Source organism: Ferroplasma sp. Type II, from assembly GCF_000496155.1.
In genome coordinates, this window is the sequence record NZ_KI542693.1 from 1 (window position 1) to 57,671 (window position 57,671).

Annotated in this window: 60 protein-coding genes and 2 pseudogenes (1 of these 62 running past the window's edge); 34 read left to right on the top strand and 28 right to left on the bottom strand. The window is 37.6% G+C overall.

What is annotated here, in order from left to right; genetic code table 11:
• The 3 genes from AMDU4_RS02425 to AMDU4_RS02435 form a co-directional block, all read left to right on the top strand.
• On the top strand, nt 1-757 hold a 757-nt coding region (locus AMDU4_RS02425), incomplete at its 5' end, for an NADH-quinone oxidoreductase subunit N (protein WP_021786392.1).
• A 9-nt stretch (nt 758-766) separates the two neighbouring features.
• Nucleotides 767-1,105: a hypothetical protein gene (locus AMDU4_RS02430; RefSeq protein ID WP_021786393.1), complete on the top strand. Its 339-nt coding sequence runs from the start codon at nt 767-769 to the stop codon at nt 1,103-1,105.
• Entirely contained in the window at nt 1,102-1,347 is a 246-nt protein-coding gene (locus tag AMDU4_RS02435) for a hypothetical protein (protein ID WP_021786394.1), read from the top strand. The genes AMDU4_RS02430 and AMDU4_RS02435 overlap by 4 nt, the downstream gene beginning before the upstream one ends.
• Here the strand turns inward: AMDU4_RS02435 and AMDU4_RS02440 are convergent.
• The gene (locus AMDU4_RS02440) at nt 1,344-1,679 is read right to left on the bottom strand and encodes a TA0956 family protein (protein WP_021786395.1); all 336 of its coding nucleotides are present in this window, start codon (nt 1,677-1,679) and stop codon (nt 1,344-1,346) included. The two genes, AMDU4_RS02435 and AMDU4_RS02440, sit on opposite strands and share 4 nt — an antisense overlap.
• A gap of 178 nt (nt 1,680-1,857) precedes the next feature.
• Entirely contained in the window at nt 1,858-2,160 is a 303-nt protein-coding gene (locus tag AMDU4_RS02445; protein WP_021786396.1) for a hypothetical protein, read from the bottom strand.
• Between the two features lie 57 nt (nt 2,161-2,217).
• On the opposite strand from AMDU4_RS02445, the pseudogene AMDU4_RS02450 reads away from it, so the two are divergent.
• A pseudogene (locus AMDU4_RS02450) lies at nt 2,218-3,166 on the top strand (IS5 family transposase).
• A gap of 115 nt (nt 3,167-3,281) precedes the next feature.
• Nucleotides 3,282-3,515, top strand: coding sequence for a hypothetical protein (locus AMDU4_RS02455; RefSeq protein ID WP_021786398.1), 234 nt, complete (start codon nt 3,282-3,284; stop codon nt 3,513-3,515).
• On the opposite strand, the gene AMDU4_RS02460 is transcribed toward AMDU4_RS02455, so the two are convergent.
• The 3 genes from AMDU4_RS02460 to AMDU4_RS02470 form a co-directional block, all read right to left on the bottom strand.
• Nucleotides 3,512-3,748 carry a hypothetical protein gene (locus tag AMDU4_RS02460; RefSeq protein ID WP_290703963.1) on the bottom strand — a complete coding sequence of 79 codons (237 nt, stop codon included), beginning with the start codon at nt 3,746-3,748 and terminating at the stop codon, nt 3,512-3,514. The two genes, AMDU4_RS02455 and AMDU4_RS02460, sit on opposite strands and share 4 nt — an antisense overlap.
• 13 nt (nt 3,749-3,761) lie before the next feature.
• Nucleotides 3,762-4,295, bottom strand: a complete 534-nt coding sequence (locus AMDU4_RS02465) for an rRNA adenine N-6-methyltransferase family protein (RefSeq protein WP_290703966.1) — start codon at nt 4,293-4,295, stop codon at nt 3,762-3,764.
• A gap of 167 nt (nt 4,296-4,462) precedes the next feature.
• A complete protein-coding gene (locus AMDU4_RS02470) occupies nt 4,463-5,092 on the bottom strand; it encodes a hypothetical protein (RefSeq protein ID WP_021786401.1) in 630 nt (209 codons plus the stop codon).
• An 81-nt stretch (nt 5,093-5,173) separates the two neighbouring features.
• On the opposite strand from AMDU4_RS02470, the gene AMDU4_RS02475 reads away from it, so the two are divergent.
• The 3 genes from AMDU4_RS02475 to AMDU4_RS02485 all read left to right on the top strand — a co-directional run bounded on the left by AMDU4_RS02475 (nt 5,174) and on the right by AMDU4_RS02485 (nt 8,110).
• Nucleotides 5,174-6,157 carry a GTPase gene (locus AMDU4_RS02475; protein WP_290703969.1) on the top strand — a complete coding sequence of 328 codons (984 nt, stop codon included), beginning with the start codon at nt 5,174-5,176 and terminating at the stop codon, nt 6,155-6,157.
• On the top strand, nt 6,126-7,769 hold the full coding sequence (locus tag AMDU4_RS02480; protein WP_021786403.1) for a glutamate--tRNA ligase: 1,644 nt from the start codon (nt 6,126-6,128) through the stop codon (nt 7,767-7,769). The genes AMDU4_RS02475 and AMDU4_RS02480 overlap by 32 nt, the downstream gene beginning before the upstream one ends.
• Before the next feature lie 101 nt (nt 7,770-7,870).
• Nucleotides 7,871-8,110: a hypothetical protein gene (locus tag AMDU4_RS02485; RefSeq protein WP_021786404.1), complete on the top strand. Its 240-nt coding sequence runs from the start codon at nt 7,871-7,873 to the stop codon at nt 8,108-8,110.
• A 1-nt stretch (nt 8,111) separates the two neighbouring features.
• Here the strand turns inward: AMDU4_RS02485 and AMDU4_RS02490 are convergent, their stop codons facing one another.
• Nucleotides 8,112-8,804 (bottom strand): hypothetical protein, encoded by a 693-nt coding sequence (locus tag AMDU4_RS02490; RefSeq protein WP_021786405.1) that lies wholly within the window; start codon nt 8,802-8,804, stop codon nt 8,112-8,114.
• A gap of 118 nt (nt 8,805-8,922) precedes the next feature.
• Between AMDU4_RS02490 and gyrB the strand changes: the two genes are divergently transcribed.
• The 3 genes from gyrB to AMDU4_RS02505 all read left to right on the top strand — a co-directional run bounded on the left by gyrB (nt 8,923) and on the right by AMDU4_RS02505 (nt 14,513).
• Nucleotides 8,923-10,866 (top strand): DNA topoisomerase (ATP-hydrolyzing) subunit B, encoded by a 1,944-nt coding sequence (gyrB, locus tag AMDU4_RS02495; protein WP_021786406.1) that lies wholly within the window; start codon nt 8,923-8,925, stop codon nt 10,864-10,866.
• Nucleotides 10,867-10,875: 9 nt separating this feature from the next.
• A complete protein-coding gene (gyrA, locus tag AMDU4_RS02500) occupies nt 10,876-13,251 on the top strand; it encodes a DNA gyrase subunit A (RefSeq protein WP_021786407.1) in 2,376 nt (791 codons plus the stop codon).
• Between the two features lie 116 nt (nt 13,252-13,367).
• On the top strand, nt 13,368-14,513 hold the full coding sequence (locus AMDU4_RS02505) for a hypothetical protein (protein WP_021786408.1): 1,146 nt from the start codon (nt 13,368-13,370) through the stop codon (nt 14,511-14,513).
• 693 nt (nt 14,514-15,206) lie between these two features.
• Here AMDU4_RS02505 and AMDU4_RS02510 read toward each other — a convergent pair.
• Together AMDU4_RS02510 and AMDU4_RS02515 are read right to left on the bottom strand one after the other, a co-directional pair.
• A complete protein-coding gene (locus tag AMDU4_RS02510; protein WP_290703972.1) occupies nt 15,207-16,457 on the bottom strand; it encodes a DEAD/DEAH box helicase in 1,251 nt (416 codons plus the stop codon).
• 128 nt (nt 16,458-16,585) lie between these two features.
• On the bottom strand, nt 16,586-17,476 hold the full coding sequence (locus tag AMDU4_RS02515) for a 2-hydroxyacid dehydrogenase (protein ID WP_021786411.1): 891 nt from the start codon (nt 17,474-17,476) through the stop codon (nt 16,586-16,588).
• 135 nt (nt 17,477-17,611) lie between these two features.
• On the opposite strand from AMDU4_RS02515, the gene AMDU4_RS02520 reads away from it, so the two are divergent.
• A complete protein-coding gene (locus AMDU4_RS02520; RefSeq protein ID WP_021786412.1) occupies nt 17,612-18,919 on the top strand; it encodes an NADP-dependent malic enzyme in 1,308 nt (435 codons plus the stop codon).
• Nucleotides 18,920-18,931: 12 nt separating this feature from the next.
• Nucleotides 18,932-19,399 (top strand): GNAT family N-acetyltransferase, encoded by a 468-nt coding sequence (locus tag AMDU4_RS02525; protein ID WP_021786413.1) that lies wholly within the window; start codon nt 18,932-18,934, stop codon nt 19,397-19,399.
• Nucleotides 19,400-19,403: 4 nt separating this feature from the next.
• Here AMDU4_RS02525 and acnA read toward each other — a convergent pair whose 3' ends face one another.
• Entirely contained in the window at nt 19,404-21,917 is a 2,514-nt protein-coding gene (gene acnA, locus AMDU4_RS02530; RefSeq protein ID WP_021786414.1) for an aconitate hydratase AcnA, read from the bottom strand.
• 65 nt (nt 21,918-21,982) lie between these two features.
• On the opposite strand from acnA, the gene AMDU4_RS02535 reads away from it, so the two are divergent.
• The 4 genes from AMDU4_RS02535 to AMDU4_RS02550 all read left to right on the top strand — a co-directional run bounded on the left by AMDU4_RS02535 (nt 21,983) and on the right by AMDU4_RS02550 (nt 24,136).
• Nucleotides 21,983-22,267: a hypothetical protein gene (locus AMDU4_RS02535; RefSeq protein ID WP_021786415.1), complete on the top strand. Its 285-nt coding sequence runs from the start codon at nt 21,983-21,985 to the stop codon at nt 22,265-22,267.
• Nucleotides 22,268-22,331: 64 nt separating this feature from the next.
• Nucleotides 22,332-22,595, top strand: a complete 264-nt coding sequence (locus AMDU4_RS02540; protein WP_021786416.1) for a hypothetical protein — start codon at nt 22,332-22,334, stop codon at nt 22,593-22,595.
• Nucleotides 22,580-22,960, top strand: coding sequence for an aspartyl protease family protein (locus AMDU4_RS02545; RefSeq protein WP_290704002.1), 381 nt, complete (start codon nt 22,580-22,582; stop codon nt 22,958-22,960). Before AMDU4_RS02540 ends, AMDU4_RS02545 begins: the two co-directional genes overlap by 16 nt.
• 303 nt (nt 22,961-23,263) lie before the next feature.
• Nucleotides 23,264-24,136: a dihydrodipicolinate synthase family protein gene (locus AMDU4_RS02550; RefSeq protein ID WP_290703975.1), complete on the top strand. Its 873-nt coding sequence runs from the start codon at nt 23,264-23,266 to the stop codon at nt 24,134-24,136.
• Here the strand turns inward: AMDU4_RS02550 and AMDU4_RS02555 are convergent.
• From AMDU4_RS02555 to AMDU4_RS02585, 7 genes are all read right to left on the bottom strand, one after another.
• A complete protein-coding gene (locus AMDU4_RS02555) occupies nt 24,133-24,480 on the bottom strand; it encodes a Zn-ribbon domain-containing OB-fold protein (RefSeq protein ID WP_021786419.1) in 348 nt (115 codons plus the stop codon). The two genes, AMDU4_RS02550 and AMDU4_RS02555, sit on opposite strands and share 4 nt — an antisense overlap.
• Nucleotides 24,477-24,671: a hypothetical protein gene (locus AMDU4_RS02560; protein ID WP_021786420.1), complete on the bottom strand. Its 195-nt coding sequence runs from the start codon at nt 24,669-24,671 to the stop codon at nt 24,477-24,479. Before AMDU4_RS02560 ends, AMDU4_RS02555 begins: the two co-directional genes overlap by 4 nt.
• A 77-nt stretch (nt 24,672-24,748) precedes the next feature.
• Entirely contained in the window at nt 24,749-25,900 is a 1,152-nt protein-coding gene (locus tag AMDU4_RS02565; protein WP_021786421.1) for a thiolase family protein, read from the bottom strand.
• Entirely contained in the window at nt 25,897-27,432 is a 1,536-nt protein-coding gene (locus tag AMDU4_RS02570) for a class I adenylate-forming enzyme family protein (protein WP_290704005.1), read from the bottom strand. Before AMDU4_RS02570 ends, AMDU4_RS02565 begins: the two co-directional genes overlap by 4 nt.
• Nucleotides 27,433-27,437: 5 nt before the next feature.
• Nucleotides 27,438-28,157, bottom strand: a complete 720-nt coding sequence (fabG, locus tag AMDU4_RS02575; RefSeq protein ID WP_021786423.1) for a 3-oxoacyl-ACP reductase FabG — start codon at nt 28,155-28,157, stop codon at nt 27,438-27,440.
• 454 nt (nt 28,158-28,611) lie between these two features.
• Nucleotides 28,612-28,926 carry a hypothetical protein gene (locus AMDU4_RS02580; RefSeq protein ID WP_021786424.1) on the bottom strand — a complete coding sequence of 105 codons (315 nt, stop codon included), beginning with the start codon at nt 28,924-28,926 and terminating at the stop codon, nt 28,612-28,614.
• A 170-nt stretch (nt 28,927-29,096) separates the two neighbouring features.
• Nucleotides 29,097-29,933 (bottom strand): aldo/keto reductase, encoded by an 837-nt coding sequence (locus tag AMDU4_RS02585; RefSeq protein ID WP_290703978.1) that lies wholly within the window; start codon nt 29,931-29,933, stop codon nt 29,097-29,099.
• 228 nt (nt 29,934-30,161) lie between these two features.
• On the opposite strand from AMDU4_RS02585, the gene sucC reads away from it, so the two are divergent.
• From sucC to AMDU4_RS02610, 5 genes are all read left to right on the top strand, one after another.
• Nucleotides 30,162-31,262, top strand: coding sequence for an ADP-forming succinate--CoA ligase subunit beta (gene sucC, locus AMDU4_RS02590; protein WP_021786426.1), 1,101 nt, complete (start codon nt 30,162-30,164; stop codon nt 31,260-31,262).
• Nucleotide 31,263: 1 nt separating this feature from the next.
• Nucleotides 31,264-32,118 carry a succinate--CoA ligase subunit alpha gene (gene sucD / locus AMDU4_RS02595; RefSeq protein WP_021786427.1) on the top strand — a complete coding sequence of 285 codons (855 nt, stop codon included), beginning with the start codon at nt 31,264-31,266 and terminating at the stop codon, nt 32,116-32,118.
• A 47-nt stretch (nt 32,119-32,165) separates the two neighbouring features.
• Nucleotides 32,166-32,450: a hypothetical protein gene (locus AMDU4_RS02600; protein WP_021786428.1), complete on the top strand. Its 285-nt coding sequence runs from the start codon at nt 32,166-32,168 to the stop codon at nt 32,448-32,450.
• A gap of 124 nt (nt 32,451-32,574) precedes the next feature.
• Complete coding sequence (locus AMDU4_RS02605; RefSeq protein ID WP_021786429.1) at nt 32,575-34,473, top strand: 2-oxoacid:ferredoxin oxidoreductase subunit alpha; 1,899 nt, start codon at nt 32,575-32,577, stop codon at nt 34,471-34,473.
• Nucleotides 34,474-34,483: 10 nt separating this feature from the next.
• Nucleotides 34,484-35,428, top strand: a complete 945-nt coding sequence (locus AMDU4_RS02610) for a 2-oxoacid:ferredoxin oxidoreductase subunit beta (RefSeq protein WP_021786430.1) — start codon at nt 34,484-34,486, stop codon at nt 35,426-35,428.
• A 279-nt stretch (nt 35,429-35,707) separates the two neighbouring features.
• On the opposite strand, the gene AMDU4_RS02615 is transcribed toward AMDU4_RS02610, so the two are convergent.
• From AMDU4_RS02615 to mdh, 5 genes are all read right to left on the bottom strand, one after another.
• Entirely contained in the window at nt 35,708-36,058 is a 351-nt protein-coding gene (locus AMDU4_RS02615) for a hypothetical protein (RefSeq protein WP_021786431.1), read from the bottom strand.
• Nucleotides 36,055-36,930 carry a CoB--CoM heterodisulfide reductase iron-sulfur subunit B family protein gene (locus tag AMDU4_RS02620; RefSeq protein ID WP_021786432.1) on the bottom strand — a complete coding sequence of 292 codons (876 nt, stop codon included), beginning with the start codon at nt 36,928-36,930 and terminating at the stop codon, nt 36,055-36,057. Before AMDU4_RS02620 ends, AMDU4_RS02615 begins: the two co-directional genes overlap by 4 nt.
• Nucleotides 36,927-37,868 carry a succinate dehydrogenase/fumarate reductase iron-sulfur subunit gene (locus tag AMDU4_RS02625; protein ID WP_021786433.1) on the bottom strand — a complete coding sequence of 314 codons (942 nt, stop codon included), beginning with the start codon at nt 37,866-37,868 and terminating at the stop codon, nt 36,927-36,929. The genes AMDU4_RS02620 and AMDU4_RS02625 overlap by 4 nt, the downstream gene beginning before the upstream one ends.
• Nucleotides 37,869-39,563 carry a succinate dehydrogenase flavoprotein subunit gene (locus AMDU4_RS02630; RefSeq protein ID WP_021786434.1) on the bottom strand — a complete coding sequence of 565 codons (1,695 nt, stop codon included), beginning with the start codon at nt 39,561-39,563 and terminating at the stop codon, nt 37,869-37,871.
• Between the two features lie 78 nt (nt 39,564-39,641).
• Nucleotides 39,642-40,610 (bottom strand): malate dehydrogenase, encoded by a 969-nt coding sequence (mdh, locus tag AMDU4_RS02635; protein ID WP_021786435.1) that lies wholly within the window; start codon nt 40,608-40,610, stop codon nt 39,642-39,644.
• Between the two features lie 112 nt (nt 40,611-40,722).
• On the opposite strand from mdh, the gene pdxS reads away from it, so the two are divergent.
• The 6 genes from pdxS (at nt 40,723) to AMDU4_RS02665 (ending at nt 44,727) form a co-directional block, all read left to right on the top strand.
• Nucleotides 40,723-41,715 carry a pyridoxal 5'-phosphate synthase lyase subunit PdxS gene (gene pdxS, locus AMDU4_RS02640; RefSeq protein ID WP_021786436.1) on the top strand — a complete coding sequence of 331 codons (993 nt, stop codon included), beginning with the start codon at nt 40,723-40,725 and terminating at the stop codon, nt 41,713-41,715.
• 16 nt (nt 41,716-41,731) lie between these two features.
• Nucleotides 41,732-42,298: a pyridoxal 5'-phosphate synthase glutaminase subunit PdxT gene (gene pdxT / locus AMDU4_RS02645; RefSeq protein WP_021786437.1), complete on the top strand. Its 567-nt coding sequence runs from the start codon at nt 41,732-41,734 to the stop codon at nt 42,296-42,298.
• A gap of 293 nt (nt 42,299-42,591) precedes the next feature.
• Entirely contained in the window at nt 42,592-43,008 is a 417-nt protein-coding gene (locus AMDU4_RS02650; RefSeq protein WP_021786438.1) for a PPC domain-containing DNA-binding protein, read from the top strand.
• Nucleotides 43,009-43,090: 82 nt separating this feature from the next.
• Nucleotides 43,091-43,660, top strand: a complete 570-nt coding sequence (locus tag AMDU4_RS02655) for a radical SAM protein (protein ID WP_342765599.1) — start codon at nt 43,091-43,093, stop codon at nt 43,658-43,660.
• 16 nt (nt 43,661-43,676) lie between these two features.
• Nucleotides 43,677-44,252, top strand: coding sequence for a GTP cyclohydrolase I (gene folE / locus AMDU4_RS02660; protein WP_021786440.1), 576 nt, complete (start codon nt 43,677-43,679; stop codon nt 44,250-44,252).
• A gap of 1 nt (nt 44,253) precedes the next feature.
• On the top strand, nt 44,254-44,727 hold the full coding sequence (locus tag AMDU4_RS02665; RefSeq protein WP_021786441.1) for a 6-carboxytetrahydropterin synthase: 474 nt from the start codon (nt 44,254-44,256) through the stop codon (nt 44,725-44,727).
• 1 nt (nt 44,728) lies between these two features.
• On the opposite strand, the gene AMDU4_RS02670 is transcribed toward AMDU4_RS02665, so the two are convergent.
• A complete protein-coding gene (locus tag AMDU4_RS02670) occupies nt 44,729-45,070 on the bottom strand; it encodes an XdhC family protein (protein ID WP_021786442.1) in 342 nt (113 codons plus the stop codon).
• Between the two features lie 2 nt (nt 45,071-45,072).
• Nucleotides 45,073-45,474 (bottom strand): XdhC family protein, encoded by a 402-nt coding sequence (locus tag AMDU4_RS02675; RefSeq protein WP_290703982.1) that lies wholly within the window; start codon nt 45,472-45,474, stop codon nt 45,073-45,075.
• A gap of 228 nt (nt 45,475-45,702) precedes the next feature.
• Here AMDU4_RS02675 and AMDU4_RS02680 point away from each other — a divergent pair, with 228 nt between their 5' ends.
• A complete protein-coding gene (locus AMDU4_RS02680) occupies nt 45,703-46,404 on the top strand; it encodes a purine-nucleoside phosphorylase (RefSeq protein ID WP_290703984.1) in 702 nt (233 codons plus the stop codon).
• 263 nt (nt 46,405-46,667) lie between these two features.
• On the opposite strand, the gene AMDU4_RS02685 is transcribed toward AMDU4_RS02680, so the two are convergent.
• A complete protein-coding gene (locus tag AMDU4_RS02685) occupies nt 46,668-47,621 on the bottom strand; it encodes a Gfo/Idh/MocA family protein (RefSeq protein WP_021786446.1) in 954 nt (317 codons plus the stop codon).
• A 157-nt stretch (nt 47,622-47,778) separates the two neighbouring features.
• Here AMDU4_RS02685 and AMDU4_RS02690 point away from each other — a divergent pair, with 157 nt between their 5' ends.
• Nucleotides 47,779-48,261 (top strand): hemerythrin domain-containing protein, encoded by a 483-nt coding sequence (locus AMDU4_RS02690; RefSeq protein WP_021786447.1) that lies wholly within the window; start codon nt 47,779-47,781, stop codon nt 48,259-48,261.
• Here AMDU4_RS02690 and AMDU4_RS02695 read toward each other — a convergent pair.
• On the bottom strand, nt 48,258-50,531 hold the full coding sequence (locus AMDU4_RS02695) for a hypothetical protein (RefSeq protein ID WP_021786448.1): 2,274 nt from the start codon (nt 50,529-50,531) through the stop codon (nt 48,258-48,260). The two genes, AMDU4_RS02690 and AMDU4_RS02695, sit on opposite strands and share 4 nt — an antisense overlap.
• A gap of 155 nt (nt 50,532-50,686) precedes the next feature.
• On the opposite strand from AMDU4_RS02695, the gene AMDU4_RS02700 reads away from it, so the two are divergent.
• Nucleotides 50,687-51,445 (top strand): MBL fold metallo-hydrolase, encoded by a 759-nt coding sequence (locus AMDU4_RS02700; RefSeq protein WP_021786449.1) that lies wholly within the window; start codon nt 50,687-50,689, stop codon nt 51,443-51,445.
• Between the two features lie 115 nt (nt 51,446-51,560).
• Nucleotides 51,561-52,805 (top strand): AAA family ATPase, encoded by a 1,245-nt coding sequence (locus tag AMDU4_RS02705; protein WP_290703987.1) that lies wholly within the window; start codon nt 51,561-51,563, stop codon nt 52,803-52,805.
• 12 nt (nt 52,806-52,817) lie between these two features.
• On the opposite strand, the gene AMDU4_RS02710 is transcribed toward AMDU4_RS02705, so the two are convergent.
• Nucleotides 52,818-54,200 (bottom strand): MFS transporter, encoded by a 1,383-nt coding sequence (locus AMDU4_RS02710; protein ID WP_021786451.1) that lies wholly within the window; start codon nt 54,198-54,200, stop codon nt 52,818-52,820.
• Nucleotides 54,201-54,926: 726 nt separating this feature from the next.
• Nucleotides 54,927-55,136, bottom strand: a pseudogene (locus tag AMDU4_RS02715) (IS1634 family transposase); the annotation flags it as partial.
• 146 nt (nt 55,137-55,282) lie between these two features.
• On the opposite strand from AMDU4_RS02715, the gene AMDU4_RS02720 reads away from it, so the two are divergent.
• Nucleotides 55,283-55,564 (top strand): hypothetical protein, encoded by a 282-nt coding sequence (locus AMDU4_RS02720; protein ID WP_290703990.1) that lies wholly within the window; start codon nt 55,283-55,285, stop codon nt 55,562-55,564.
• Nucleotides 55,565-55,645: 81 nt separating this feature from the next.
• Here the strand turns inward: AMDU4_RS02720 and AMDU4_RS02725 are convergent, their stop codons facing one another.
• Nucleotides 55,646-56,932: an MFS transporter gene (locus AMDU4_RS02725; protein ID WP_021786455.1), complete on the bottom strand. Its 1,287-nt coding sequence runs from the start codon at nt 56,930-56,932 to the stop codon at nt 55,646-55,648.
• Nucleotides 56,933-57,589: 657 nt separating this feature from the next.
• Between AMDU4_RS02725 and AMDU4_RS02730 the strand changes: the two genes are divergently transcribed.
• A protein-coding gene (locus AMDU4_RS02730) for a hypothetical protein (RefSeq protein ID WP_290703993.1) crosses the window boundary here: on the top strand, nt 57,590-57,671 show its 5' end (the start). The gene runs 197 nt beyond the window's last position; only the first 82 of its 279 coding nucleotides appear in the window; the start codon lies at nt 57,590-57,592; its stop codon lies beyond the right edge, outside the window.

Sequence of the window (57,671 nt, forward strand, 5' to 3'; positions counted from 1 at the left end):
ACCAAATTCGGTATCAGCCTTTCTATCTACAGGCGGTAAGCTTATAGCATATATGATACTGCTGAAATTCCTGTTTCTTGGATTTATACCTGACTATAACTATGTATTTTTCTTCTTCGCAATACTTGCTATACTCACAATGACCTACGGAAACCTGGCTGCACTGATGGAGAACAACCTGAAGCGCATACTGGCATATTCAAGCGTTGCACAGGCTGGATACATGATACTGGTATTTGCACTTATAGGTTATTCATATTATCCTGCAGTGCTGGTCTCTAAGGAGATCTTTGTAAGGTTTGCCATAGCATCAGCCATGTTCTATGCAATAGCCTATATATTTATGAAAGCTGGGCCATTCATAGCTATGAGCCTTGTAAAGAAGGACAAGGTAATGATAGATGATATTGCCGGATTGGCAAGGGCATCCAGATGGACTGCACTGTTCTTTGCAATAATGCTCCTTTCACTGGCTGGAGTACCTCTTACTGGAGGATTCATAGCTAAATACTTTCTCTTCTTCTCACTGATAATAGGTAATCTATGGTGGCTTGCAGTTATAGCCATAATAAATAGTGCTATATCCATGTATTACTATTTCAGGATAATCATATATACATACAGGAAAGAGGGTGAGAATAATTTCAATATGGATCCAGGAATAAAGTATAGTGTGATAATAATGGGGTTGATAACACTGGGGCTCGGCGTATCATTTGCTCTTTACACATATCTGGCGGGGATAGCCCTAATATAAGGTGATAAAATGAACACTGAAGATGTAATAGAGATATTTAAAGCATCCGTGGTCAATGGCGATGTGAATGGTGCATACAGTATACTTGAGAAAAACATGAAATTATATGCAAAAAAGGGCTTAAAGGAGAGGGAAGAATTTATGCAGTATCTTTTAAATGCAATGAAGGGAGAAATAACACCAGAAGATCTGTACAAAATATATTCAGATGAGAAATACAATATATTTCCATATATCAGGAATTACAAAGGATATATATTCAGCCTTGTGGACACCTTAAAATATGCCATAAACAGATACAATATAAAATACCCTGAATTTGATGCCAAGAGGTGTAATGATCTATGAGTTATCTGGATTGCTTTAAAAATATCACAGATGCCGATCAGGCGGCTGAAGCCATACATTGCATTCAGAAATGCGGTGAAACGGTTCTATATGATGATACAGAAAAGCGCCTCATACTGTGGCGGGAAATCTATGACAAAAGCCCGGAAGAGCATATGATAAAAATCAGTAAACTTCTGGAAATAAGTTCCAGGGAAACCTATGAAGCTGCAGACAAAAGATACAATTTGACAATGTATTAACTGTATTCAATCTCGGTCTTAAAACCCAGCTCCTTATATTTTTGCATTGTTTCTCTCAGTTTTTTATCATCAAAGTATTTTTCGTTAAAGTTAAGGGACACCACTTTCTTTTCCTTGTTTATTATGGCAAAACCTATTGTTTTGTCTTCGGGCATAATCTCATCGGTCCTTGCATATTGCTCTATGTATTCCTCAAGGCTCTCATCCGGGAGAGGTGAAGTAAGGACTTCTATTAAATCCTTGAAAGAATCCTCAAATCGTGATGCCAGGACGCATATTGTGGCAGGGTGCGTTTCACTCATTTTCAAGTTATACATGACACAGGTAACCATATATTATCTACAGGTAATCTCATTATTTTATATTTCAATTTTGTTTTGGAATACACAAAATTATTGAGGAATCGCAATATGCTTTCTTAAAATAATTGAAGCAAATGCCTATAATATTCCTATTGGTGCTGTGTTGAATAAATATTTAAACCGCTTGTAGTTCGAAGCAGTATTTCCCCTACACTTCCAGTTCCTTCTTCTCGTGATCTGTTATTTCAACATCCCAGTGGTGTACTTCCGCCCTGTTATTCTTCAGGAATTCAACAATAGCTTCACTTGCATCTGTTCTGGTAACAATAACACCATTGGCATACTTCACATATTTATAATTGTCAAGGAATCCTGGTATCCGTTTATGGTACCTGCCATAGTGTGAGGAGTTATTATAACCGTAAAGTTTCCTGTAAAATTTAGAGTAAGAAGCGGGGCTGACTCCATTCTTTGACCGGGGTATCGTGAAAACAATCAGTGTGCCCTTCATATGGGGATTAATCCAAATTCCGATATAAATATATGGCAGTATGCACATACAGTTATAATGCCGAGATGGGGAAAGACTTACAGGGACAAAAGAAACTGGAAGGAATACAATGAGGAACTCGTAATAAGGGGGAAATTCTTCTTTGATTTTGATTTCGTGGATCAGTGGGACTCTGAACTTGAGAAAATGAATCTTGGCAAAAGGGGATCACCATTCCTCTTCCCGGAATCGTTCATGCAGTTCATGATGATATGGCACCAGTATCTGGATTACCGTGGCCTCGAGGGAATGGCAAGATCACTTGTTAATCTTGGGATAATACCAGAATATGGTGATTATACCACCATATGGCACCGCATACATGATAAGATTCCTGACCTTGATATTTCGGGCATACAGTATGCAGAACTCGGTACCGATGGCACTGGAATGAAGACAAACAATGCAGGTTCTTACAGGATAATGAAATATGGAGATCCAGATGCAAGGCAGAGAAAGCATCTTGTTGTTATAATAACAGCAGATGTGAAGACAAAGAAGATCATAGGGATAGAATCACACATAGAGGGTACTGGACCATCTGAACCAGAAACTGCATCCAGGCACATAAAAGAAGCAGTGAAGAGGGGAGTAAATATAAAAACATTCTACGGTGATGGTGCATTCGATGTGAACAATCTCTTCAACCTTACACATTCCATCGGTGCCATACCGGTGATCAAGATCAGGAAGAATGCCTCCACTGACAGGCAAAGGGGATCAAAACACAGAAGAAAGGAGGTAAGGGAATACAGGGAGAAAGGTTACAAACAGTGGGCAGAAGAGAAACATTACGGAATGAGGTGGCCTGGGACTGAAGGAATATTCTCCGCTGTAAAGAGGAAGTTTGGAGAGAACTGTGTAAGCAGGTCTACAGAAGGATTGAAAGCAGAGGGATACCAGAGGCTCTGGGATATATGACTATATAAACCAGAGGGCAAAGATGGAGGTAAAGTGCATGAATTAGGGGCTGAAAAGAAGAATAAAATCAGAGGAAGAGTGAAAAGAGCGGAAATCTGGATATTTGTTCAACAGAGCATCCTATTGGGAAAGTATTAAATAGGTTCAATATATTAATTTTTATGAAATGTTCAACACCTGATTGTTCGGGAGAAATGGAGCCGGCCGGAAACATGAATTTTAGAGTTGGAGGATATACGGGAATAGGGGGAATGTTTTTAGGAGGCTGGAATGATCTAGCAGAAACAACCCAGACTTTTACCTTATACAAATGCACTACATGCGGTAAGGTTGAGCTATATGAACCACAACCAGCCCAGGACGATGCAGGGACGAAGAAACACCATTTCCTTTAACGCTTAAAATAATTTATTGAATCGCTTTTTTCATTTTTCTGTCTGATAATTTTCTTTTGCTTCTTAATTCCGAACGGGTCTATGGATGAATGTGCTTCAGATATTGTGTTTTCTTTTTCACCTTTAATTTTTTGCTTTTCCTTTTCAGTTACCTGTTTCTTTACATTCTTTAGTGCTATACTGTTTCTTACCGGCTTTATTGAATTTCTGTTTCCATTATTATCCTCACTCATAATCATACCTCCTTTATTTTTCCATATAGTAGGAATCAAAGTAATTATACTCAAACTCCATGTGTATTCCTGGTTTGAATCCAGCATCAGTAAATATATTCCTCAGTTCATCATGGCATATTCTTATATCCAGAGGCGGACCCATAGAACTCTTTTTATTGAATTCTATCAGGTATACATTTAAAGGCTTTTTTGAATTATTTATCATAAAATTTAATATATCTTTTCTGCACTCTATATCATGAAAAACTGCTGAAAAGAATATTTTATTGAAGTCTATAATATGGAGCTTGCACATATCCTCATTAACAATCGTGAAATTGCTCATCTCTGTGAGATTTTTTTCAAGGTGCGGTATAACATCGGGGTTACGTTCTACTGCATACACCCTCCCTTTGCTGATCTTATCTGCAAAAATTTTGCTGTAGAAACCATCCCCCGCACCCATGTCTATAATTATATCATCAGGCCTGAGATCCATTTTTTCAATGATTTCATTGTATGGAATATATTTTTCTCTGAAGTCCTTTATCCTTTCATATCTCATTGCATATTTAATAATTATTTGATATTTTAACATTTCCAGTTATATATTATTTTAACATAAAGCAATAAACCGCGAGATTTTTCATTAAGACCAAAAAATTGCACAGGCAAATTATATAATAATAAAAAAATACTCTAACCCTTAAATAATGTATCTCCTTATTCTTTCTATCTTTCCACCATCTTTGCCGAGATAATCTTGAATGCATTAGTCAGGTCTTTCTCATCCAGAATTATAATAGTATCGCTATAAAAAGATATAATATGGAGAATATTTATTCCTGCGCGGTAAAGGAGTAATGTTATAAAATTTATATATCCCTTTGTTTTTTCTATTTCCTCTGGACTTATAATGGTAAGTTGCCCCAGATCTTTTCGTAACTGGATAATTTGGTCATCAGAGAAGAAATTGGCAAAACCCCTTATGGTGTCATTGTCCCCTACAATTGAAAAACAGTTTTTCGTTTCAACCAGGTTAATAGAATTTAATTTTTTTAGATTTCCCACAATCCCTGTTATAATTTTGAGACTGTCATAGCTTTTTTTGACAACGATAAGGGAAATGTTAGATGACATTTCAAGGTTAGACCTGTCAAGAATTTCTGAACTGTATGCAGGCAAGCCATTGGCCTTGTACCTTTTCAGTGCGGCCATTGCCGCATCGAAATCATTTATCTGCGTATTTGCCATAATCTCACGGGCCAGTGCTGAAACATTTATAATTCCTCTGTTCAGGTAATCTTTTATGTCTGGATTCTCATTGATGTACATTCTGACAATTTCTGCGATGTTAACCATTTTATTGTGTATATTCAAATTGTTAAAATAATTTATTAATCCGGAATGAAAAAGATATTAACCAGCTTGAAATTGGGTCATATGTTTGATTATATTCCCACCGTGCTGAGATCACAGGAAATTATAGATAAATCATTTCATAAGGCTTCAAACATAGTGGAACCCTATTTTCCAAAGAAGGAAACAAAGATTCGCAAGGAGGTTACTGACAGGATATCCACCATAGAAAGCATTTCAACAGGGCACCTGGACAAAATTATAAGAAAATTCCCTACAATTGAAACCCTCCATCCCTTTTATTACGATCTAATTGACCTGATGTTTGATGTTGACAGATATAAGCTGAGCCTAGGTAATATTCAGTGGACAACTAGCAAAATAAAGGATTTCAGCACCATTTATATTAAAAAATTGAAGGGAGCCAAAACGATCAATGATATGAACGCCATAATGAAAACATACTATGGCAGGTTCTCATCCCTCATAAACAATATAAGCAAAGATCTGCTTTACCTGGGAGAATGCAGAAATTACCTGCGCAGACTCCCTGGAATTATTACTGATATACCCACATTTATAATAGCGGGAATTCCGAACTCAGGAAAAAGCTCACTCATACAGAAACTTACAGGAACATCTCCTGAGATTGCAAGCTATCCTTTTACCACAAAGGAGATACTTATAGGTTACAAGAACATAGGAATTAGGAGGGTACAATTCATCGATACACCGGGAATTCTTGACCGCCCCATGGAGGATAGGAATGATATTGAAAAAAGGGCAATAATAGCACTTTCAAAGATTGAGGGCACAATACTGTTCCTCTTTGATTATTCAGGAACATCCAAATATACTGAGGAAGAACAGAACAATCTTTTCAGGGAAATCTCAGAAACATTCCCAAATAAAATAATAAGGGTTCAGACAAAAATAGACATAAGCGAAAGGAAGGAAAAAATATGTATATCGTCTGTAAGCTCACAGGGGCTTAAAGAGCTTGATAATGTGGTCATTAAGGAGGTGGAGGATTTTTATGCAGCAAGAAATCAGGAAACAGGTTTTTAAAAACGCATATCTGCACGGTGGCAGGGCTGATATTTCATCAGTTGTTGGTAAATTAATTTCAATAGACCCCAGTGTCAGAAAGGATATGAAGAACCTCATGGCAATGATAAAGAAATATGTTGACGAGGTAAATTCCATGAGCAGAGACCAGCTGGAGGAAATTGTAAACACTGAATACCCAGATATCCTCATAAGGGAAAAAAAGGAAGAAAAGCATGAACTCCCAGAGTTGCCAAATGTTCATGGCAATGTTGTCATGAGAATGGCTCCGTCTCCTTCAGGGCCATTGCACATAGGGCATTCAAGAATGGCCATCCTTAATGATGAATATGTAAGGCGCTACGGAGGAAGACTTATACTGAGGATAGAGGATACAAACCCAGAAAATATAGATCCTGATGCATATAAAATGATACCGGAAGATTTACAATGGCTTGGAGTCAATGTGACTGAAACCGTTATACAGTCCTCAAGAATGGAATTTTATTATTCGGAAGCAAGGCGCATGATTTCAGAAGGCTATATGTACGTTATTGAAGAAAACCAGAAAGAATTTCACGACCTTAAACTAAAAAAAATACCAGTAATGGAACGGGATTCAGAACCATCAGTTAACCTTGAAAAATTTGACAGAATGCTATCCGGCCATTACAACGATGGAGAGGCCGCTTTAGTTATGAAAACAGACATTAATCACCCAAATCCTTCCGTAAGAGACTGGATCGCCTTCAGGATAAACACACATGAACATCCACTAACAGGTTCCAGGTATACAGTATATCCCACCATGAATTTTTCAGTGTCTGTTGATGACCATTATCTTGGACTCACACATGTAATAAGGGGAATAGACCACCTTGTCAACACTGAAAAACAGAAATATGTTTTTATGTACAACAACTGGAAATTACCAGAGTATTTCCATTATGGGTTTATAAGCATACCAGATACAATTTTGAAAACCACAATAATAAAGGAAGGGATAAAATCAGGAAAGTACTCGGGCTGGGACGATATAAGGCTTGGGACACTGGTTGCATTGAAAAAGAGGGGGTATAGACCTGATACTTTCAGAAAATACTGGATAAGTTCCGGAATGAACAAAAGCAATGCCACATTTTCATGGGAAATATTCAATTCCATGGACAGGGAAATAATAGATTATGATACTGAAAGATATTTCTTTGTACCAGAACCTACACCAATCCATATTAAGAATCCATTGGTTCTAAAAAGCCACGCAATGTTACATCCACAGAGGCCTGATTCGGGATTCAGGGAATACGAGCTCCCACCAGATGCTATGATATATTTTCCGGAAGAAGAGTTATCAAAGATTAAAGAAGGGGAAATTATAAGGCTTAAGGATTTATGTGCAGCTATAATGAAAGGAGGGAAACTCCAATACACAAAGGATGAACCAGAAGGCAGGGTAAAGATAATACAGTGGGCTCCTGAAAATTCAGGGGACATGGAAGTATTTCATCCTGATGGAAATATAGACAAAGGAAAAATAGAGCCACTGGCAATGGATAAGCACCAGGTTGTACAGTTAGAGCGCTATGGCTATGTCAATCTCTATGGTACCCGGGCTTATTTTCTTCATAAATAAATATTATAATCTGCAAGGCAGGATATATAATCAATTTACAAGAATAATGAAAAACATATAAGGATAAAAAATCATAAGTCCTAAATCAACATATAGATATTATGAATACCGACGATCAAAGAAATGTCGTATGTGGAGGTGACCCAGAAAATTATCTTAAGGCATATCTAAAGGGTCTTTATTTTGATTTAGACGAAAAGGATGAGATAAAGGTTATTTTTTCACCAGAAAAATTTCCTTTTAACAGGGAAAAATTTGCAGAATTGGTTAAGGCAGCCAAGTTAAATCTTGTCGGTTTCAAAGAGACGAAAAGGGAAAAGGATATTATAATAAGGAAATAATTTATAACTTTCCTGTTTCACTCCCCAATTTGATTGCAATTTTATATAGAAATAGGTGGTCTTTACCTCCCTGTATTATTCCGTAGCACTTTTTTTCATCAAAGCTTATCCTATGAATCTTCAATCTGTTGTATTTCATATCGCTTTCTATAAGTTCCTCACCAAATGAAATTTTCTCCTTAAAAATTTCTGTCTTCTGGCTTATTTCAGCGTCAATAACAAAGTTTGCATCATATGGTATGATACCAGAACGAAATCTATTCGTATTATCATAGTTCAGAATAAATTCTTCCTTATCCTCCATGTGGACGGAAGCTGCGAGTATATGTTTTATTGAGGATGTATTAAATATGCTTACTCTTACATTTCCTCTTTTTCCCTTAAAATAATTCTTGTCAGCAATGAAAATATATGCCTTGTGATTTCTAATTTCAATCCTGTTGAATCCAAGATGTCCGTAACTGTCATATACAAATCCCAGGGCAAGATAATCTGTCTTATTTACAACATCATGGAATAAGGGGAGTGATCTGGACCCATGGAAAACGTGCTTAAATTTCTTACCATCTATTGAATATTTATTTCTTCCCCCGATCTTGTTAACCAACTTTATTTTCTCTATGTATTCATCCACACTGGAGTCCATGAAGAGGTCAGTGTATACCCGCCATCCATTGGCTATTACAGAATTCATGTTGGTAAATAAAATGTGTTTAGTTAAACCTTTACATCAGGCTGGAGATTTTAACGTTGATGTGCGATTCTAGAGGCAATAAAACTTATAACCATTCATAGTATTATAGTAGGATATTATGGATAAAGCTATGGATAATTATGATGCATCACAAATACAGATTCTCGAAGGCCTTAAGGCAGTTAGAAAATTGCCGGGAATGTATATAGGTTCAACCGGACCTGACGGGCTCCATCACATGGTATACGAGGTTGTTGACAACTGTATAGACGAGGCTATGGCTGGCTACGGATCCGATATAAATATAGTAATATATAAAGACGGATCCATATCCATCGAAGATGATGGGAGGGGAATACCAGTTGATATCCACCCCAAGTATAATAGGCCTGGCCTTGAAATAGTTATGACAGAGCTTCACAGTGGAGCAAAGTTTGACAAGAAAGTATATAAAGTAACAGGTGGTTTGCATGGCGTTGGTGTCCACGTTGTCAACGCATTGTCCGAGTACTTAATTGCCCTTATAAAAAAAGGGGATAAGATTTACTATGAGAAATTCAAGCAGGGAATTCCAGCTACTGGCCTAAAGACGATGGATGTATCTGAAAAATCTATGGATCCGGAAATTAGGGATATAGATATGAAATATCCGGAACATGGGACAATTATAAAGTTCTACCCCGATTCGACCATTTTTGATACAATTGATTTTTCATATCAGGTTATTTCACAACGAATAATGGACTTAGCTTTCCTTAATTCCAACATAACAATAGAACTTACGGATTTAAGATCGGGAAAACACGAAAAATTCCATTTTGATGGCGGACTGACAGAGTACGTTCAATTTCTTGATCAGGGAAAGGAAGTTGTAAACAGAGAACCTATTTACTGCCATGAGGAATATAAAGAATACGTCGTCGAATTTGCATTACAATACATCGATGGAGTAAGCGGAACCGAGGAAAGTTTTGTTAACAATATAAAGACACCAGAGGGCGGTACCCATATGACCGGATTCCATACGGGAATTTCCAGAGCCGTGATCGAATATGCCAAGTCAAAAAATCTGATAAAAGGTGTAAGTGCACTGACTGGAGATGATACCAGGGAAGGCCTTACTGCTGTATTACACGTTAAAATGTTCAATCCACAGTTTGAGGGGCAAACAAAGGAAAAACTTGGCAATTCTGCAGTGAAAAGCATTGTATCATCAATTGTCGAGAAATATCTCAAGGATTATTTTGAATCATATCCTCCCATTGCTGATACAATAATAAAAAGAGTTCTAGCAGCTGCGGCGGCAAGGGAAGCATCCAGAAAGGCGAAGGAGCTTGTAAGGAGAAAGACTGCTTTGGAAGGCAGCACGTTGCCGGGAAAATTGGCGGATTGTTCGTCCAATGACTCTGAAAGGACTGAGGTATATATAGTGGAAGGAGATTCTGCCGGTGGTTCTGCAAAGCAGGCTAGAAACAGGGAATATCAGGCCATCCTTCCCTTAAGGGGAAAAATATTGAATGTTGAAAAGTCAAATGATAATAAAGCACTTGAAAATGAGGAAATCAAGAATCTCATTACCGCAATAGGAACCAATATAAAGGATAAGTTTGATATTAAAAATCTCCGTTACGGAAAGATAATCATAATGACAGATGCCGATGTAGACGGTGCCCACATAAGAACGCTCCTTCTCACATTCTTTTACAGGTTTATGAACGAATTGATTCAGGGAGGGCATGTGTATTTTGCCCAGCCACCACTGTTTAGGGTACAGAAAGGAAATGATATTGTGTATGTTTTCAGCGAGGATGAAAAAGACAAGGCAGTGGCAAAAATGGGAAAGAATGTGGTAATACAACGTTTCAAAGGTCTTGGGGAAATGAATCCAGAACAGCTCTGGGAAACCACAATGAACCCGGAAACCAGAAAACTGGTCCAGGTAAGTATTGAGGATGCATTATATGCCGACCAGCTTTTCAATATACTTATGGGGGAAAAAGTGGAGCCAAGAAGGAAATTCATAGAGGAAAATGCAAAATATGTTCAGAATCTTGACATATAGGTGGAATAAATGTTATTAAGGCCAATTGAAGAAGAAATTAAAACATCGTATCTCGATTATGCGATGAGTGTAATAGTTAGCAGAGCAATTCCTGATTTTAGGGATGGTCTAAAGCCAGTGCAAAGGAGAATTATATATTCTATGTACGAACTTGGGGTTACCCATGAGAAACCATATAAAAAATCTGCACGTATTATTGGAGAAACCATGGGTAAATACCATCCCCATGGAGACTCTTCTATATATGAAGCACTAGCCAGAATGGCACAGGATTTCTCGTTACGTTACCCGCTTATAGACGGGCAGGGAAATTTCGGATCCATAGATGGAGATGCCCCAGCAGCTATGAGATATACGGAAGCCAGGCTTGGTAGAATGGCCGAGGAAATGGTAAGGGACATAGAAAAGGAAACGGTTGCATTCAGCCCCAACTTTGACGGCTCTCTTGATGAGCCCGTGTATTTCCCCTCAAGGATACCACAGCTCCTGATAAATGGTACATCTGGAATAGCCGTAGGAATGGCTACTAATATGGTTCCACACAACTTGTCTGAAATCTCGGATGCCATAATGTATGGAATAGATCATCCAGAATGCAGTGTAGAAGACTTGCTTAAATTTGTCAAGGGCCCTGATTTTCCAGGAGGGGGAGTCCTTTACAGGAATACGGATTTGCTCAATATATATAGAACAGGCCGTGGAAAGGTATTCTGCCAGGGGGAAATAGATGACGAAGAAAAGAAAAAAATAATAATAAAAACCCTACCATATGGAGTTAACAAGGCTCTGTACATACAGAATGTTGCAGAACAGGTCAAGAATGGAATAATAAACAACATATCCGATATAAGGGATGAAAGCGACAGGCACGGCATAAGAATTGTAATAAAGGTAAAAAATGATGAAAGTAAAGCTCTAACTATAAACCAACTATATGAACACACACCACTGGAAACCACAATTGGGGTCAACAACCTTCTTCTACTGAATAATGAACCAAAGGTAATGGCACTGGATGAGATGATTCTGGGCTTTATTAATTTTAGGCTTGAAATTATAAAGAAACGTTCTGTATTTGAAGTAAACAAGCTGATGGATAGAGAACACATACTTTCCGGATTGGTAATTGCCCTTGAAAATATAGATCTTGTGATCAAAATAATCAGGTCATCCGATACCGGTGAAATAGCTAAAAATTCACTGATGTCCCAATTATCTCTTTCAGAGAAACAGGCAATCGCTATACTGGATATGAGATTGCAACGCCTTACAGGCCTTGAAATAAGAAAAATAAAGGACGAATTAATCAATATCAAGGAAAATATAACAAGGCTGAATGAGATAATAAGAAATGAATCAGCTAGACGGGATGTTTTAAAGCAGGAAACTCTGGAAATTAAAAAGCAGTTCGGAGATGACAGGAGAACAAAGATTCTCAACAGAGATATCAATGAGCGCAATGATGAGGATCTCATTCCCAATGAGGAATCAATAATGATCCTGAGTGAAAATGGACTGTTGAAAAGGGTATCCTCAGAAGAATACAACGTTCAGAAAAGAGGTGGAAAGGGCATCATTACTGCCACCAGGAAGGAAGATACAGTCCGGAGCATACTTTCCTGTATGTCCCATGATATGATATATTTCTTTACAAATACTGGAAGAGTGTTAAAGACTAAAGCATATACAATAGAGAAAAAATCCCGGACATCTCTTGGAAGTGTTGGAGCTACATTCCTAAAAATGAATGAAAATGAGAAAATCAAGCAGATCATGAAATCTCCAGAAAGCTCACAGAGTTTTCTTATAATAATAACTAAGAAAGGTTTCATTAAGAGAACACCTGTAAAAGAAATACTTGATATGAGGGAATCTGGTTTGAAGATTATAAAGCTCGATGAAGAGGATGAGGTTGTATCTGTTATGGATCTTGAAAAACCCTCAAAGATATTTGTTGCGGCTAGCAATAATAAGGCTGCGGTATTCCTGAGCGATGAGGTTTCTGTTACTGGTAGGGCGTCAAGGGGAGTAAAGTCTATGAGGCTCAACGGTGCAGAGGTAATAAACTCATTCCTTGTTGATGACAATGATACTGTTATGAGCATAACCGAGAACGGAATTGGGAAAAGGACAATAATAACAGATTTCTCAATACATCATAGGGGTTCATCAGGCAACCTGATCTTTAAGGAAAATGAAAGAACAGGATCACTGGTGACAGCATTGCCTGTTGGAGATTCACAGGAAGTTCTTATAGTGACGAGAAACAACAAGACAATCAGGTTGAATTCCGATGAAATAAAAATACAGTCCCGTGTCACGTCTGGTGTAAAGCTTATAAACGTGGGTGACGACGATCTTGTTGTCGCGGCATCCGTCCTTTAAAATTTTATATTAATTATTATCATATTACCACTGGAACTATATTATTTATTGCTAAATTATTTATTAATATTGTTATCGAAATATATATATATATATATTCATACATTTATATCATTATGAATAAAAGGAAGGTGATAATAGGTGTGTTGATGGCAGCAATATTTGTAATGGTGGCTTTTGTTCCTTTAACAAATACTATTCCCACTGATAAAGGCAATGCAGGTGCTAATAGTATTTCACCACAGATCGCCATAAGCAAATATGTTATAAATAAATCTCCTGCTGCAAAGGGCAATATAAATTCAAACATATCAAATAAAATCGCAATATCATTTTCCACCTGGTACATAAAGAATCATGCTCAGGACAAACTCCCTCCAATATCATCAAAAACTGGGTCTATGCTATTCAGAGAATATCTTAACCAATCAATAGCAGGAAAGGCATATATTATGAGACTTACAAATATTGAGAAATCCTCATTCAATTACAGCAACAGGATGGCAGTGAATTCTGTTGAATCAATCCTGCATACTGGACATAATGTTCCATCTAAAATACAAACTGGCAATTCAACTTCTTATGTTATTCACATAAAGCCGGACCTTCCTGGTGGTGTAACATCAGACAGTGGAACCTGGGTAATGGTTTCCATTAACTATTTTGTATATCATGCACCGTGGTGGCTTGGCGGGTGGACATATACATACGGTGAACATGATGTTATCAACATGCTGTATGGCGGAAGTTCAGCTCAAAAATTATATAATAGCATCGAACACGATTTAACGATTGCAGGCATTGCTGATGCTTTAAGTGGAGTATTATATGCTGTATTTGCAGCAGCCTTAACGTCGGCTGTTCCCTCAGCGGGGTCGTCACTTTTAATCGCAAGTATAGTATCGGCAGTATTGATTGCGGGTGCTGGCATATCAGCATTGATATTGTCTAATGATTATACAAAATTATACGAATCAACATACGCTAATGAGCCTACTGGAAATAAATACATATGGAACTATCTGAATATAGATTATTATTATCCAAACAATCCCGTCACATCTGTTGATTCTTCCATAGGATTAGAGGGAAAGCTTTCAAATGGCAACTCAATGACCATTATACCAAACATCGCATTTGGATATAGTTTCATCGTAAATCCAACTGCGAGTTTATCATGGGAATTACTGGTGAGCGACTATTCTGAATGGGCACACGCTATAGCGAATAAAATAGGCACAAACAATTGGGGGTCTAACTAACTATGTATAATTTTTCATCTATATATCTTTATATTTGTATTTTGGTATTTGGGTTTGCCATAACTCTTCTAACTATGAGATTTTCGATTAATTGGCATAATAAAAAATATTCTGATTTTAGAAAATCATTTTTGCTAGTCGATGGAGTGGTATGGTTAATATTCGGCTTTATTTTCTTGTTTATTTATCTCTTTAAGTATTATATTTATATGAGTATAATAGTTGCTATAGGTTTACTTATATCTTCTCTCTTGTTGTTAAAAATCCACTCTACCTATTTTAAAAAAGGCAAATATATTGGAAAATAATATAATTGTATTCCTTTGCACAGAGTATAAATGGATAATTAAATTTAGTAACCTCCTCTCTCAACTTTCGAAGAAAACTTCCAACTTCAAAGGTTACTGGCAAAATCACCATGGGTTTGAATTATACAAGGTCAGAGGTGGTCTGTCTTTCATCCTAAGCCATCTGACTTTACGGATACTGGCACGTATGAAGCAATATGCAATTTTATGTAATATGACAGCAAAAACAAGAAAAAATTTATAAAAATCCTCCGTAGGTCAATTCAAATATATGATACTGTATATTTTATTTAATAGCCCGACAATATACATGTTACTGATTGATAACATCCCTTTTTACTATATATAAACATTTATAACTTGAATTTAAAGGCTTAAAAATTTTTTAATAATCTCTTTTATGATAATTGCCTGTATTACGTCTCGATCTGGATTCGTTTCCCCTTCTGGATGGTGTCCTTCTATCCCTTCCCTGTGAAGGTCTTCTGGGTCTGCTATGGTAATCTGGTTCCCTGGCAGTTTCTTCGTTATCTCTGAACTGTGCTATAAGATGCCCGTAATTTATATCGGTATATTCGGTTTCAAGGTTTACATCTATTTTCTCCATTTTTATCTTGTTTCTTCTCTGTATGCTCTGTATAAGAGATTTCTGATCTGCATCGAAAATAGTCATGGCTCTTCCGTTCTTGCCCATCCTGCCTGACCTTCCAACTCTGTGTGCATAGGTTTCAGTGCTATCAGGGGCATCAAAATTTATTATATCCGTTATGTTTGGTATATCAAGCCCACGGGCTGCTACATTTGTTGCCACCAGAATACCTGCGTCCATATGCCTGAAATCGTTTATAGACCTCTCACGGGCGTGTTGCTTCATTCCCCCATGAATCAGTATATTGTTAAATCCAGACCTAGATAGTATAAGATTCAACAGATCACCTGATCTTTGTGTCTTCACAAAAACTATGGCCTTTCTGGAATCGTAATTATGGATATATGACATTAATGTGGAGAACTTGTCAAATTTCTCAGACATGGTATAAAGATGCTGAATGGATTCCGGTATTGCCTCTTCACCACCGGCACTTACAAATTCAGGGGATTTCATAAAGTTCTTTGCCATGGTTTTAACTTCAGAGGGCAATGTTGCAGATAATAATATGGTCTGCCTGTCCTCGGAGGTATATGATATGATTTTCTTTATGTCATCTATAAATCCCATATCCAGCATCAGATCAGCTTCATCCAGTACAAGATATTTGACATGATCAAGTTTTAGATATCCCTGATTATGCAAATCCAATATTCTTCCTGGTGTTCCCACAACAATATCTGACCCAGGAAGTTCATCAATCTGTCTGCTTATTGATGCTCCTCCATAGACCATTGTTGATTTGATATTAGATGGTTTCCCGAATCTTGTTGCCACCCTATATGTCTGTAGCGCCAGTTCTCTTGTTGGCAATACTATTATGGCCTTTATATTCTTTCCTTTCATTGTTTCTATTGCATTCATAACCGGCAACAGATAAGCCGCTGTTTTTCCAGAACCGGTTTTGGATCGGATAATGACATCCTTTCCGCTAAGTACAACAGGGATTGCCTTTTCCTGTATTTCTGTTGGTTCCGTAAACTTCATTAAGCTTAATGATTTCTTTAAATTTTCAGATATATTCATATTTTCAAAACTAGACAATTTTAACACTTCTTTCTATATATGATATTACGATATATAGTTAATTATATCGATATGACTACAATCTAAATTCATGTATAGTCATTTCTGTTCACTATATTTTTCGGAGTGCCATGTAAATAAGCCAGAACATTGTCAAATGCCAGCTCTACTGGAACCATCATGAAGTTTTTTGAAAGTCCGGCAACATGTGGTGTCACAATAACGTTTTCTGGAATACTGCCTGTAATTTCTGGTTCTCCCCACCAGACGTCAGTAAGAAACCATTTATTTTTGTTTTCGTTCAAGAATTGTATCATGCCATCTCTGTCTACTATTTCAGACCGTCCAACGTTCACTATTATATCTCCCTTAACCATGGATAGAAAATTATAATCCACCATTCCTCTTGTATATCTGTTTAATGGTAGCGTTATTGCCACTATATCAGAATTCCTGGCAACATATTCACTGTCCTTTGTGAAAATGTCCAGTTCAGGATATGTTCTTTCAGCTCTTCCCAACCCAATTGTGTGCATTCCAAAGGCTTTGGCACGTTTGGCAATTTCCCTGCCAATGCCCCCGTAACCAAGAATTCCAATGGTTTCACCATAGAGTGAATTACCAGGTTCTCTTTTATATACCCTATTCTTTATATTTGCATCCGATTGGCATATATTTTTGTATTTTGCCAGAATCAACGCAAAGGCATGTTCGGCCACCGGTATAGACCATGCGTCGGCATTGCTGCATATCTCAATTTTGCTGTCAATCTTCTTGAAGTCCAGATGGTTAACACCTGCCGATATGCTCTGCATGAACACTGTTTTTTTCCCAGGAACAGCCTTTCCAGCAAATACCACTATTTCGGCATCATCTGAAAATCCCCTGACTATGCTGCATCCTGTCCTTTTTTTCAGATCCTCTATGAAATTGTCTGGTATGGACAATCCAGAAAAGTTAGCTTGAAGGCTTATTATCATGAAACTTTAGCCTAAAATGTTATTAATAGTTTACCGGGCAAACTAATATTTTTAGGGCATAATTAATCGGCAATTGCTATAATACGAATTCTAGTTTATACGTAAAGTATTAATAATTAACTTATATATAATTTTATGATAATGAAAGATTCTGAGAGAACAGAATACTTTGACAAAATTGCCATAGAAATCTCAAAAAAGTACAAGGGCAAGATACAGACAATATCGAAAGTTCCAATAACCGGTCTGCAGGATTTTTCTTCACTGTACACACCGGGTATAGCTGCAGTTTCAAAAAAAATACAGGCTGAAAAGGAATTAGTTTACGATCTGACCGGTAAATGGAATTCTGTGGCAATACTTACTGATGGCACAAGAGTGCTCGGAATAGGAAATGTGGGGCCGGAAGCCGCCATACCTGTAATGGAAGGAAAGGCGCTGCTCTTTAATTATCTGGGTGGTGTAAATGCCATTCCAATACCCCTTGTTGTAAACAACAACGATGAATTTATTGCAGCTGCAAAGGCAATACAACCATATTTTGGAGGATACAATCTTGAAGATATACAGTCACCCAGATGTTTTTTCCTTCTGGAAAGCCTCCAGAAATCAATGGAGATTCCAGTGTGGCATGATGATCAGCTGGGCACCGCATCTATAATTCTTGCAGGAGCCATAAATGCCTTAAGGGTTCTTAACAAGAAGAAAGAGGATGTAAAAATTGTATTCAACGGCGCCGGGGCTGCCAATATAGCTGCTATATACCTCTTCGAAGCTGCCGGTTTTGATAAGGGAAATATAATTGCAATAGATTCAAAGGGGATTATAGAGCCAGGCAGGGAGGATATTGATGCCTTAATGTTCAAAAACCCATGGAAATATAAAATAGCTCTTGGGACAAACAGAGAAAGGATTAAGGGAGATGCTGCCAACGCCTTTAAAGGCGCTGACATGGTAATATCGGCATCAATTTCCCAGCCGGGAACGATCAAAAATGAATGGGTAAAATCCATGAACAAAGATCCAGTGATATTTGCACTTGCGAATCCACTGCCGGAGATATGGCCCGGAGAAGCCAAGAAAGCAGGTGCCAGAATTGTAGCAACAGGAAGAAGTGATTTCCCTAACCAGATAAATAACAGCATGGTATTTCCCGGAGTTTTCCGCGGAGTTCTTGATGCGAGGTCAAGGGGGGTGAATTTCGGTATTATGGTTGCTGCCTCCTATGCAATTGCCGATTTTGTTGAGAATCCCAATGAGGAACATATAGTACCCTCCATGGAGGATTTTGAACTGTTTCCAAGGGTTGCATCTATAGTTGCCAGAAAATGTGTTGAATCAGGGCTTGCCAGAAAAACCGACTCTACGGAGGGATTTTACAGGGAAGCTTCGGAGATTATAAATAACAACAGGAAAGTATACAATAAGTTATTCGATATGTAAGGTGATCAAAAAATGGTTAATATAAGATTAATGGAAAAAAAGGATATAGAGGGAGTAATGGAGCAGCTTTTAAGGTTGAAGCATCTCAATGAGGAATTTGACCCACTTCTGAAAGTATCAATAGGAAATGAAAAGGAAATATCTGAAAAACTCACAAAGATTATAGAGGATAAGGATGACCACATAAATCTGGTTGCTGAGGAAGGCAACAGGGTAATAGGCATGATAATGTCAGATATTGTGTTCAGAATCTATTATGATCCCAAATATGAGGCAAGGATCAGAGAGTTCTATGTGATGCCGGAGTTCAGGAGCAAGGGAATTGGAATGAAACTGATCGAAAAATTGAAGGAAATTGCAGCACAGAGAAATATAAAAATGGTAACTGCAGAATTTCCATCACTTAACCTACTTGCCTCCAATTTCTATAAAAGCATCGATTTTAAGGAACTCATAAAAATTTATTCGAAAATTAATTAAAATATTAATTTTTAGTATTCAAGGCAATATATTTTAATATATTTCCAGTTTTGACATAGTTCAGCTCTGCGTTTGTATTGATCAGCGCCTTTCCTTTAAGTGTTTTTCCGTTAATTTTAATACTCAATTCTTTTCCTATTGAGATATTGTTTATTCCTTCTATGTCGACAATTTCATCACCTTTAAGGTCTGGCAGGGTATCAACCTGTACCGGAACTATTCCCATATCCACAAGATTACTTCTGTGGATTCTCTCGAAACTTTCAGCAATCACGGCCTTTACGCCCAGAAGTGCAGTTACCTTTGCTGCCCAGTCCCTGGAACTCCCTGATCCGTACTGTTTCCCTGCGAATATTACAAGCGGCACATTGTTTTCCTTATATTTCATGGCTGCATCATAGAAGCTCATTTCTTTGGCGTCTGGATAATATACGGTGTTGCCCCCACTTTTTGCAACCATAAGGTTTCTTATCTTTGGATTGGAAAAGCCTCCACGGATCATTACTTCATGGTTTCCGCGGCGGGCGCCGAATGTGTTCATTTCGTCCACTCCAAGTGATAGAAGGTATTTTCCGGCAACAGAATCCTTAGAAATTGGCCCTGCAGGTGATATATGGTCTGTTGTTATTTTGTCACCGAATATTGCAAATATTCTCCCATTTTTGATGTCCCTAACAGGTTCCATGTACATCCATGGTGGCATTTTGATATATGAAGAATCACCCTTGAAATTAAACAATGTTCCTCCAGTTGATTCCATCGATTCCCAGTTGGCATCACCTTTGAAAACATCTGAATATTCCTGCCTGTAAACCTCCGGATCCATGGCAAGGTGGAAGTACTCCTTAATCTCATCATTTGTGGGCCATATATCCTTTAGATAAACTGGTTTTCCGCTGTCTGTCCCTATGGGATCTTTTGTCAGGTCAATATCCATTCTTCCTGCTATAGAAAATGCAACTACAAGCATGGGTGATGCCAGGAAGGCACCGGCTATGTATGGATTTATCCTGCCCTCAAAATTCCTGTTTCCGCTAAGCACTGCAAAGGTCTTTACATTGTTTTCCAGAATATCGTTCTGTACCTCTGGAATCAAAGGCCCGGCATTTCCTATACATGTGGTGCACCCGTATCCGACAAGCTCGAACCCTATTTTATTTAGATATTCCATAAGTCCGGCCTTTTCAAGGTATTCTGTTACAACCCTGGATCCCGGGGCAAGGCTAGTTTTTATGGTCTGTGCCGGGACAAGGTGGTGCTGGACTGCCTTCTTTGCAAGCAATCCTGCTCCCAGGAGGACAAAGGGATCTGATGTGTTGGTACAGCTTGTTATGGCTGAAAGCACAACTGCACCGTTTTTAACCAGTCTTCCATTATTTCCACCCTTGATTATTTCCTCTATTTTTCCCTTTACGTCCTCTATGTTTACCAGTTCATCCGGGTTCTTTGGTCCGGCAACTGCGCTCTTTATTGCTGAGAGGTCAATTTCAACAGTTTCACTGTATTTCTTTGGACCATTGTAGAATAGCCCCTGTTCCTTGAAATATTTCTCAACATATTCGGTGTTGCGGTCAGTCCCCTGAAGATATTTCAGTGTCTCACTGTCCACAGGGAAGTATCCAATTGTTGCCCCATATTCCGGTGCCATGTTTGAGATTGTGGCCCTGTCCTGGGCTGTGAGTGCCGAAATATTTCCATAGAATTCCACGAATTTGCCCACAACATTTTTTGACCTGAGGGTTTTTGTGATATACAATACCACATCTGTCGGGGTAATGCCAGTCTGCATATTCCCCTTTATATTCACACCCACAACTTCAGGAACATTCATGAAATAGGGTTCATTCAGCATGGAAGCCTCAGCCTCTAAACCACCAACTCCCCAGCCAAGGACACCTATGCCCCCTATCATAGTTGTATGGGAATCTGCACCTATAAGGCTCTCTGGAAATATTTCATCTTTCTCAATTACAGCGACCGAAGATAAATATTCCAGATTAATCTGGTGGACTATTCCATGTCCTGGAGGAACAATCCTTACATTTTTAAATGACTGCTGTGACCATTTCAGGAAATCATACCTTTCCACATTTCTACTGAATTCATCCTTCATGTTCAGTATTATGGGCTCATTTCCCCTGAAAGAATCAACTATTATGGAATGGTCTATCACAAGGTCTGATTTAGTTGCAGGATTAACGTCATCAGGATTTAATTTATTTTCCCTGTAATACTCCCGCATTGCTGCCAGGTCAACAAGTATTGGAACACCAGTATAATCCTGGAAAATCACCCTGGAAGGTTTGAATGCCATTTCAGACCCCGATTTTAGCTTTGCAATATTCTCTATGGAACGATCATCAATGTCCACACCATCATAGTTTCTTAAAACATTTTCAAGCATGATTTTAAAGGAATATGGGAGGCTATCAATATCATACTTTCCCGCAAGTTGTGACAGTGGATAGTATTTAAGGTTCCGACCGTTTATGTTAATTGTTTTATGCTGTATATTCATAAATTGTAAGGCAAAGATGCTATTTTAATATTTTTATGAAGCAATTATTATCTTAACAATTTTATATGTGGCCGATAGCTTTCAGACTTCCAAAAGGAACAGATACAAACACGCTCAACAAATTTGTAAGGGGCCTCTATGGACAGGATTCAAAATTATGGGCCGAGAAGTGCAAGTTCCATAGAAATGGGATACTGGAAGAGATCCAATTCAGGAAGTTCATAATGGGAGTGATAATAATACAGGATCTGGAGAAAATTATATCATACCTTACTAAGTATAAGGCCGAATACTATATGGGAACTGTCACCTTCGCTCCGGAAAGTGATGCTGACAGGGGAGTATGCTAGGGGAATATTGTTCCAAAGTCACCGGCAAAGCAAGACTTTTATATCAACAATTCATTGTAGTTTTATGCAACTTACCGTTTCAGAATTGAGAAAAATAATCCAAAATTTCATGAAAGAACAATTTGAGGTTGAAAAATTTAGGATAAATTCTGCAATTCCAAATGAGACGAACAAAACTTGGACATTGCTTATTTCATACAATATGGAAATTAGTCAGTCAGTTGAATTTCATGATCTGAAGTTAGAGCCCAAACTCAGCCTTGCTAAATCATGCTTTGTTATAATTGATGATGAAAAAAAGCAAGTTTATTGGTGGTACGAAGCTTAAAGAGTTTAAGTAGAATGGGTATTATTACTGAAATCATAGAGATAGTTCGAACCAACGCTTCTAAAAAAGTTGAGGCACTCATTGATACTGGCGCTGAAGGCAACTATATTAGCGAAAGAAGTTCTAAAGAATTTGAAAGGATAGGGATATCGGGCCTTCGTGAAACATACGTGTCCGTCGCCGGATCAAGAGAAAAAGAATTAAAGTTTGCCTTCATATTTAAGGAAGTTAAAATGCTTAACGCAATGTTATCTGAACCAGAGTTTATCATTCTTGACGGAATCGATTATGACGCAATAATTGGAGTGGAAGTATTACAAATAATGGGTTTATCAATTGATATGAGAGCTGACCGACTAAAGTGAATTTTTTTCAGGCATTCGCTTAAAACTTTAATCATATCCCGACCGGTGCATTCTGATAAAAATCCTTTTTATTCTATTGACGTACCGATAAATTCCGGGAAATGTGATGTATTAGTGAGATCACAGTTCACCTCCATATTAATAGATATTAAAAATTGCATCATCCGATTTTAGCAAAATCTTAATCATTTTTGTCCAGTGAATCATAGAGCACCCCGGCTCTTTATTACATTTTCTGTTAAGGTATAATATTTATTGTCGGGACCAATGCAAAACTTATATATTCTGAAGGATTACATAAATATGCAAAAACTTGAATCTATTGTGCCAATTATAACGCCATTTACTGAAAATAAAGTTGATAAGGGTCTGGCAGTACAGCACGGAGAAGATGTCCTTAAGGGCGGAATAAAATATGTATTTCTGGCAGGAAGCACCGGACTTGGTCCGTCACTTGTGGAATCTGAAAAGCTTGTTCTGCTTGATGCCTTTGCCCATGTGCCCGATAATGTTATACTCCAGTGCGGTTCCCTGAATCTTGAAGAATCAATAAATCTAGCAAGAAACGCAAAAAAATACAAGATACATGCTGTGGCTGCACTGCCTCCATACTATTTCACCGGAATGAAGAGAGAATGGATAATAAAATATTATACAAAAATTTCTGCGGAATATCAGACTATTATCTATAATTATCCTGACACAACAGGGTACAATATTACATATGACATGATTAATGATATAAAAAAGGCCGGCGGTAATGTAATCGGAATCAAGGAAACAACGTTTAACATGAATGACATACTGAATACTAAAATGTATGTTCCCAATTTCAGTGTGTATACAGGCCCGGATCAGTATATACTTTCTGCGTACAGACTTAGGCTTGATGGCTATGTTTCTGGCGCTGGCAATTATGGCTATAAAATCATAAAAAAGATAGAAGAGAATTATGATAACAATGATGGCGACAGGTATCAGTTCCTGCTCAACGAACTTTCTGCACTATCCAGAAAATACGGGACAATGTCATCAATATATGATATGGTGGAAATAATGACTGGGATAAAATCCGGAAGCCCCAGGGAACCTTTCTTTAAACTCGCTCCTGAGGAAAAGGGCGCACTGGAAAAAGAAATGAATGAGGTATTCAAAAAATATAATTTTAAGCCTTAAGATTTGTTTTCTATTTCTGCATATGGAAGTACATTTCCATTTATATTTTTGAATTTTACATGGATTTCCAGTCCAATTTCCGGGTTGTTTCCAGAAATGTCCATATAGGCACGGAAACCATCGTTTAGGCTAATTATACCATAATACCCCTTGTTGAATTCAGTGAAACTGTATATTTCACCCTTGCCAGAAGACTGCATAATTTCAATGGCAGATCCACCGCAAAAAGGACAATTGTCCCTAGGATAATAGTAAATATTGCCACAGTGCTGACACTTTATGTAGGGTAGTACATCCTTTGAGAAACTGTAGTTATATGCCGTATAAATCTCATTAAGTTTCATCTAACTCCTCCCGGAATGCCCATCTTCTTTAGATATGTGAGGAATTGTGTAGTGAACTCCAATCCCTTACCATATTTCACCAGTTTAACCTTTTTTATGCTTATATCCATTTTCATTTCTCCCCCTTTTATAATGATTGATTTTCTATGTGTGTATGTATTTCCCCGATCTAACTTCTGCCTTTCTTTCATGTTTTTAAAGACTCCTGATCAACTCTTGCTGAGTAACTCAAGGAACAAGCCCGAGGTTTCATTAACGGGTAGTTAACTTAATCACCCAGAATCATGGATACAGAATGGTTTCTTGACCATCCTCCCATGCCGTTTATGAATGCTTTTCCAGGATTTTTGACCTGATTTTTCCCTGCCATTTCATTCATCTGAAGCAGAGTTTCATAAAGTATCACGCTTCCGCTCATATACGCAGGTTGTCCACGGTTCAGGCTTCCTCCTCCTGTGTTCAGGGGAAAATCGCCGTCAACTGAAATAGAATTTTTTTCCAGAAACGATCCGGATGTGCCAGGTGGAACTAAGCCTGTATTTTCTAGCTGAATCATTACAGTGATACTGAATGAGTCGTAAAGTTCATAGAAATCACACTTTTTGATATCATTCCTGAAAGCCGATGAACTTTCTGCAGCCGGTGTCACCGTTATGTCCATCATTTCTGGTGGCAGTGCTGACTGGTGCGCCTCACCATATTTGAGTATTCTGATTTCCCTTAATTTCCCTGAATTTTTTGATACAATAAAGGCGTGAAATCCGTCCACCGGATAAACAATTTCCAGGAGATGCAGTGGTGATGACACTATGGGTGAAATTAATACATCCTCAACTTTGATAGATCCTGAAAACATGGAATATCCAGATCTGTTTGCGTTTTCCCTCTGCTTTACTATGAGCATGGCTCTCTGTTCATCTGTTGAACCATATACTTTCTTATGCCGCTGTGCAAGCAAGGCATAATCTGATACAGGATTCATATTGTTATAGCCCGACAGCAGGGGCTTATAAGGAGTGTTTACTACCTCAGGATAGATGTTTTCCATAGAATCCACTGTCTGTTTTTTCTTCCTAACTTCCGATCCCTTTCCCCCAAATAGGAGGAGGATATTCTCTGCCATGCCTGCTTTTACAATGTTTTCTGCCCTCCAGAATGCAGATAGCACTGATGGACCTCCATATTCCAGTGAATCTATGTACCTTGGCTTTATTCCCAGATAATTGCATATCTGGTCAGGGAAAAAATGCATGTATATATTCCCATCGAATACCCCAGGAAGAAATGTTGTCATGAACCCATCAATATCCTTCCTTTCTAATCCAGCCATATAAAGAGCTTTATTGAATGCTTCATTCATTATCTCATATGCCGAACCTTCGTAATTTTTATATATGGCTTCTGAAAATCCCCTTATCACTGATAAACCACCTCCACAGACTGAATTTCCGACCTTTTAATCTTTCCTGATGCATTTAATGGCATATTCCTTACAAAAACAATACGAACAGGTACCTTATATCTGGCTAGTTCTTTTCTACATGTATCTTTTATATTTCCTCTGATCTCTTCATAGTTGCCCTCATCTCTAGAGAGTTTCACATATGCTACTGGAACTTCCCCCCTATATTCATCCTTTTCTCCTACTACTACAACATCTTCAACGGATTTTACGGTTCTTATGGTATTTTCAACTTCCGCAGGGACGACTTTATATCCTGACACATCAATGAGATCCTTCTTCCTGTCAATGATATATACATAGCTATCTTGGTCAACATAGCATATATCTCCAGTTTTCAGGCCGTATTTCCCAAAACTCTTCTTTGTGTCCTCTTGATTTCTGTAATATTTTCTAACAATCTGTGGCCCTGATACAATTAATTCACCATCCCTTCCCCTGACGATTCGCGTATAATACGCAGGTTTCCCGGCAGTTAGTGTACCATTGTATGTTAAAAGTGTACCATTGTATGGGTATTCCCAGAGAGTTACAGGCGAGGTACTTTCTGTAAGGCCATATGCCATGTATATCCATTTTCCTGTCATGGTTTTCCAGTCTATTTCTGTTTTCACGGGCATGGGCATTCCCCCTGCTGACCAGATCCTCATTGATGAGAGCCTTTTATCAATATTGGGTAGGCCTGACCATAAATTCAGCATGGCACGGTATGCTGTTGCAACAAACATTGTAATAGTGGTTTTAGAGGATTCAACAGTTTCCAACGTAATTTCTGGATTGAACCTGTATGTGAGAGCCATTGATGCCCCGGCCAGCATGGTAAGTGATATGCCGAATATAAGTCCGGTTATGTGAAAAAATGGGGCTATGCAGAGGTTTCTGTCATCTGGATTTACTGAAAACCACTCACGGTAAATGTAAGATGCGGCATATATATTCCCATGGGTTATTTCCGCTGCTTTCTGCCTGCCGGAAGTTCCTGATGTAAAAACAAACATTGCCGTGCTTTCTGCCTGGACATTGAAGTCATTGAACTGTTTTTTTGGCCAGAGATTTAATTCTTCATTTATTCTTCCTGAAAGGAATTGTGCAGCCATGTTTTCTGGGAGTTTTCCAAATGTTTCTGGATCTGTGTAGAAAATATGGAGATTCTGTATATTTGAAAGTCCGGCAAATTTATCACTGAATTCCCCACTGATTACCAGTATCCGTGCATTTATGAATTTTATTTTTCCCATGATTTCAGGTTCAGAATCCAGTGGGCTAAGTGGCACGAAGATACAGGAATTTTTCCAGGTAGCATATTGAACAATAGGAAACTGCGGTATATTTTCTGTTATGATTGCAACAGTATCGCCAGGATCACAGTACATGGAAATCTGCGCGGCCACTGCATTTGAATATTCATCAAACTCTCTAAATGTCATAACATTGTTAAAATATACAATAAATGGATTATCCATTCTGGAACCCTTAAGAACTTCTATCATGGACTTCAAAGTATCATTCCACCCCCGACCTCAAGTAGTATTCCACTAATGTAATCACTGTCTGGCTTCATAAGGAATGAAACCGCATTTGCAACATCCTCTGCAGTGCCAATACGCTTAATTGGTATTTTTTCAATAAATTTCTCCCTGATTTTTTCTGGCATCTGGTCAGTCATGGGAGTCTTTATGAATCCAGGCACAACAGCATTGCACGTGATGCCATATTTTCCAAGTTCTCTGGCAAGTGTTTTTGTGAATCCTATGACACCGGCCTTTGCAGATGAATAATTGGCCTGCCCCACATTACCATTCCAGCTTGCAGATGAAATATTCACTATTCTGCCAAATTTATTTTCTATCATAGAGTCAGTAAACTGCCTGGTGACATTAAACATACTGTAAAGATCTGTTTTGATCACGGCATCCCACTGTTCATAAGTCATATTTCTGAACAGTACATCCCTGTTTATTCCTGCATTGTTAACTATACCATATATTTCCCTTTTATCTATACCTGAAAAGGCATTTTCACAGGCTTCATAGCTGGAAACATCGCACTGGATACCCTCAGCATTTCCATATTCTGAGTTCAGTGTTTTGGCCGAATTTATTACTTTATTGTCATAATCGACCATAATTATTCCATATTTCTCTGATGCCAACCTCTCTGCTATTGAATGTCCTATCCCCCTGTTAGACCCGGTTACAATAATTTTCTTTGTCAATATATTACCTCTATTATTACATTAAATAGCAATATAATATAACATTTCTATTTTCAACAGACTTGTGTGCAACTGATAATTTGTAAAAGAAATTTATTATTTCAAACTTTTTGTTTGCCATATAAAAAGAATAATTACAGGTAATATTAATTTTCCTATTTACATGTCAGCCACCTCATCCCAGGGCATAGAGTTTCATGTTTCACAGACAGAACTTGCACTTACCTATGAACTTATATTAAATCCTTTGAGCGTGGAGGTGTTATCTCCATCAGGTTTAAATTCTCTGTGCTCCACTGGTACTTTTCTATAGGAGTAGAAGCCTTATTTAAGTACTTCTATTATTCCTCTTATTCATTATATAAGAGCAGTGTTTAAATATTATTTCCAGAAACTCATCGCCATATCAAACTCAGTGGTTTTATTGAGATCCTGTTGAATGCCAGTTATATATTCAATAGGTTGATTTTTCAGGGTCTTTTTCTATGTTTATATCAATATGTCTGATCTCTCTCCATGAAAAATTCTTTTTCATTTTCAAATTATTGTAATAATAATTTCCAGAAAAAAACAGATTACCCCTGTCATTATACTTTATTGAAGACACAGATAGGAATTTATACTCCCCATTATCTGTCAAAACATTAACAGTAAAATCATATAGAAATGCATAGGCAAGCGTTTTCTTTATATCTTCCATATCCATGCTTGACTGTCTGTCAGACTCTTCAAGCTTTCCCTCGCTAAATGATACTAAAGCTATTATCATTTCAGTCTAATTCATAATCAGGACATGTTATTTATATTTATTTTAAATGCAGATGCCCTCTATAAATTACACGCATTATAAATGTTCAAAGACCAAGTATTTTGAGCGGGAAGTCCTATTAAAAACAGCTCTTTTTTAACTGTGTATAATCGACACATCTAAATGTAATATTAAAGTCTATTTTCCAGGTATTTCATCTCCTCATCCTTAAGTAGCAAATCCGAAAATTTTACATTCTGCATAACATGTTCCCTGTTAGATGCCCTTGGTATGGGAAACGTATTCTGATGTTTGCTTACAAGATAGGCCAAAGCTATATTGGCATTCGGCACATCACCTACTGTTTTTCTGATATGGTCAAAATATTTGTTATATTGTGGCTGAGTGGCCTTTCCATGTCCCAGTGGAAAATATGCCATTACAGCTATGTGATTTTTTTCACAATAATCTATAATGCCTCTCTGGTTTTTCCTGTGAAAAATATTATAGTTTATCTGCACAGACGTAATTTCATATTTTGACAGTGCGTTCTGTGCACGTTTTATGAGGTTCAAATTAAAATTGCTCAGGCCTATGTATTTCATTTTTCCCACGTCTATCATCTTCTCCATGGTCCTAAGTGTTTTTTTGAGGTCTATTGTGGGATTTGGAAAATGAATCTGATACAAATCAACATAATTGGTATCAAGATTTTTCAGGCTACGGTCAAGAGCCTTTTCCACCGATTTTGGTGATAGATGTGTTGGAAAAACCTTCGTTGCCAGGAATAGTCCATCCCTTTTGTACTGTTTTATCACAGAACCAATTATTTTTTCTGACCTGTACAGCTCTGCAGTATCTATAAGGTTAATTCCATTGTCAATTCCTGATTTGATAGCATCAACCTTCTGTTCTTTGCCTGAGTATACGCCCAAATAGGTCTTGAATATCCATCTCACATCGTAGTAAGTCCCCATGCCTATAGCCGAAGTTTTGAATGAACTATTGCCGAACTCTCTGTACATCATTAAATTCATAATGTCAATCACCATTTAAATATATTATTGAAGAAATATGTTACAACCTCTTTTAATGGGATTTAACATATAAGCGGGAAGCCCCATGCGTTAGCTTGGGGAGGATGTCACATATATACAATAGGGAGAAAATATCTGACAAGCGGAAAACTTTGAGCAGAAAACTTATTCCCTAAAAAATAATATTAAATATGCTTTATTAATATATTATGGATTGCAATGAATCTTTATGAATATATGGGTAAGGAAATATTCAGGAAATATGGAATACCGGTACCCGATGGATATGTAATAGAAAATGTTGGCGAACTTAGAAAATTTGAATATCCGGTTGCTATTAAATCACAGATTCTTTCTGGAAAAAGGGGTAAGGCAGGTGGAATTAAATTTGCAAAGAATGGCAAAGAGCTGTCAGCGTATGCAGATCAATTACTCAATTCCACTATAAACAATCTTACAGTAAAGAAATTGCTTATAGAAAGGATGTTAAATATTAAAAAGGAGCTGTACCTGAGCATTACACTTGACCGTGCAACAAAACAGCCTGTAATAATACTGTCGGCAGATGGTGGCATGGAAATTGAAAGCGTTCCAGAAGAGAATATTCACAAAATTCACGTAGACCCCATGGTGGGTTATTCTGACTATATAGCCAGGGAGGCACTTTCCCATCTTCCCATAGAGAACAAGAAGCAGTTCAGCAACCTTCTTTCATCCCTTTACAAAGCCTTTGTGGAAGAAGATGCTTTGCTTACTGAGATAAATCCTCTCGTGATAGATGCAGATAATAATATAATTGCAGGGGATTCCAAGGTCATAATAGATGATAACGCGTTATACAGGCACAAGGATTATATGATAACAGATCCAGACAAAACGCCACTGGAAAACGAGGCTGCATCCAAGAGCTTTACATTTATAGAAATGGATGGGGACATAGGGGTTATAGCAAATGGTGCTGGATTAACCATGGCTACAATGGATTCATTGACTCTGCATAAATTGAAACCCAGAAATTTCCTGGATCTTGGTGGAACTGATAATATTGAGATAGTGGAAGATGCTTTCTCATTTGTTATGAGAGCAAGGCCCAAACTTATATTTGTAAATATATTTGGTGGTGTGACAAAGGCAGATACAGTGGCAAACGGGATTGTTTCATCAAAGGAGAAATTTGATATAAAGCAGCAAATTGTTGTGAGGCTCAGTGGCGTTCACGAAGATGAGGGACAGAAAATACTTTTAGAAAGCGGCATAAAAGCATTCACCAATATGACAGACGCAGTTAAGGAACTGTCAAGAATACAGGGGGTTGAATAAAATGGTTATAATAAATAAGGAAACAAGGGTAATAGTCCAGGGCATGACTGGTCATCAGGGTGCATTCCATTCAGGCGAAATGATAAAATTCGGAACCAATGTTGTGGCTGGAGTTTCTCCTGGAAAGGCAGGAACAAAGGTGAATGGCGTGGATATCTACAACAATGTTGCAGACACATTAAAACTTGAACCTGAAGCTTCAATGATTTCGGTACCCGCTCCCTTTGTGAAGGATGCAGCACTGGAGGCAATAGAAAATGGCATAAAATTAATATACATACTCACTGAACATGTGCCGGTACATGATACAATGGAGTTATACCATGAAGCAAGGAGAAAGGGAGTATTCATGATAGGGCCAAACAGTCCGGGGATAACAGTAGCAGGACAGGCAAAGATAGGAATCATGCCAAATAACATATTCCGCAAAGGGAATGTGGCTATAGCGTCCAGAAGTGGAACGCTTACCTATGAAATAGTAAAGGCAGTCACGGATGCAGGATTTGGTGAAAGTACAGTCATAGGGCTAGGCGGAGACCCAATAATTGGAACAACATTCTCTGACATAATAAAAATATTTAACGATGATCCAGAAACAAAGCAGATTGTCCTTGTGGGTGAAATTGGAGGAGGTGAAGAGGAGAAGGCTGCTGAATACATCAAAAAATATGTTAAGAAACCGGTTACAGGATACATAACAGGTATAAGCGCTCCCCCCGGGAAAAGAATGGGACATGCAGGTGCTATTATTGAAAAGGGGACCGGAACAGCAGAATCAAAGATAAAGGCATTCAAGGAGGCAGGCATTAAGGTTGCTAACTATCCTGATGATATACCATCACTTCTTCAAAAATAATAGCATTAAAAATGTTATATTTATATATTTTGCTTTAATTTCGTTTTATGAAACCTAATATTAACTTTGAAAAACTAAAGAATTATGTACTGGTAAATTCATCGTATAAACTTTATACAGAAGGAACTAATTTTGATCTTCATTTTATTCCCAATGCACCTGAAGCAGAGGCTCATTTTCCAGATGGTGAATCTGTAGAACATGTTATGTATGGGTATATCGATAATGACATTGCATACTTTACCAAGTTTGTAACAACATCAGCATTTGGGAAGACGGAAATAAACATTATAGATGATGATCCTGTCATGGAATGGTTAAAATACATATAAAATATTCAATTTTTATCCATTAAAATAATATTTTTGTACTAAAAAAATGAACTATTTAAAATCTTATACTTATAATCCGATGGTAAAGTTTTTAAATTAAATTAGGCTTATCATAACGATAAGAATGCAGGAAACTGATATCAATCTTCTTGTGGGAGGTCCACAAGGCGGAGGAATAGATAGTGCTGCAAATATGATTAGTATGGCATTTTCATTGGCCGGCTATAATATTTACGGAATAAGGGAATTCCATTCCAATATTAAAGGAAGACATAGCTACATACATTTTAGAATAATGCACGAGCGGCCTAAATCACTGAAATATCCAGTGGATATAATGGTAGCTTTAGACCCAGATACACTATTCGAGCATATGTTCGATGTGTCCAAGGGAGCAAAGGTTGTTTATGATTCAGCTTTTAACGGATTTAGCCTTAAAAATGCTAGAATGATCACATCTGATACAAGCGGAAGAATAGAGGATGAACTTTTATCAATGAATCTTACCCTAGACATTCCGGGAGTTCTTGAATACTTCAAGAAAACGGGAATAGATGTAATAGCTATACCTTTTGACAAACTGATCAACGAAAATGTGCACAATGGACCGGCAAACCGTTATTATAACACACTCGGGGCGGGGGTCACTCTGGCATTGCTTGGTCTGGATGAGGACCATGCAGATGAGGGTATAAAGTTTGCCTTCAAGAAAAAGCCAGCTGTAATAGAATCAAATATTCAGGTAATAAAAGCAGCATACGATTACGTTGCAGGTTCTTCAATAAAAACGGAAACATTGCCAACATATCCGGCAACCGCAAGAATGCTTCTGACAGGCAATGACGCAACAGCCATTGGCAAATTAATGGGCGGTCTTAGGTTTCAGACCTATTATCCAATAACGCCAGCAAGTGATGAAAGCACACTACTGGAAAGCCATGAAGAAATGAAGTTCCTGGAATCTGCCGGAAAAGATCTGAAGAAAGCAGGGCTTGTGGTAGTACAGTGTGAGGATGAACTTTCTGCAATAAACATGGCAAACGGTGCAGCTCTTACAGGAACCAGAAGTGCTACTGCAACATCCGGTCCAGGATTCTCACTTATGGCAGAGGGAATAGGCTATGCAGGAATGACTGAAATACCGGTGGTAATAACATTCTACCAGAGAGGAGGCCCATCAACAGGATTGCCCACAAGGAACGGGCAGGCAGATCTGATGTTCGCACTCAACACAGGTCATGGTGAATTCCCTAAGATAGTTATGTCCTCAGGAGATATGGAAGAGTGCATATATGACGGTATGAAATCATTGAATTATGCACAGAGATATCAGATGCCGGTAATCCACCTCATAGACAAAACCCTGGCCAACACAATGGATATGGTTCCGGGAATAGATATCAAAAAGGTAAAGATTATAAAATATAATGAAAACACGAATCATGAGAACTTTAAGAGATACTCACTAAATACCAAGGATGGAATATCCCCATACGGTGTGTTCGGAAAAGATATATTCTGGATGACAGGTGATGAACATAATGAACTTGGCCATGTTACCGAAGACACAGCGATGAGAGACAGGATGATGGAGAAGAGAATGCAGAAACTGGTTACAGCAGACAATGAGATTCCCTTAGAAGATAAGGTAGTCCTCTATGGTTCTGAAAATGCAGATATAACATATGTTACATGGGGAAGCCAGAAAAGCCTCTTACTTGATACCATTGATGAGCTAAAGAAAGATGGAATATCGGCAAATCTGCTTTATCTCAGGATGTTTGAGCCTTTCCCATCGGAATATGTGGAAAAAGTCCTGAAAAATTCTCATCTGATAATAGATGTTGAGAGCAACATGACTGCACAGGCAGCTAAGGTAATAAGAATGAACACAGGCATAAAAATAGAGAATTTCATATTGAAATATAATGGAAGGCATATGACCCTTGATGAGGTCCTCAGGTCAACCAGGAATATAATGGAAAAGAAACCCGCCCTGGAAGTACTCCAGGAGGGGTCATAAGGTGATAAAAATGCAAAAAAGCGTAACAGACAAGAGCAATTACAATTTCAGGAACAATTTAACAATAGACTGGTGCCCGGGTTGCGGAGATTTTGGAATAGTAAGTGCCGTAACACAGGCATTATCAGCCATGAAGATGGATCCAGAAAATGTGGTTGCTGTATCAGGAATAGGATGTTCAGGAAAGACTCCGCACTATCTTAACATAGCCGGAATACATACACTCCACGGAAGGGCTATACCCTATGCGGTGGGAGTAAAACTTGCAAACCCCAATCTAAACGTTCTTGTGATGGGTGGTGATGGAGACATGCTAAGCATTGGAGCCGGGCATTTCGTTGGAGAGGGAAGAAGGAACTCTGGAATTAACATAATATTATACAATAATTCAGTCTATGGTCTTACAAAGGGGCAGGCAGCACCCACCCTTCCTCTTGGAGAAAAAACTAAAAGCCTTCCGCGTCCAAACATAATGGGTAAAATAAATCCCATAACACTGGCTATGGCGGCGGGTTACTCATTTGTTGCCAGAGGATTCTCATCCGAAATTAAGCAACTTTCAGAAATGATACAGAGAGCAATAAAACACCAGGGCTCTGCAGTAATAGAGGTTCTTCAACCATGCCCTACATACAACGATGTAAATACCCTCGATTGGTACAGGCAACGTGTGTACAAACTGGAGGATAATAAGGACTGGAATCCGGTTGTTAACACTCAGGAAGAGGATGAAGCAAAATTCGATAAGGGATACAGAAAATCCTTAGAATGGGGAGATCACATACCAATAGGAATATTCTATGAAAACAATACCATACCCAGTTACACAAAGAGACTTTCTGGAATAGTTCCAGACTACCTGAAGTACCCTCCTGCCTTGCAGGATGTATCCGACAAGGATGGATATACAATTGTAGACCCAATAAAAACGTTCTCAGAAAAGGATATTGAATAAAATATTCTTTTATTTATTTTTTAAATTAATATATTACTGTGAAATAAATTTTAGAATTTTTCCCGGCAACCAGAACCCTTTATTTTTTCACAAAATATCCATTTTTTAAATTCCATTATAGAGGATAATTCTTCATGGGTCTGTACATTAACTCCAATTTAATTACCATTATACATTACAACGATTTCATGTGAAACGGGTGGAACTTCACAGATTTTTACAGGGTATAATTGATTTATACATCATTATCATATATGTAAAAAATTAGAGATAAATTTACTATTTGCTTTTGTTGTTTTTCTTTTGCATGGCGGTAAGATATTGTTCAAGGTAAGCAAGATCCTTATCTACAGTATTTTCATTTTCCTTTAACCATAGAAGCCCACCTGCAGAATCTACAACGGTACCCGAGAATTTCATATCCCCCACAAGCTGCTTCCAGTTAAAAGGTATTTTTGATATTACAGAAAGATACATGGCATTGTTTAATTTTCTAATATGAAGCTTTCCATAGAATAGATCTTTATTTTTGTAAGAAATTTCTGTGGCAAATGGGGTTGCCCCGGGCCTTGGAGGTACCTCGGCTTCTCCAGTTATCTCCATTCCCTTTAAAAGATCCTTATAATTCATGATATACCCCTCGCTTTCAGATATTCTGTAGACATTTTGGCAAGCCCAAGCTCCTTGGGAGAATAGCCAAATGAAAGCCCTATAAGCTGGGTTATGTAAAGGGCAGGAAGATTCCAGTCCTGCTTAAACTGTTTCTGTATCTTTGTCTGGGTTACATCTAGCTGGAGATGGCAGAGTGAGCATGGATGAACAAGCATTTCTGATCCATTGTCTTTCGCACTACTTAATATATTATTGGCCATTTTCAGGGCAACGGTAGGATTAGATCCCATTAATGGGAATCCACAGCATGCAGATTTCATTGGGAAAGCAATAGGTGTTGCACCGGTTGCAGCAACAAGATCCATTACACTATGGGGGTTAAAAGCAGATTCGAAACCCATGACATTCGAAGGCCTTAGAAGCTGGCATCCATAATATGTGCCCACCTTTATATCCTTGAGTGGTCTTTTTACATGTTTTTTGATATTTTCAATGCCCACGTCCCGTATAAGAACCCATATAAAATGCTCAGACTCAACGCCATTGTCATATTCCTCCATATTCGCACTCTGCAATCTCTGGTCTACATCCTCTTTAAGTACTGGATCATTCTCATATTTATCTACTGCCATTTTGTGAGAGTGCAGGCAGACACTGCATGGCGTTGCCATTTTATCATAACCCATCTTCTCTACTTTTTCTAAATTTCTGAGATTCAGCGAAGTATGCACTGGCTCACTTTTATCATCCATGATTCCTCCACCACAGCAGTTCCAGTCATCTACTTCCATAAGTTCGAGGTCAAGATCCTTTGCTATCAGCTGTGTTGCAATATCCACATCTTTTGCTATTCCGTGGGAAGCGCATCCCGGATAATATGCTACTTTCATTTTTTTTCACCCATCAATTTTTTTATTTCTTCCATATTTTTAACATTGCTATCCTTTTCAAATGCATATTTAAATTTGCCCGATTTAAACATATTCACTGCATCCTTCATGGCCTCACCGAAGCCAAAGGTTTTAAGATAAAGTGACGATTCTTTGATTTTTCCTGTAGTTTCAATAAGATCTTCTACTGCATCATCATGTTTTCTTGCCATAACTGTTACAGGAGTATCTCCCTTGTAATCATCCAGATAATTTCTAGTTTTCTTAATGGCTATAACCGGCTGGACATCCTGTGGGCATACTTCATAACACATATAGCAGGAAGTACACCTGAATGCACTGTCCATTAGGAGGTCAAGGCGTTCTTGCTTTTTCGTATCCCTGTCATCATCAACAAACCTGAATCCCTTTGCATGGGCTGCAGGACCCAGAAATTTTTCATCCTCTTTAACCGAAGGACATGCTGAAACACAGAGTCCACAGTAAATGCATTCCTGGAATTTCCATACCTCTGTCTGGTCTTCAGGAGTCATTCTCTGTTCACCTTCACCAGATACTATGGAATCATCTGGAATAAGCCTGGGCATTACCTGGTAAATTTTATCGTAAAATACATCTATATCGGTTATGAGGTCTCTGACACCGGGATAATAATCCATGCTTTCAACGTTGAGTTCATTCTTCTCATCTGCTGACTGCAATGCCATTGTTCTGCAGGCAAGTGAAGGTACGCCGTTAATTTTCATTGAACAGCTCCCGCATACAGCCATATGGCAGGAAGCACGGTATGCCAGGGAAGGGTCCTGTTCGGATTTTATCCTTCTCAGCACCTCTGTCATCTGTGTATATTTATCCACACTCAGTTTGTAGGACTTCCAGAATGCACCGTCTTTCTCGTTATATTTCTTTATATTCACGGTAATTTCTTTTTCTTCCATTTAATACACCCTCGCTTCAGGTTTCCACCTTGTATATATAACTGGCTTGTAGGAGATTTTTATCTCGTCCCCGGCAAGGTAGGTTACAGTGTGCTTCATCCAGTTCTTGTCGTCCCTCTCCGGGAAATCATCCCTGAAATGGGCACCCCTCGTTTCCGTTCTATTCAATGCAGCGGTAGCCATGGCATATGCTACATCGATCATATTTCTTGTTTCCAGAGCATTAAACAGTTCAGTGTTATAATTTGTAGTTTTATCTGATACATACATTGATCTAGACCGTACTCTGAGATCCTTTATTTTTGATATTGCCTCTGCAAGCTTGTCGTTGTCTCTAAAGATCCCGACATTATCCCACATTATATCTCTGAGTTCCTCAGTTAGAATGCCGAAGTGTTCTCCGCTTTCCCTTTTTATGTATGCATAGGCATTATCAATTATTGGTTCCACATTGCTATTTGATTCGACATTTTTATGGGATTTAAGGAATTCTACCATGGCATTGCCCGTTTCTCTTCCATATACCACAGTTTCTAAAAGTGAATTGGATCCAAGCCTGTTTGCGCCGTGTACAGAAACACAGGCGGCTTCTCCAGCTGCGAATATTCCATTCAGGTCATGGTTAGTTCCAGTGATATCAACGTCGATTCCTCCCATAAAGTAATGTTGGGCTGGCCGTACAGGTATCATTTCCTCTGAAGCGTCTACACCGGAGAAATTTTTTGCAGCGTCATAAGCCAGAGCCAGTCTTTCCAGTATGTATTTCTTGCCTAAATGCCTGAGATCAAGACCAAGGTATCCACCTTCAAATCCTCTTCCTTCCCTAATTTCAATTGCCATTGACCTCGAAACAATATCCCTTGGAGCAAGATCAAATTTGTGCGGTGCATAACGTGCCATAAAACGCTCGCCTTTGTTGTTTTTAAGTATGGCACCTTCAGCCCTTGCAGCTTCACTTATCAATATATCGGATGGATACAACCCTGTTGGATGGAACTGTACAAATTCAGGATCTTTTAGAGCAACTCCGGATCTCAATGCTATTCCATGGCCATCTCCAGTGTTGATATAGCTGTTTGTTGTATGTTTGTACATCATTCCTATTCCGCCGGATGCTATAAGAAGCGCTCTTGATTTCAGGTATATGGGATCAAGTGTTTTCATCTCCATAGCAACCATGCCATTTACATTGTTACCTTCTTTAACTATATCAAGAACATAATATTCATTGTAAAAATCTATATTCTTGAATCCTGTAGAATGTTCAAACAGTGTATGCAATAAAGCCATTCCGGTTTTATCTGCTATAAATCTTGTTCTTGGATATGTCTGCCCTCCAAAATACCTCAATGCTATTCGGCCATCAGGTTGCCTGTTGAAGGGAGCTCCCCAGGCATCGAGGAGATTTACTATTTCTCCAGATTTTTTTGACAGTAATTCCGCGGCATCCTGGTCGACCAGATAGTCCCCACCCTTGACCTCATCGTAGGACATGAAATCAGGGTCATCATTTGGATCTGAATTTCCCACGACATAGGCCGCTATTCCTCCTTCAGCTGCTGCCGAATGGGAACGCGTTGGAAAAACCTTAGAAACCACAGCCACAGAAAAACCTGAAGCTGCAACTATATTGGCTGCCATCAATCCTGCTAGCCCTCCTCCTAAAATAACTGCATCATATTCTTTTTTTTCCATGAAATTATCACCAGTATATATTTTTTATGGATTGTTATAATGAAATAAAATATAATATTTTTGTTTGCTACTGAATTATCAGTGAGATGCGAAATAGTCATCAGCAAGTTTATTGTTCTTGTTGACAGAGTCTACACTTTTCATCCATTCCTTTGCATCCTCTTCACCGAATTTCAGGTCATATATTTCCTCAACACCATTTTTCCCAATTTTTATGGGAACTCCAATAAAGGCATTGCTAATTTTATAATTCTTTGCATGTTTTCCAGTAAGGTATGCTGCGCATGGAATTACTCTGTGTTCATCGCTTATAATCGATTCAACCATAACTGAAATCGATATTGATGGCGCATAGAATGCAGTTCCTGTTTTATAATAATTCAATATTTCACCACCACCAAATCTGGTTCTTTTTATGATCTCCTGGATTTTTTCCTCACTTAGAAGTTCCGATATGGGTATTCCGGATACACTAGAATAGTGTATAAATGGAACCATATCATCACCATGCCCTCCAATTACAAAGGCATTCACATCTCTTACAGAAACATTAAGGGCCTCTGCAAGGAAAGTCCTGAATCTGGAACTGTCCAGTGACCCACCGAGCCCTATAATTCTCTCAGGGCTTATCCCTGAAGACTTCTGAAGTGCATAGGCCATAATATCTGCTGGGTTGGTTACCGCTACAATTATAGACTCTGGAGAATATTTCTTTATTTGTTCGCCAACATCCTTCATTATTCCTATATTCTTTACTAGAAGGTCATCCCTGCTCATTCCTGGTTTCCTTGCGAGTCCGGCAGTGACGACTATTACATCTGATCCCTTGAGGTTTGCATATTCTTTTGGGTCCTGAGTGCAGAATCCCTGCAATTTGCAGTCAAAGCCGAAATGGGGAGCTCCTTCCTGAATATCCAGTGCCTTTCCCTGTGCCACGCCATCAACTATATCAAAAATATTGATATCCGCAATGTCCTTTATGGCCAGAACTTGAGCCACACTTGCACCAACTGCTCCTGCGCCGATAATAGAAATCTTTTTGTCCATAGCATAGTATAACCATTAAAATTAAATATTTTTGTATTAGGCCGAAAGTATTCATTTATTTCAATAAATGCACCGGGAAAATGTATATACATAATTATTATATGGATATATTATGGTAGATTTAAAGAAAATGAAATTCGGCGACGAGTTATTGAAACGTGGATTTGCAAAAATGACCAAGGGCGGAGTCGTAATGGACGTTACGAACGCTGAGCAGGCAAAGATAGCAGAAAAGGCAGGAGCAGTATCTGTTATGGCACTGGAGAGAGTTCCATCCGATATACGTGCCCAGGGTGGCGTTGCAAGAATGTCAGATCCACTTAAGGTAAAGGAGATAATAGAATCAGTATCAATACCTGTAATGGCAAAGGTAAGAATAGGCCATTTAAGTGAGGCATCTATACTGGAATCACTTGGTGTGGATATGCTGGATGAAAGTGAGGTCTTAACACCTGCAGATCCATTCTACCATTTAAATAAAAAGCTGTATAAAGTTCCTGTCGTATGTGGTGCCAGAACCTTCCCGGAGGCTGTGAGGAGAATATTCGAGGGGGCAGCCATGATAAGAACCAAGGGCGAAGCAGGAACAGGAAACATAATTGAGGCTGTAAGACACATAAGGACTGTTAATGATGGAATATACATACTTAATTCTCTGACATCCGATGAAATCTATGAAGTTGCAGAAAAAATATCTGAGAGCTATATTACTCTTAGAAAATTAACTGCCTCCGATTTATATGGGCCGGAGAAGGAAATGCCATATAATAATGTATATTACGGAATGGATTTCAGGCAGATATCAAATGAGATATTCAAAGTTTTAAAGGAAGTAAAACACATTAAAAGATTGCCCCTGGTAAATTTCGCCGCAGGTGGAATCGCAACACCTGCTGATGCAGCACTCATGATGAAAATGGGAATGGATGGGGTCTTTGTTGGAAGTGGAATATTCAAATCCCAGAATCCTCAGAGGATGGCAGAGGCAATAGTGGATGCAACAGAAAATTATGAGGACTATAAATTGCTTGCCGATGTTTCCTCCGGGCTTGAGGGTATGCATGGACTCGATATTTCAGAGATAGAAAAACTGCAGAACAGATAAATTATTTTGATAGTTTATGAAAATAGGGATATTAAATATACAGGGCGATGTATCTGAACATTTCCAGATGATAAGAAAATTACCAGAGAAATACCATGCTGTTCCGGTAAATGTCAAAAATGTTCAGGATTTGGAAGGATTATCCGGTCTTATCATACCTGGGGGAGAGAGTACTGTCATATATATGCTACTTAAAAAATTCGGTATGTATGATAAAATCATAGAAATGGCACATAATGGGTTACATATTATGGGTACATGCGCCGGGGCCATACTTGTGTCCAGGGATACAGGAGATACAAGAGTCAAAGGCATGAACCTCATAGACATATCCATAAAAAGAAACGCATATGGGCGTCAGATAAACTCCTTCATAGATGAAATAGACATATCCGGCATTGGAAAATTTGCTGCTGTATTTATAAGGGCTCCTGAAATAGAATCCATCGGAAATTCCCAGTTGCTTGCCTCACTTGATGGAAAACCAGTTTTTGTGAAGGAAGGGAATATAATAGCTATGACTTTCCATCCTGAATTGACCGGCAATAAAAAAATACACGAATTTTTTGTTTCTGGAATATAGTTAATTATTTTTAATATCTTCATCATTTATACCAACCTAAAATTATATGGGATTGTTAAATACAGGAATAATGGAGAAACAGAGGGTTTAAAACCTGATTAAGGCAAATATACTCATCGGTTTCATCACTGTTATAGAAGTTATTTATGCAATTTCCAATTTCAAGTTTTATCTTGCCCATGCACTATTGATTGACATAATTTCCATGGCACCTGGTATGTCATTTGCGGCTACCATGTTCCTGTGGGTGATAGGCATAACAAAGAATTAATACGGTTAAGGAATTTGCTCCCATGCAGGATAAAATTGAAAACAATATAATAATATCTAAATTTGATGCAGATGAGGATGTATTGTCAGGTCTAAATATACTGGTTGATAAATACAAAATCAGAGCAGGTTTTATCGATATGGGTATAGGAATGGTAAAAAACCTTAAAATCGGATACTGGAATTTCGATAAATATGAGGAACTGTTCATAGAGGAAAGGTCAGAACTTGTGGCATTTCACGGTTCAATTGCCGATGATAAAAACAGATTCCATATTCACATTGGGGTAGCAAGAAAGGATCATGGGCTTTATGGCGGGCACTTCTTTTCTGGCACCGCAGACCCGCTTATGGAAATCAAAATCACAAAGTTTGACCATGCAGAGTTCACAAGGAAATACAATCCCGTATCCACATTGAATGAACTTGAGATTCATTGATTAAATTATTATAAGGTCATGAATGAACATCAATGAAATATTCCTGAGTATACAGGGTGAAGGACTTTACACCGGAGAAAAGATGGTATTCATACGTACAGAATACTGTAACTTACGGTGTTCGTGGTGCGACACAAAATATTCTTTCTATGAAGGTAGGGAAATGTCTATAGACGAAATAACAGCTTCAGTAGAAAGACTTAACAGCGAACATAGGGCAAATTGGATTTGCCTTACCGGGGGAGAACCTTTGCTGCAAAGGGATGTTAGCAATCTTGTAAGCAGTCTTTCAAAATCTTACAGTATATTGCTGGAAACATCAGGAAGCATAGATATAAAACGCTTTCTTCCTAACTATGCAAATGTAAGAAAGGATGTAGATTTTAAACTTCCATCCTCCGGGATGTACAGAAAATTCAATGACAGGAACATTTCATATATGGAAAAGGGTGATTATATTAAGTTCGTTGTGAAGGATATAAAGGATTTCTCGGTTGCATTAGATGAAATTAGGAAGATTGATCCTGAAATACAGATAGTGATTCAGCCCGTTTATGGTACAGATCCAAAATGGCTTGCAGATGAATTTATAGCGCGGGCTACCGTCAAATGCCCGATTGATGCTTCAGGAACACAAATATATATATGGTGATATTAGGGGTGTATAAATGGAAAAGAATAGTGAAAATACATTGCAGGAAAGCATAAAGACGCTGGTATACAATCTACATGATGAGTATGGGTGGTTTAACGATGAGGAGTTAAAAAATACCCCGAAGCGTATTGAAAATTTTTACAGGGAATGGTATGGCACAAGGAATTTTACATTCACAAAATTTAAGGTTTCGGGGCATGAAAGCATGGTAATCATGAAGAACATATCTTTTTATTCCATGTGCTCGCATCACCTTCTTCCATTTTTTGGGACAATAAATGTAGCTTACCTGCCAAAACCCTCGGGATACATAGCCGGAGTCAGCAAACTGGTTAGGGCTGTGAACAAAATTGCCAGTAAACCTCAGCTTCAGGAAAGTATGACTTCCGAAATAGTGGATCTGCTTTACGATAACCTGAATCCTCTTTTTGTGATGGTAACTGCAAAAGGTCAGCATATGTGCATGATGATGCGCGGTGTAAAACAGGAAAGCGCAACAATGGTTACCTCATCAGTTAAATACAGCGGCATAGTTAGAACTGAGCTGGAATCACTTAAAAATGAAGCATTAAAGATGATGGGTGAGTAATATGTACAGGATTGAGGTAATAGGATCACTTAAGGGACTAACATGGAGTTCGGGACATTACGTACCGGACAACGAAAAATGCAAGAATTTCCATGGGCATGATTATTCCATTGACGTTATAATAGATTCAGAAGAGGTGGAAAAAAGTGGCATGGCAATAGACTTCACTATAGTCAAAAAATCAATAAAACCGGTGATTGAAGGCATGGACCATAAGTTTATGGTACCAGAAACTGATATTAGACAGAACAGTAACCCGAATTTTATAGACATCTATGTAGAGGACAATTACAGGGGGACAATGTCAAAAAACGATATTTTTGTCTTTCCATATCCTACTGACACTGCAGAGTTCATAGCAAAATATTGTTATAAAGAAATATTCGGCAGGCTACTCCGCATTATGCACCAGTTCAAATTGAGAGTAATAATCCATGAAGGTCCAGGAAACACGGCAGCGTACTGGGAAAAATAATTTATTGTTTGTCTGATAGATTTTTCTCCCTTATAATTTCGGCAACAATGCTTAATGCAATTTCATTTATGGTTATAGCATTTATATCAACGCCAGCAGGGCATTTTATCAGTGATGTATCAAGTTCCGGGTCATTCTTCTTAACCTGCTCCAAATCCTTGTTGAATCTGTTTTTGCTTGAAACTATGGAAAGATATCTCGGCTTTTCCTTCAGAAAATGCGATATAAACCGTATTTCATTTTCAGTTTTTGTTAACAGAACAACGTAGTCATCTGAGTGGTTTTCAGACAGTAGCCTTTTTACTTCCTCATCTCTGTTTATATTTATCACAAGGGGATTCATATCTATATATGGAATAAGCCCTTCCAGGCACCAAGGAGTTTGTCTTCATTTGATTCAACGAGCATTACAATATTCCTTCGGTGTACATACGGCTCTATGAAAAGCTCTATCATTCCTCCGCAGGTGGTGTTCATGGAATAGTCTGAGGTTCTGTTGTCCTTGTCCAGGGCAATTTTCAGATATTTTGTTTCCTTATTTTTTATTGAAATTTCTGATTCTTTCAATACAACATTGTCCAGAGACGGACTTCCCAGCGTTCCGTAAACAATTTTTCCATTTACCGCCAGAATTTTAAACCCCGGCTTTGCTATTGATGAACCGGAAGTTTTTATTACTGTGGCCAATGCGTAATCATTTTTCTTTTCCTGGAAGTCCAGTTGCAGAGGTATTATATTATCATACATGAATGTTAAAATGCCAACTTGTTTAAAACTCTTTTTACATAGTGAGTTTATAGTTGATTTACGTAAATAAATGTACATTATGTATGCATTTGATCAACAATTACATAAAAAATATACAATCAAACAATTAATTCAATATTAATAGGTATATATCCGGACAATATATTAATTTTTGTAGTAATGTATTAAACTACACAACCTATAAGGTTGATAATGCAATTATCTATTATGGCAATCATAAAAGCTGAAAATGGACAGATAAGTGATAAGGTAGTTATCCTTGGGAACATGGAAAGGCAGAAAACCATTAATTCATACCTCAATAATGTGGAAAAAATCTCTGAATATGCAGGGTATTACACCTATACAGGAGAATATAATGGACAAAAAATCACAACGGTGTTCCATGGTATCGGAATTCCATCCATGGCACTTGTTGTAGATGACTTGATTTCCGCCGGTGCGAAAAAAATAGTCAGGTTCGGTTCGGCATTTTCCGTCTCAGAAAATGTAAAACCCGGAACAGCCATTCTTCCCATAGGGTACTCTTACAATTTCGGTGGTGTATTCAAGCAGTATCTTGGTGATTCTTACTCCATTGCACTGACACCGGATTACGGAATGCTTAAGGCTGAAGAGGAAAAACTCTCAAGGACAGGCATTGACAAAGTTGTCGGAAATGTCTTTACCAGCGACGCTTTGATGACTCATAATAAACAATTTGCAGAAAAACTCGCAAAGGATGGAAATATTGCAGTTGAGCTAGAAGGTGCTGGACTTTATTTCATTGCCAAGTTAAAGGGAGTTCAGGCTCTTTCAGTTCATCTGGCATATGGAAACCTGGTTACCGGAGAAACTCTGGCAGCTGATAAAATAAACGAAAAAGAGAAAAAAATATCAGAAACACTGCTCAACCTGCTTTCTCAGTAAATATTTTTATAAATTTTGTTATTTAATGCTATATTATTACAATTTATTTTTTACAAATTCAAAAAGACTAACAATATTACTACAAGTCTATCTTATAAATACTCCAAAGCAAACAGAGTACGGCATAGAAGAATTTGCCACTATGTCGTTTTTTATGGTTTATACAATGGATTCGCTTCTGACTGCCAGTTTCATGAAATATTATACACCCTCAATTCATCTTTTACTAAATGTCCGAGCTTTCCTGCCAATATCATAGTAATTTAGAGACTATATATATCCAGAACTGCTTTCAAATCCCGTAAAGCGATTTGAGGAGGAAACGGGACTTCAGTATTATTTCTCACACTCTGGGCAAATTCCATTATTTCCGCAGTGTAAACATCGTATTTCTCCACATTTGCATTTTTCCCGTTGAGTATAAGGTCGCCGTAGACAGTCCTTTTTGGAGTTCCCACATCCCAGGAAGTCCTTGACTTTGGATCCTCATATATGGATCCTCTGTCACCTATAATCTCAAATGCCGGTAATTCCGGTGGGTTTCTGTATGCCCATGAATAGAAAAACAAACCCTTGCTGCCATTTTTGAAGTTAAATAATGCTACTGTGGTGTCCTCTCCAGATAAAATGGAACCTCCATGCATACTTTTGCCATGGATGCTTTCATAGTCACCACCAAAATTCAACATTGTATCTATATAATGGATTCCCCCATCTATCAGGGCTCCACCGCCCATCTTATCCTGTTCGACTCTCCAGCCTTCATGCTCAAAAAGTCTCTGGTCTCTGACTATAATGGCATTTATTCTGCCTATCATATTGTCTTTTATCATTTTCACAGCTGATCTTACTGAAGGATCAAAAAAATACTGGTCAGTTACCATGAACTTGACATTATAATCCTTTGAAGCCTCTATCATAGCTTCTCCATCCTCTATGCTGGTTGCTATGGGCTTCTCTACCAGGACGTTGCTGCCGGCCTTCATTGCCTTTATGGCCATTTTCCTGTGCAGGTGATGTGGAACCACCAGATCCACTATATCAAAATTATCCCTGATGGCATCTTCATAACTGCTGTAAACGTTTTCAATATCAAATTTTTCCCCTGTTCTTTTTATCACATCATTCTTTCTTTCCACTATGCTGATTTCCATGTCTTTTATGCCTGAAAGGTGTTTCTGCCCGAAGTTGTTTACGCCCACCACCAATATTTTCATAATATTGTAATATGAATAATATTAATTACTTTTCTCTTTTACATAACTATCAAATTTAATGGCAAATATGGTTTAATAGAAGTGATTTTCCCTCACAGTTTTCGCTTCAGGCAATATCAATATCAATATTAATATACGGTTTCCGAATTGATTATCCATGGACGCAGTAGAATTATTAATGCATGACCATGCAAGCATTAGAATAACCGCAGAAAACGATCTACTTAACTCCCATGATATGATGGATTTCCAATTATTTCTTATGAAGATTCATGTGGCTGTTGAAGAGAAAATCGTATTCCCAGCACTTGTTGGTGTTGTAGATTACAATACAAGAAAGACCATAGACACATTGATAGCAGACCATAAACTTCTGGACAAATTCTACGGAAACCTGCTAAAGTGGAAAGAAGAAGAAAATCCACTATATACAAATCGGTTGCCATTATTTTACAAGACACTTACATATCATAATTCACAGGAGGAAAAGCTTGTGTTTCCTGCCTGGAAACATATGGGGAAAGAACCGGCAGAAAGGGCATTGAAGGAGGCACATGAGATAATTGAATCTGCAGGTATAGATATGTACATGAAAGAGACCGGAGTCTCTCTGGAGATGTTAAATTATATATTTCTCTAATTTTCATGGCTGTCATGGAATGTATTTTTTTCTTTCAAAAAGGATTTACTTGCAATAATAAACTTGTTGTTATCCATGTCACGCTCTATTGAGATTTTTCCGGCCATCGAAAGCATTTTTATCCTGGATGTTATCGTTTTCCTGCCAATTCTCTCTTTCCTTCCGGATTTGATTATCTGCCTCAGATTTTCCCCATTCAATTCCCTGATCAGATCATCCACATTTTTATTATTAAAATACAGGATATTAGCCAGAAAGATAAAAAGTACAGTGGAAATACCGGCAATTCCCACATAATATGGTATATTACCAAAATAGGTAATTTTACGCGTAGCCGTGTAAACCTTACCGTTTTCTGTAACCTTTACAGATATTGAATTTATTCCTATTCCTAACTTGGAATTTAACACCTTGCCACTGTTTGAATACTTGCCGTTTACATACCAGGCAATGGTTGCATTTTTTGTCTGGTTTCCTTTAATTACGACATAAAGGCTACCACCACTGTTCATTATTTTGATACTCTGGATTCCTGCATTAGATTTGTGGGGACTGCTAATTGTATTGTTGTATGTAAATGTATAATTCTCCATATATGAATAGCCTGCACTGTTTGTTACTATGAAATTTACGGTATAATTTCCACTTTTAATGCCGGTGAACGTGAGATTAAATGTATTATTATCAATAGAGCTATATGTTTTATTTAGTACCCGGGCAGTGATATTGTAATTTAAGCTGGAATTTACATTCAGGAATAGAATAGTGTTATTGAATTCTACTTTTTCCCTGATGGAATTTATAGTCACTGTATATGGTGACAAAATGGGATATTCTGAGTATAAATCAATATTGTTGCCAACTGCCATGATTACAGTATTATTCATATGGGACAGGTAGCCGTCCATTTTTATTCCTAAATTTTCCATACTTCCATTACCCGCTTTAAACAGCATGCCATTGCTGGAACCGAAGCCATTTGCAATAAAAAAGAAACGGTAATAGAGTTTCCCATTGATCGCCATTGATATGTTGCCTTCCCTGAAATATGAAGATATGCCATTATTCGTGTAAAAATATGTTACATTGTATTTTCCCCTCATTTCATTGTACCCATTATTTGACACCATGCCATTGGGGGTCACAGTGTAGTTCTCTATACCGGTACTGTTCAATGCAATGATATTGATATTTCTGGACGTATTGACCTGCAATATTTTCAGGTTGCCCAGATTTACAATTTTCCCATTTGCAAGCATTATATTTCCATGAAGATTATAAAAAACGTAACTGCCATTGAAAAATAACATATATGTCATGTTGTGATTTTCAATGCTTTCATGGTGCATGGACATATTGGTTCCATCAATGCTGTATATGCTGGTAACCGTGCTGTTCCATGTATAATAAATATAGTGGTTACCATAGTGTAAAGATGAGAGGTTTCCATTAAAATCCGGTGAAATCCTGGCAATTAATGAATAGGTATTGTTATAGTAATTATATCGTTCTATGCCTCCCCTGGAAGAGACGTAAATCAACGAATTTAGGTCACGGTCGGTATATACAGTATTATTTTCATCCGCAGGGGCTGGGTTAAGTCTGTACGATTCCTCATGCCTGAATGTGTAAACACTTTTTGTACTGGAAAATACAAATTTTCTGTAATGTGTAATACTTATATGCCCAATGGTCTGATTTGAAAATTTGCCCCCGAACTTGAACGATATATTATTAACACTGTATGGATTTTTAAGCGCAACAGTAGCAGGTATTGCAGGCGATTTCCCATCCCATATTAAAGCATGGTTTTTCATTCCACTGGAAAATACCATGTGGAGGTTATATGGAACATAACACCGTGAAAAATTCAATATGCCCTTATAGTTTTTAGAACCAGATACTGTAGTCACACCACTGTATAATCTTCCGTATGATATGCTCATTAGAGTTTTTCCATTCTGCATTAACATTATATTGTTTCCAGTTCCACCATTGTTCTGAGAGGAAAGGTACCCGGTTATGTTGAAGGTGTATTCAGTATTGTTAAATGCTGATTCATTTTCTACATAATATGATGGCGTGCAACTTGAAGTGGCAATATTGACGCCTCCATCTGATAGATTGGTTACATCTGTGGTCTCTCTGTCACCGGTAACGTAATAGGGTAATGTGATGTTTTTATCTGCTGCCGTGATATGCAAGGGACTGGCAAAGGTAAATGCAAGTATCATTATAATTATTAGTGGTAAAACTCGCCTGAGTCTCATCAATGGTAATGAAATTAAATTATAAAAAGTTCTTTTCAATAGATTCAATATATAATATATATGCCTATGATACGTATTGTGGAAATAATTAATAAAAGGAATAGGCTAAATGCTTATGGCAGAAATTGCAGATAGAGAAATGAGGTGTGCATAATATGGAAATAAAATTTCTGGGTAACTGGTCTTCCCACATACAGGCCGGAAAAAGAAACGTATCAATGATAATCGACAGGCATATTGTTCTTGATTGTGGTCCACATACAATAGAATCCATGCTGGAATCTGGAATTGACCCGGCTAAAATTGATAAAATACTGATAAGCCACATGCATCTTGACCACTATGGTGGATTAGCTGAAATACTCTGGTACAGAGGTTCCAGAAATATAAAAGATGAACTTACAATTATGGGTCCAAAGGGCATAAGAAAAAATATGGGAAGAATCCTCCAAATTTATAACACACCCGACAATGATAGATTCCAGATAAGGTCTAATTATGTGGAAATACATAATAATGGAGAGGTATACGAAGTCAAAACAAATCTTGTAGATAAAAGTGAGAATGATTATATTGAAGCATTCACTGGGAATCATATCATCCCGGACAATATGTACAGAATAGAGTATCAGGGACATACTATTGCATATACTGGTGATACGGCCTACAACACTAACATTCCCCTTGTTGGGGAAGATGTTGATATATTTTTCCATGAAATGACTTATCCTGACGAGAAAAGCGAAATAGCTGAATTCTGGAGGCACTCAACGTACTCATCAGCAATGAAAGGTTTCTCAGAAAGCCATGCCAGGAAATTGGTACCTGTGCATCTTACAGATGAAACTTTGTATCTATTACAGGGAAAGGATCATGAAAATATTATTCTTCCAATAGGTGATATAAAACTGTGAGTATATATTCTTAAATTTGCATTTTAACATTTGAAATAAAAAAACAATGAATATTTTTATGTAAATAATTTCTTCGATGGATTTATCTATATTAATTCTATTATATTATATGACAATGGTTGATGATGCTCTGCAGATTATCAAAAAAGCCAAGAAAGAGGAGAATGATAATCATTTAAAATATGCAATTAAACTTTACCGGGAGGCTGCTACACTTTTAATGAATTCGGCCAGAGTTGAGAGTCCTGAAATAGCCGGCCACAGAAAGACACAGGCCAGGTCAATATTTTCCATAGCCGACATATTACAGATGAAATTACAGTCAATGGAAGAAAAAGCAAAGAAATCAAACCCCATGATACTATCAAGTGAAACTGTACAGGAAAACAAAATTTTTTCTCCGGTGCCAGCTAATCGCGAACCGAAAGATCTATCCGACAATACTAATAGTAAAAAACAAGCTGAAGAAACAGATGATATTTTAATTAGCAATGCGAAAAACAGTACTGAGGACGAGGAATTTCTCAGTGCCATGGGCATTGACAACATAAATATACCCGAAACCTCATTTGAAGACGTTGCCGGACTTGATTCCGTTAAGGATGAAGTAAAGGTCAAGATATTGCTTCCCTTGATAAAGAAGGATCTGGCAAGGATGTATGATATAAACGCAGGAGGGGGGATATTAATGTATGGCCCACCGGGAAATGGGAAGACTTTCATAGCCAGAGCAATAGCACATGAGGCACATGCCTATTTTATCAATATAAATCCATCAAATCTGCTAAATCAGTGGTTTGGCAGGTTCGAAAATAATATAGAAACACTTTTCAAATATGCATCAAAGCATTCACCTGCAGTGTTGTTTTTCGATGAAATTGATGCTATTACGCCAAAAAGGTCCAAAACAAACTCCAGCTACATGAAACGGGCAGTTCCCGCATTACTCTCTGAAATGGATGGAATAGTTGGAAGAAAAAACACACTACTTATTATTGGTGCCACAAACAACCCATGGGATATTGATGAGGCATTTTTAAGGCCGGGTAGATTCGGCGAGCGCATATACATACCACCCCCTGATGTAGTGGCCAGGGAACTCCTGTTCAAAATGTACTTGAAAAATGCCTTGCACGATGAAATAAATTATGGTTATTTCTCAGAAATCACTGAAAATTTTTCTGCTGCAGATATAAAATATATTTGTGATAAAGCAAAGGAAAACGTTTTCAAAGAGGTCACAAAGACAAATATTTTAAGAAATATCACAGAAAATGATATACTGGAGGTAATTCAGGCCAGTAAACCATCCGTGAGCAATGATCTCCTTGCTAAGTATATACAATTCAGGGATTCCTGAAAATTAATAAAATTATTTAGCACCAGATTTTGCGGTTTTAATTTTTCCTTCTTCTATTTCATTGATCTCCTCAAGAGTCTTTCCCTTTGTTTCAGTGGCAAGGAACACCGTTGCCAGGAGTCCAATAACAGATAGCCCAGTAAAGAAGAATAGGCTTGTGCTGAATCCATAGATTGTTACAATAAATGGAAATGTTGTTATTCCCAGTATGGCGCCAACTCTGCTTACAGATGTGCCGAATCCCTGTGCCGTTGCCCTATCTTCTGTTGGGAATAATTCAATGGGATAAACAAAATCGGTAGACCCTGGACCTATAGCCTCAGTTACATAAAATATAAGGAACATTGCAAATATCAATGCACCGTCAGTGATAAACGCTGATTTATTAGGTACATAAAATGTAATAATTCCCAGTGCTGCAAGTGAAACCACCATTCCTGAGAATCCGATAATCGTTATGCCCTTTCTTCCTATCCGGTCTATCAAAAGTATGGCTATCACGCTTCCCAATATGGCAAACATATCGAATACAGCCGAACCCAAAATTGCCATTCTGGCCTTAAGTCCCAAAAGTTCCAGTATTGTGGGGCTAAATATACTGATTCCATAGAATGAAGCATCAAAGGTAAACCAGAATATTCCAACAAAAAGAAGGCTCTTGAGGTATTTTCTGCTTAATAATTCTTTTAATGGATTCTTATTATCCCTCTTTATAATTGCTAAATTGTCCGTCGTTCCTGTCAATTCTCTCTCAACATCAGCTGCCTCCTTAGTCTTACCCTTATTGGTAAGCCATCTGGCAGATTCAGGGACATCTCTTCTCAAAATCAGTATTATTACAGCAGGTATTATTCCAAGAAGAAACATATATCTCCATGACTGATTTCCAAGGGGCAGTAACAGAAAACCTGAAATAGATGCAACTGCCGCTCCCAGGAACCATGAAAGCACATTGGTCACAAGAAGTTTTCCCCGGTATTTCACAGGCGAGAATTCACCTATAATCGTTGCTCCTATAGCATAATCTGCACCTAATCCCAGACCAAGTATAAATCGCAAGATAAACAGCGAGGCAAAATTCCATGAAAATGCTTCGGCAGCAGTGAGTACAATGAACAAAGCCATATCATACATATACATTGTTCTCCTGCCGTAGAGATCAGTTATATACCCAAAAATAATTGCGCCAAATAGCATTCCTATGACTGTAGAAGCAGCTATCATTGCCTTCCCAAAATCCGTATTCAACCCATATACAGGTTTTGACATTACTATCAGTGCCACTGATATTATAGAAATATCATAGCCGTCCAGGAATGTTCCACCAACCGATAAAGCGGTAATTTTCTTGTGCAGAGAGTTCATCTTTGCATTATCCAGAGCATTATATCCCATAGGGATTCATAGCCGTTGCATATTTAAGAAAAATCCAAATAGAATATTACCAGGCTTATATGGATATATAAAATATATATAAATTTAATAAAAAAATATTTTCATCACCGTGCAGCACATTTCTTTTAGGCTGGTTTATACACCTGCCTGTTCATGGAAATTTGTTAAACAGTCATAATATTACAACAGAAATTAAAATTAGTATTCAGTAGAATATGAAAAGATCTCCACATCTTAAATTATAAGTGTGATTTTTCCATAGATGAAATTCAGAATATGTCGATAAAAAATCCTACAAGGAAAATGACATTGGTAACCATTCTCTGATTAAATGAACTCCATACCATTGAGGCACACGGCATCAGCATGGAATTATGCATCAGTCAGCACAAGAACAGATATAAGGGCATATATTTCCGTAACATTGTGTAAAAAACCAGAGAGAATCATTATAATGCCCAGGACAGTAAACATAACAATAGTTTTTTTCTTCTTACGAGGTTGAGCCGACAATTCTACTAAAAATAACCATTTCTCTGATTGTAAATCATAATCGCCGTGGTAGAAATAGAAACATTTTTAAATATAATTATTATAGAATATTGACGAGATATGGAATATAAAATAACACAAAAAGACGTTGATGAATACATGGATATGGTTTTAAACAAAAATCCTATGAGCAAATTTGTTTTTGATATGCTTTCAAAATTATAAGTTTAAACCTTAACTCCGCAATTTTTTAGGGAATATATTGGTTCCAAGTCTGTCGTCTATCTTTCCAACGCTTGAAGGTATTTCGCTCAGTGTTTCCTTGTTTCCCTTGATTATTTTGTATACCTTTGAGAATTTCAGAAGCACGTCCTTTACTGACAATTTATCGGTTAGATCAGCAGCCCTGATCAGGACGAATATGCTGCAATACAGGTAAAGTGAGCACTGATACCCCTAAAGAGGCAACACTGTAACCGGCAGTGACCTTAAGACTCGGCAATGGGTTCTTGCGAAACCGTCTGGACCGTGAGGAATGAAGACGAAAACTAAGTAAAAGTGAGAACCTCCAACCCTTTAGGATGGAGAGTATGTCAGAAAATATAAAAAGATGGATTATTTTCCATTCTGCAAATATTGACGATAATAATTCTATCATTGCTATACTTGAGAAACAGTTGGCTATAGTTGAAAAAATTAAAAGTATTGCGGATATCAGGAAAAAACCAGACATTGTTGAAAAAACTCTTAATTATTGGCTTGCCACGGATATATATGGTGATTTCCCTTACTCTGCTATGGATTTTGATATATTAATGATACAAAACCTAAAAAACGAAATATCTCTGTTAAAAACAACACTAATTAAATAAGGTTAAAAAATTATATTGGGTATATCTAAACTCATTATACATTAGAAAGTTTTAAAAATTAAATTAATAAAAGGTTTTTGTTTATCTGGAATGTTTAACGAATAAAATAAGTATTCCTGCAACCAGAGCAAATAATGCCATTCCATAAACACCTGCAACGAAATGACCTGTAACTGTTTCAAGACCACCTACCACGATAGGGCCGACTATTCCACCCAGATTGCCAAGACCATTTATAAGTCCAATGGAAGCCGCTGAACTTTCTCGTGGAAGCGATTCCTGTGGTATATTCCAGAACACCGGCAGAAACGTGAATATTCCTATAGCCGATATGGTGAAGAATGTGAAGGACAAATACACATTAGATATAGTAAATGCGCTAACTGCCAGTCCTATGGCGGCAATAAAGAATATTATGGCCGTCAGCTTTTTCCTATCACCTGTTTTATCGGAGTACCTTAATATGAAAAGCAGTGCTATTGCAGCAACAACATAAGGGATATCTGAGAGAAAACTAGCTAAGGCTGCATTTCCCTTTACACCTGCAAATGACTCAATTATTGAAGGGAGCCAGATGGCGTATCCATATAAGGCTGTAACACCAAAGAAATAAACAAGCGTGAGAATGATTACATCCGGCTCTCTTAAAGCCTGTTTCCAATTCACATTTAATGCCTTGGTTTTCTGTTCCTGATCCAGCTCACCTTGTAGAGAATCCCTTTCAGGCTTGCTCATCCACTTTGCCTCTTCTGGAAAATCTGTTAAGACAACCCATAATATTACAACTGAGATTAAAGCCAGTATCCCCTCGAATACGAAAAGATATCTCCATCCAGGATTAGGTCCATAAACTGTGAATATAACACCGGATAACAACCCTCCAAATATACCAGCAACAGGAATTGCAGCGTTGAAATAGGCGTTTGCAACTCCTCTTTCCGATTTTACGAACCAAACACCCATGAAGAACATAACACCTGCATAGAATGGAGCCTCTGCAAGTCCAAGCACAAATCTAAGGGCATATATTTCCGGAACATTTTGCACAAAGCCCGTGATAATCGTTATAATTCCCCAGGCAGTAAATGCAAAAGCAAATATCTTTCTTACTCCCACCTTATTTATCTGTAACGTCGTGAAAACCTGAGGTATGGCATAAGCAACAAAGAACAGGGAAGATGCAATCCCTGCAATAATTCCTGTCTGTGACGTTGGCACACCTATATCGTGGAACATTCCTGCCGCTATGCCATATGATAAATTCACACGGTCTAAAAAGTTTATCACATACAAGAAAAACAATATGGGGGCTATCCGTATATATCTCTTTTTCAGAGATGAAGCAACACTAACTCTAGTTGTTTCCATTTAAATATATCTACATGATATATATAAAATGTTGCATGATAACAATACTCATGCTTATACATAGTAGTTTATACATTATACATTATACATTATACATTATACATTATACATTATACATTATACATTATACATTATACATTATACATTATACATTATACATTATACATTATACATTATACATTATACATTATACATTATACATTATACATTATACATTATACATTATACATTATACATTATACATTATACATTATACATTATACATTATACATTATACATTATACATTATACATTATACATTATACATTATACATTATACATTATACATTATACATTATACATTATACATTATACATTATACATTATACATTATACATTATACATTATACATTATACATTATACATTATACATTATACATTATACATTATACATTATACATTATACATTATACATTATACATTATACATTATACATTATACATTATACATTATACATTATACATTATACATTATATTCCTATGGAGAAATAGTTCTTCAGGCGTTTAAATCAAACCTTAAAATAAGCAACTTTAAAGATCCACAATGAAAAAATACTGATCTGTTATATCCTGAACTAAAAGTTTATATCTTGACTGATTATGGTTTTTATGAGACAAATGAACGCTAAGATAAAATATCTGGCTATTGTCATTATTGTAATAATAATCATAGTAAGCGGAATATCCTATTTCATAATTT

Excerpts from the sequence above, each read along its gene's own strand:
- AMDU4_RS02430 (WP_021786393.1), top strand. The coding sequence starts at position 767 with ATGAACACTGAAGATGTAATAGAGATATTTAAAGCATCCGTGGTCAAT.
- AMDU4_RS02435 (WP_021786394.1), top strand. The coding sequence starts at position 1,102 with ATGAGTTATCTGGATTGCTTTAAAAATATCACAGATGCCGATCAGGCG.
- AMDU4_RS02440 (WP_021786395.1), bottom strand. The coding sequence starts at position 1,679 with ATGGTTACCTGTGTCATGTATAACTTGAAAATGAGTGAAACGCACCCT.
- AMDU4_RS02445 (WP_021786396.1), bottom strand. The coding sequence starts at position 2,160 with ATGAAGGGCACACTGATTGTTTTCACGATACCCCGGTCAAAGAATGGA.
- AMDU4_RS02455 (WP_021786398.1), top strand. The coding sequence starts at position 3,282 with ATGAAATGTTCAACACCTGATTGTTCGGGAGAAATGGAGCCGGCCGGA.
- AMDU4_RS02460 (WP_290703963.1), bottom strand. The coding sequence starts at position 3,748 with ATGAGTGAGGATAATAATGGAAACAGAAATTCAATAAAGCCGGTAAGA.
- AMDU4_RS02465 (WP_290703966.1), bottom strand. The coding sequence starts at position 4,295 with ATGAGATATGAAAGGATAAAGGACTTCAGAGAAAAATATATTCCATAC.
- AMDU4_RS02470 (WP_021786401.1), bottom strand. The coding sequence starts at position 5,092 with ATGGTTAACATCGCAGAAATTGTCAGAATGTACATCAATGAGAATCCA.
- AMDU4_RS02475 (WP_290703969.1), top strand. The coding sequence starts at position 5,174 with ATGTTTGATTATATTCCCACCGTGCTGAGATCACAGGAAATTATAGAT.
- AMDU4_RS02480 (WP_021786403.1), top strand. The coding sequence starts at position 6,126 with ATGCAGCAAGAAATCAGGAAACAGGTTTTTAAAAACGCATATCTGCAC.
- AMDU4_RS02485 (WP_021786404.1), top strand. The coding sequence starts at position 7,871 with ATGAATACCGACGATCAAAGAAATGTCGTATGTGGAGGTGACCCAGAA.
- AMDU4_RS02490 (WP_021786405.1), bottom strand. The coding sequence starts at position 8,804 with ATGAATTCTGTAATAGCCAATGGATGGCGGGTATACACTGACCTCTTC.
- gyrB (WP_021786406.1), top strand. The coding sequence starts at position 8,923 with ATGGATAAAGCTATGGATAATTATGATGCATCACAAATACAGATTCTC.
- gyrA (WP_021786407.1), top strand. The coding sequence starts at position 10,876 with ATGTTATTAAGGCCAATTGAAGAAGAAATTAAAACATCGTATCTCGAT.
- AMDU4_RS02505 (WP_021786408.1), top strand. The coding sequence starts at position 13,368 with ATGAATAAAAGGAAGGTGATAATAGGTGTGTTGATGGCAGCAATATTT.
- AMDU4_RS02510 (WP_290703972.1), bottom strand. The coding sequence starts at position 16,457 with ATGAAGTTTACGGAACCAACAGAAATACAGGAAAAGGCAATCCCTGTT.
- AMDU4_RS02515 (WP_021786411.1), bottom strand. The coding sequence starts at position 17,476 with ATGATAATAAGCCTTCAAGCTAACTTTTCTGGATTGTCCATACCAGAC.
- AMDU4_RS02520 (WP_021786412.1), top strand. The coding sequence starts at position 17,612 with ATGATAATGAAAGATTCTGAGAGAACAGAATACTTTGACAAAATTGCC.
- AMDU4_RS02525 (WP_021786413.1), top strand. The coding sequence starts at position 18,932 with ATGGTTAATATAAGATTAATGGAAAAAAAGGATATAGAGGGAGTAATG.
- acnA (WP_021786414.1), bottom strand. The coding sequence starts at position 21,917 with ATGAATATACAGCATAAAACAATTAACATAAACGGTCGGAACCTTAAA.
- AMDU4_RS02535 (WP_021786415.1), top strand. The coding sequence starts at position 21,983 with ATGTGGCCGATAGCTTTCAGACTTCCAAAAGGAACAGATACAAACACG.
- AMDU4_RS02540 (WP_021786416.1), top strand. The coding sequence starts at position 22,332 with ATGCAACTTACCGTTTCAGAATTGAGAAAAATAATCCAAAATTTCATG.
- AMDU4_RS02550 (WP_290703975.1), top strand. The coding sequence starts at position 23,264 with ATGCAAAAACTTGAATCTATTGTGCCAATTATAACGCCATTTACTGAA.
- AMDU4_RS02555 (WP_021786419.1), bottom strand. The coding sequence starts at position 24,480 with ATGAAACTTAATGAGATTTATACGGCATATAACTACAGTTTCTCAAAG.
- AMDU4_RS02560 (WP_021786420.1), bottom strand. The coding sequence starts at position 24,671 with ATGAAAGAAAGGCAGAAGTTAGATCGGGGAAATACATACACACATAGA.
- AMDU4_RS02570 (WP_290704005.1), bottom strand. The coding sequence starts at position 27,432 with ATGATAGAAGTTCTTAAGGGTTCCAGAATGGATAATCCATTTATTGTA.
- AMDU4_RS02580 (WP_021786424.1), bottom strand. The coding sequence starts at position 28,926 with ATGATAATAGCTTTAGTATCATTTAGCGAGGGAAAGCTTGAAGAGTCT.
- AMDU4_RS02585 (WP_290703978.1), bottom strand. The coding sequence starts at position 29,933 with ATGATGTACAGAGAGTTCGGCAATAGTTCATTCAAAACTTCGGCTATA.
- sucC (WP_021786426.1), top strand. The coding sequence starts at position 30,162 with ATGAATCTTTATGAATATATGGGTAAGGAAATATTCAGGAAATATGGA.
- sucD (WP_021786427.1), top strand. The coding sequence starts at position 31,264 with ATGGTTATAATAAATAAGGAAACAAGGGTAATAGTCCAGGGCATGACT.
- AMDU4_RS02600 (WP_021786428.1), top strand. The coding sequence starts at position 32,166 with ATGAAACCTAATATTAACTTTGAAAAACTAAAGAATTATGTACTGGTA.
- AMDU4_RS02605 (WP_021786429.1), top strand. The coding sequence starts at position 32,575 with ATGCAGGAAACTGATATCAATCTTCTTGTGGGAGGTCCACAAGGCGGA.
- AMDU4_RS02610 (WP_021786430.1), top strand. The coding sequence starts at position 34,484 with ATGCAAAAAAGCGTAACAGACAAGAGCAATTACAATTTCAGGAACAAT.
- AMDU4_RS02615 (WP_021786431.1), bottom strand. The coding sequence starts at position 36,058 with ATGAATTATAAGGATCTTTTAAAGGGAATGGAGATAACTGGAGAAGCC.
- AMDU4_RS02620 (WP_021786432.1), bottom strand. The coding sequence starts at position 36,930 with ATGAAAGTAGCATATTATCCGGGATGCGCTTCCCACGGAATAGCAAAA.
- AMDU4_RS02625 (WP_021786433.1), bottom strand. The coding sequence starts at position 37,868 with ATGGAAGAAAAAGAAATTACCGTGAATATAAAGAAATATAACGAGAAA.
- AMDU4_RS02630 (WP_021786434.1), bottom strand. The coding sequence starts at position 39,563 with ATGGAAAAAAAAGAATATGATGCAGTTATTTTAGGAGGAGGGCTAGCA.
- mdh (WP_021786435.1), bottom strand. The coding sequence starts at position 40,610 with ATGGACAAAAAGATTTCTATTATCGGCGCAGGAGCAGTTGGTGCAAGT.
- pdxS (WP_021786436.1), top strand. The coding sequence starts at position 40,723 with ATGGTAGATTTAAAGAAAATGAAATTCGGCGACGAGTTATTGAAACGT.
- pdxT (WP_021786437.1), top strand. The coding sequence starts at position 41,732 with ATGAAAATAGGGATATTAAATATACAGGGCGATGTATCTGAACATTTC.
- AMDU4_RS02650 (WP_021786438.1), top strand. The coding sequence starts at position 42,592 with ATGCAGGATAAAATTGAAAACAATATAATAATATCTAAATTTGATGCA.
- AMDU4_RS02655 (WP_342765599.1), top strand. The coding sequence starts at position 43,091 with ATGGTATTCATACGTACAGAATACTGTAACTTACGGTGTTCGTGGTGC.
- folE (WP_021786440.1), top strand. The coding sequence starts at position 43,677 with ATGGAAAAGAATAGTGAAAATACATTGCAGGAAAGCATAAAGACGCTG.
- AMDU4_RS02665 (WP_021786441.1), top strand. The coding sequence starts at position 44,254 with ATGTACAGGATTGAGGTAATAGGATCACTTAAGGGACTAACATGGAGT.
- AMDU4_RS02670 (WP_021786442.1), bottom strand. The coding sequence starts at position 45,070 with ATGAATCCCCTTGTGATAAATATAAACAGAGATGAGGAAGTAAAAAGG.
- AMDU4_RS02675 (WP_290703982.1), bottom strand. The coding sequence starts at position 45,474 with ATGTATGATAATATAATACCTCTGCAACTGGACTTCCAGGAAAAGAAA.
- AMDU4_RS02680 (WP_290703984.1), top strand. The coding sequence starts at position 45,703 with ATGGCAATCATAAAAGCTGAAAATGGACAGATAAGTGATAAGGTAGTT.
- AMDU4_RS02685 (WP_021786446.1), bottom strand. The coding sequence starts at position 47,621 with ATGAAAATATTGGTGGTGGGCGTAAACAACTTCGGGCAGAAACACCTT.
- AMDU4_RS02690 (WP_021786447.1), top strand. The coding sequence starts at position 47,779 with ATGGACGCAGTAGAATTATTAATGCATGACCATGCAAGCATTAGAATA.
- AMDU4_RS02695 (WP_021786448.1), bottom strand. The coding sequence starts at position 50,531 with ATGAGACTCAGGCGAGTTTTACCACTAATAATTATAATGATACTTGCA.
- AMDU4_RS02700 (WP_021786449.1), top strand. The coding sequence starts at position 50,687 with ATGGAAATAAAATTTCTGGGTAACTGGTCTTCCCACATACAGGCCGGA.
- AMDU4_RS02705 (WP_290703987.1), top strand. The coding sequence starts at position 51,561 with ATGGTTGATGATGCTCTGCAGATTATCAAAAAAGCCAAGAAAGAGGAG.
- AMDU4_RS02710 (WP_021786451.1), bottom strand. The coding sequence starts at position 54,200 with ATGGGATATAATGCTCTGGATAATGCAAAGATGAACTCTCTGCACAAG.
- AMDU4_RS02720 (WP_290703990.1), top strand. The coding sequence starts at position 55,283 with ATGTCAGAAAATATAAAAAGATGGATTATTTTCCATTCTGCAAATATT.
- AMDU4_RS02725 (WP_021786455.1), bottom strand. The coding sequence starts at position 56,932 with ATGGAAACAACTAGAGTTAGTGTTGCTTCATCTCTGAAAAAGAGATAT.